The organism is Amycolatopsis sp. NPDC003731, assembly GCF_053586895.1.
Genome location: NZ_JBSFNC010000025.1, coordinates 1 through 55,644 on the forward strand (window position 1 = coordinate 1; position 55,644 = coordinate 55,644).

Below are 55,644 nucleotides of genomic sequence, written 5' to 3' on the forward strand. Positions count from 1 at the left end.
TCGACGATGTCGCGCGACGACGGCTGGCTGTTCATGGTGCTCGGCCGCTCGATCGAACGCGCCGACATGGTGGTGCGGCTACTGCTGTCCCGGGTTGAGCAGTTCCTGCTCCGCCTTGGTCAGGTGCGTCTCGAGGGCGAGGGCGCCGCGGACGACCTCGTTGGCCGGGGCCTTGTGGACGCCGCGGGTGGCGTCGGTGCGGGCCCACACGCCGGCCATGTGCCCGCTCGGCGGGATGAACGTGTTCGTGCCCGACGCGGGGTCGAGGACCTGGACCCAGGGGTAGTACAGCGCGGCGTACTTCGAGTCGTAGCCGGCCGCGTCCATCCGCCAGCTGCGGACTTCCTGGGGGTTGAGCGCGGGCGGCGGGTCGATGATCGCCATCCGGTCGCCCATCAGCTCGCAGTGCGCGATCATCGCCAGCTGCACGGCCTTGACCGTGTCGAGGTCGATCAGGTCGCGCTGGTAGGCGGCCATCAGGTCCGGCGCCGCGACCATGGTGATCTCGTCGATCGCCTCCAGGCCGCCGAAGCCGGTCCGGTCCGCGACGTCGCCGACGTAGTCGTTCGCCGCGACCCGGCCGGGGACCGGCGGGGCGCCGTCCTCCTTCGGCGGCGCCGAGAGCACCGCGGTGCCCTTGTCCGGCTTGGTGACCGCGCCGCCGGTGGCGACCTCTTCGATGGTGATGAGGCTGGACTTCTCCCGGACCGCGGTGACGACGTTCTCCTTGGTGCGCTTGGTCGTGACGTTGTGGGTCTCGACGACCTTGCCGTCCTGCTTCACCAGCACGGTGAACCGGTCCTCGGCGGGGTTCTCGCCCGTCGGGTCGGCCACCTCGACGGTGATCTCGCCGGCCGGCTTGCCCTCCGGCAGCTCCTTCGCGACGAAGCGGTAGCCGCCGAGCACGGCCTGGCGGGCCGCGATCTGCTTCGGCGCGGCGCCGTTGTCCTTGGCGCGCGATCCGCCGATCCGGACGATGTAGCAGTTGGTGCCGCCGTTGAGGAAGTAGCCGTAGACCGACTGGGCCAGGTAGCAGCCCTCGATGAAGTCGCCGAAGGTCTGGGTGAACTGGCCCCAGTTGGACACCAGCGTCGGGGTGTTGAAGGGACCGTCCGCCGCGAAGCCGACGAAGGCGGCCACTGCGGTGCCCACGCCCTCGATCGGCCGTGCGCCGGCTTCGATCTCCTCGACGTACACCCCCGGCGTGAGATAGGTGGGCATGCGTGCCTCCCTTGTCGACGCACAAGTCTTGTCATCGGCGATGCTGCTGCCGGCGCGTTCTCCGCGGAACGACCGTGCGGCTAGGCCCGCGGGAACCGATCTCTGCCCTTAAAGGCAACTGCCCGTCCGGGCAGCCGTGCCTGCCCGTCCGGTCGTTGGCAACCGGCCCGGGGGGACCGACAGTTGAACCCATGCCAACGGGGCGGGACCAAGCGCCACGCGAGCTGTCCGGGCAGCCTCCGCGGCCGGCCCGTCCGGCGCGCCGCGCGGCCACGCCCGCGCTGCTGCGCCTGCAGGCTTCGGCGGGCAACGCGGCGGTGTCGCGGCTGATCGCGCTGCAGCGGCAGAGCTCTCCCGCTCCCCCGGTCGCGCCGCCCGGCGTGACACCGGCGACCGACCCGAAGTTCCAATCGCTCGAGAAGGACGTCGGCGCCAAAGCCAAGGCGGCGAAGGCGCACCCGCCGGCGGGCGCCGAGGTCAAAAAGGCGCAGGACGCCGCGGTGGCGCCCGCCGACGACAAGGAAGCGCAGGCCAAGGCAGCCCAGGCGGACAAGATGGCGGCGGCGAAGCCGGCCGGCTTCGACAAGGCGGCCTTCATCGCCGCGGTGAACGCCGCGGTCGCCAAGCAGGCACCCAAGAACCTCGACGACGCCGACAAGTTCGCCACTTCCGGCAAGGCCGACCAGGTCAAGGCCGAGGTGCTCGGCAAGGTCACCAGCGGCAAGGACGCCTCGGCCAAGGACGTCACCGATCGCACGAAGGAGCCGCCGGACCCCGGCCGGGCCGTGGAAAAGCCGGTGACGCCGCTGCCGGAAACCCCGGCCCCGCCCGCACTCGCGCCGCCGGACGCACGCAAGGCGACCCCGGACAAGGCACCGCCCGAACAGACCGATCTGCGGGCCGACCAGTGCGAAACCCAGGGCGCGATGGCCGCGGCGGGCGTCACCGACCAGCAACTGGCCGAGTCCAACGAGCCGGAGTTCACCGGCGCGCTGGCCGCGAAGCAGGCCGGTGAGCAGCACACGGCTTCGGCGCCGGCGGCGGTCCGCGAGTCCGAGGCCGGGCAGCTGGCCGCGGTCACCGGCGCCGCGCAGGCGTCCGGCCAGGCCGCGATGGCGGGCATGACGGGCGCGCGGTCGTCGGCCGCGCAGAAGGGCCAGGCGGCCAAGTCGGCCACCAAGACCAAGGACGAGCAGGACCGCGCGCGGATCACCGGCGAGATCAAGGCGATCTTCGACGAGACCAAGACGAAGGTCGAAGGCGTGCTGGGCGCGCTCGACGACCAGGTGGCGAAGAAGTTCGAGGCGGGCGAGGCGCAGGCCAAGGCCGCGTTCACCGCCGACCACCAGGCGCGGATGAAGCGCTACAAGGACGAGCGCTACGACGGCATCACCGGCGCGGCGCGCTGGGCGTACGACCTCTTCGCCGACCTGCCGGCCGAAGCGAACAACCTGTTCCTGGAAGCCAAGAAGGTCTACGAGACGAAGATGCAGGCCGTCATCGGCGAGATCGCGGACTTCGTCGGCCAGAAACTGGGCGAGGCGAAGCAGCTGATCGCGGACGGCCGCACCCGCGTGCAGCAGAAGGTGGCGTCCCAGTCGCCCGCGTTGCGCAAGATCGCGGGCGAGGCGGCGAAGGAGTTCGGCGGCCAGTTCGACGACCTCGAGAAGTCCGTCGACGAGAAGCAGGACGCGCTGGTCGAGGACCTGGCCCAGAAGTACACCGAGGCCCGCACCGCCGTCGACGAGGAGATCAAGGCGCTGCAGGCGGAGAACAAGGGCCTGTGGAGCAAGGCGAAGGAGGCCGTCGGCGGCGCGATCGAGACGATCTTGAAGCTGAAGGACATGCTGCTCGGCGTCCTGGCGCGGGCCGCGAACGCGGTCGGGCTGATCATCGCCAAGCCGATCGAGTTCCTCGGCAACCTGGTCAACGCGGTCAAGACCGGCGTCATGAACTTCGGCGCCAACATCGTCCAGCACCTCAAGGACGGCCTGAAGGGGTGGCTGCTGGGCAACCTGGCCAGCGCGGGCATCGAGATCCCGGAGGCGCTGGACGCCAAGGGCATCCTGAAGATGGTTCTGTCGCTGCTGGGCCTCACCTGGGCGAGCGTCCGCGCGCGGATCCTGCGGTTCATCCCGGAACCGGTGCTGGCGAAACTGGAGCAGACCCTCGACGTCGTCAAGGTCCTGATCGCCGAGGGCGTGCCGGGCCTGTGGCGGTGGATCGTGCGGAAGCTGGGCGACCTGAAGGAGACGGTGCTCGGCCGGATCAAGGAATTCGTGATCGAGAAGATCGTCAAGGCGGGCATCACCTGGATCATTTCGATGCTCAACCCGGCGGCGGCGTTCATCAAGGCCTGCAAGGCGATCTACGACATCGTGCTGTTCTTCGTGGACAAGGCCGCGCAGATCAAGGAGTTCGTGGATTCGGTCCTGGACTCGGTCGAGTCGATCGCCCGTGGCGGGGCCGGGGCGGTCGCGGGGTTGATCGAGCGGACGCTGGCGAAGGCGTTGCCGATGGTGCTCGGGTTCCTGGCGAGCCTGCTCGGGCTGGGCGGGATCTCGGAGAAGATCAAGTCGGTGCTGGAGAAGGTCCAGGCGCCGGTGGGCAAGGTGATCGACTCGGTCGTGGGGACGATCGTCAAGGCGGGCAAGAAGATCTGGTCGAAGTTCACGGGCAAGAAGGGCAGCGGGGTCCCGGACCCGCGCAGCGCCGGCCAGAAGCAGCAGGCGCTGGCCCAGGCGAAGCAGGCGGCCGACGCGGAGATGCGCAAGCCGGACGCCACCCAGCACACCGTCGAAGCGGCGCTGCCGAGGATCAAGGACACCTACCGGCTCACGACCATCGCCCTGGTGCCCACGGGCAACGGCAAGTTCAAGACCCACCTGGAGATCAACCCGACCGACGACACCGGCGAACTCCCGCTCGGCCCGATGGCACCGGTCGACGAGGCGAAGGTCTACCTCGGCAAGCGGTTCGTCGTGAAGTCCACCAACCGGGTCGCCAAGGTCACCGACGTCCGCCCCGACGGCTGGGTGACGCTCCGGTACGAGCTGGAACGCACCGTCGGCCGGAATTCGGAGGGGCGCCCGACCTTTCCGGTGCTCAAGTTCCTGGCCAACACCCCGAACGGCGGCCCCGAGCTCGCCCCGGCCGAGGGCGGCGCGGCCCAGACGCAGTACACGATCGACGGCAAGACCTTGCGCCCGGAGTACCACGACGTCCGCGCGGTCTTCTACGGCGGTTCCCACAAGTACAGCGGCCACGACGCGGCCAAGATCGCCGCGGTGCTGCGGCCGGACGGCGTGACGTTCACCTGCCCGGGGGTCCCGTTCCTGGGCATCGCCCCGCACGTCGCGGCCCGCGTCAAGCCGAACAACGCCGACAACTACGCGCTGGACCACCGGAAGTCGGTCGCCGGGCACTGGAACGCCCAGGGCCGGGCGAAGGGCCAGAGCGATCGTTCGCAGTTCTACGCGGACCCGGGCAATCTCGAGGTCCTGTGCGCCTCCTGCAACAGCAAGAAGGGCTCCAAGGACGCCGACACGGGCGCCGCCGAGCGGTACCGCAAGGACGTGGAGATCCCGGGCTTCACCGGCCCGGACGGCAAGGCGTGACGAACCTCCGGGGGGGCACCTCAGCGGATCGGTGACCGGTCCACTCGTGCAGACCGGTTCCCTCCACGGGGGGACGGCCAGTACGGCGTCGAGCTCCTCGCGGCCGAGGAGCCAGAGGTCCGCGACCGGGCCCTGACCTACACCCGCTGATCGAGCGCTGGGGAACGAACTAAGCCTCTTCCTCGACCTCTTGCTCACGCTGCACGAAGGTCTGCGCCATCGTCTCCTCTTCGCCTTCGGCGGCCTCGGGCGCTTCCTCCCGCTGCACCGCCGCAGCCGGAGCGGGTGACGACATCAGCCGGTCCGCGTTCGCCACCGCCTCGCGCTCGAACCGGTCCGACGGATCCGACACCTTCACGCCGCCGCCGGCGTCGGTCCCGTCCACCGGGCCGCTGCGCTGCTGCACGACGTGCGTGAGCTCGTGCGCCAGCATGTGCTTGCCCGCATCCGAAGCCGGGTCGAACCTGTCCCGCTGGAACACGATGTTCGAACCCACCGTGTACGCCTGGGCGTTCACCGACTTCGCCGAGTCGTGCGCGGCGCTGTCGGTGTGGACGCGGACGTCGGAGAAGTCCGTGCCGAAACGGGTCTCCATGTCCTCGCGGGTCGCCTTGTCCAACGGGGCGCCGCCGCCCGAGCCGACGACGTCGTGGACCGGGGAGCGGTCCTCCTCCACCAGCGACGACGTCCCCGCGTTGCCCACCGCGCGCTGGAGGCCCAGGAAGCCCGCCGGGCCCAGGACATCGGTGCGGCCGGCCGCGGCCGCGCGGCCCAGGAGGTCGTGGTCGTCCCGCTCGAGGCGGTCGCCCTTCGGCCGCAGGGTCAGGTCGAGGTCGTTGTCGTGACTGTGCCCGCGCATGTTTGCTCCCTCCGCCCGTAAAGCTTGCCCCGCCGGCGGGGCCGAGCGCCAGACTGCGCCGCCGTCCGGACGGGCAGCGAAACCTGCCCCTGCGGGCAGCTCAGCCGTCCGTCACCATCGCCAGGTACGGGCCGAACTCCCGGTCGAGGCAGAGCCGGCCCAGCTTGCGGTACTCCCGGGCCACCGCGCCGACCAGGTCGCTCATCCCCACCGGCCGGCCCGCCTCCGCCGCCAGGTACGCGCCGGTGACCGCGGCCGAGCGGATGTGGCCGCCGGCCAGCTCGAACGCCTCGGCGAGGAAGCCCAGGTCCAGGTCCGCCCCCCGCGGCATCCGGGTGCCGAGGCAGCGGTCCCAGAGCCGGTGCCGGAGTTCGACGTCCGGCAGCGGGAAGTCGACGATCACGTCGAGCCTGCGCGTGAAGGCTTCGTCGAGGTTCGCCCGCAGGTTGGTGGCCAGCACCGCGATCCCGTCGAACGTCTCCATCCGCTGCAGCAGGTACGCGCTTTCGATGTTGGCGTACCGGTCGTGCGCGTCGCGGACCTCGGACCGCTTGCCGAAGATCGCGTCCGCCTCGTCGAACAGCAGGACGCCGTTGACCCCGGACGCCTCGGTGAAGATCCGCTCGAGGTTCTTCTCCGTCTCGCCGACGTACTTGTCGACCACGGTCGCCAGGTTCACGGTGTAGAGGTCCAGCCCGAGCGAGGCGGCGATGACCTCGGCGGACATCGTCTTGCCGGTCCCCGAATCCCCCGCGAAGAGCCCGGTGACGCCCCGGCCGCGGCCGCCGCCCGGGCGCATCCGCCACTCGTCGAGCACCTGGTCGCGGTAGCGCGCCCGCGCCGCCAGTTCGTCCAAAAGGGACAGTACGCCGGCCGGCAGGACCAGGTCGGCCCAGCCGACGGCCGGTTCGATCCGCCGCGCGAGCCGTTGCAGCCCGGCGGCGTTCTGGCTGCGTGCGCCGGCCCGGACGTGCGCGGTGCGGACCAGCCCGTCGTCGTCGGCCAGCGCGGTGACCGACGCGGCCTTCGCCGCACGCGCGATCTGCCCGGGCCCCAGGACGAAGTGGGCGGTCGCCTCGCCCGGGTCGACGCCCGGGGCGAGCCGGCCGTCGAGACGGCTGCGCCAGAGTTCCGCGCGGGCCGCACCGGACAGCGGCACGGCGTCGAGCTGCAACGGCGGTGTCGCGCTCCAGCGCGGGTCCCAGGCGCCGGTGCCGTGCACCACCAGCGGGATCGCCGGGTGCGCCAGCTCCTCCAGCCGCGGGTCCTCCACCGGGCCGAGCACGATCCCGGCGCCGCGCAGCAGCGCCTCCCGCCGCAGCGACGCGGTCAGCTCGGCGTGGCCGGGCTCGGCCTGCCAGCGCGACGCGTCCACCACCAGCGCCGGGTACCCGGCCGCGGCCAGCGCGCCGACGCCGAGCTCCTCGGCCCCGCCGCCGGGCAGTTCCTTCAGGTAGACGAGCCCGGCCCGGCCGCGGATGGCGCGGGCGAGCCGGTCGGTGCCCGGGACGTCGACGAGCTCGGTCCCCAGGCGCGCGCAGCCGGCGAGCTCGGGCGCGAGCCGGTCGTCGCCGAGCAGGTGGTTCACCACCCGGTCCGGGACGCGCAGCGTGCGCGAGAGGAACGGCCGTTCCTCCTCCCCCACGGCGAGCAGGCCGCAGGTGACCAGCGGGGAGTCGGCGTCGAGCCGGGCCCGGCCGGCGGCCGACGCCTCGGGGATCCCGCACAGGCGCAGCGCGAGGCCGGCGCTGGCGCGGCGGCGGGTGACGTCGTCGTTGAGGTAGCCGTAGAACTGCTCGAACCGGCTGTCCAGGTCGGGGGCCAGCGCGACCAGCAGCAGTTCGACGTCGACGCCGGTGAGCCCGGCGCGGTCGGCGAGGGGGCGCAGCCGGCCGTCCGGGGCGGAGTCGGTGAACGGGGTGAACGGCTCGCGCAGCCCTTCCAGCAGGGCGTCGATGGTCTCGTTGGACAGGTACAGGCCGCGGAACGGGTCGTCGGGGTTCGGGTCGGCCGCGCGACGGCTGTCGACGGCGTCGCGGATCCGCTGTTCGAGCCGGGCCAGCCGCTCGAACAGGTACTCCAGGCTCACCGGGGCTTCCGGTGGGTGCGCGCCATCGCGACCCGGCGCTGCCCCTCGACAGCGCCGGTCGCGGACACGTGGTGCCCGACGAGCTCGCCGTCGCCGGTGTCGATCTTGAGGCCTTCCTTGGCGGGCGGCCCGGCCGGGTAGACGCGGCCGCTGTGGATCGGCGCGGAGACGACGACGTCCAGCGACGGCTTGAGTTCGCCGCCCAGGGCCGTCCACACGTCGGCGAAGGCGCGGTCCTCCGGCGGCGGCAGCGCGACGGTCATCGGCACCGGCAGCCCGGTTTCGGCCAGCGACCCGGTGAGCACCTCGGCCGGCACGGCTTCGTAGCGCAGCAGGCCGAGCAGCAGGTCGGACAGGACGCGGTGCTCGTCCTCGGGCCGCTGGGTCCACGCGGTGACCAGGTAGGACAGCTTGACGTGCTTGGGCGGCAGGTGCCGCGCGGCGACCTCGCCGCGCTGGTCGTACTCGTTGAGCAGCCCCCGCGACCGGCGCCGCATGTCCTCCCGCACGTCGTAGAGGTAGATGTTCACCGTCGGTGCGTTGCGCCGGGCGGCCCAGTCTTTGGTGGGCGCGTCGAAGGCGACGTCGACTTCGCTGCCCCGCAGCGCCTCGTCCTTCACCAGCCGGCGCAGCGCCTCGTCGACCTCGTGGATCACCGGCGGACCTCCTCGCACTGGCGGTCCCTCCACGATGATCGCGCGCCGCGGGCCGGGCCAGCCACGCAACGGCAAACCTTCGGGTACGCCCGCCTGCCCGTAAGGGCAGAGTGGGACCGTGACGATCACGACCCGGCCCGCCGCCGAAGCCGATTTGCCGGCCCTGCTCGCCCTGTTCCGGGAGCTGCACCCGGACGACCCCGCCCCGCCTCCGCAGGCCGCGGCGGCGGCCTGGCGGGCCATCGAGCGCCAGGCCGGACGCACGATCCTGGTCGCGGAGTCCGCCGGCGTGGTCATCGGAACGGTCGATTGCACCACGCTGCCGAACCTCACCCGGGGAGCGCGGCCGTTCATGCTCGTCGAAAACGTCGTGGTGGCGGCGGAACACCGCCGGTCGGGCGTGGGCGCCACCCGGCTGGGCTTCCGGGCCGCGGCCCAGGGCTACCGCCGCTACCTCGACTGAACCGGAACGATCTTGTAACCGGCTCCGGGCCTCCGGCGACTTCTGCTTCGGGGAGTGGGAGAACGCGAGGCACCCATGCGACGGATCGCCGGCCCGATCGGGACGGCCCTGGCTCTGCTGCTGGCCGGCTGCGGCACCCCGGAACCACCGGGGACGCCGGGGACGCCAGGCCCGCCGCCGTCCGTTTCCACGGACGCCGCGACCACGGCCTCCACCGGCGAGCCACCCACCGGCTCGGGCCCGCCGACCACGGCCGGCGGACCAACGACTCCGCCGTCCCGGACCACCGGCTCGTCCCCCGCGAAGACGTCGGCCAGGAAGCCGCCGACGCCTCCGAAGGTCACGACGGCGAAACCGCCGGCGAAGGGGTCACCTGTGCGGACCGCGCCCATCGACATCATCGGCACGTCCTACGCCGCCCTGGGCCCGGTGACCGAGGCGCAACTCGCGGACGAGTGCGGCGGCACCCTCTGCGTCACGCTCCGGACGACCGTCGAAGGACCGCCGGACCCGCAGCTGGACTGCAAGGTCACGCGGATCATCCAGTCGGTGCCGATCTTCCGCGGCGACACGATCACCTTCGTGCTCGCCGATCCGTGCGGGGACTTCACCGAACCGCCCCAGCCCACCGAGTAGCGGCGGCCATGGCGAAACGGCTCCGCTCGCTGCGGCTCGCGCCCCCTCCGGCGGCGCCGCCCGAAAGCCCGTCGAAGGCGCTGCGCGTGCTCGGCTCGGTGATCGCGCCGACGACCGTGCTCACCGGGTTGCTGTTCTTCTTCGGCAGGCAGCACGCCAACTGGCTGCTCGACTACTTCGGCGTCCCGCTCTCGACGATGGGGCTGACCGCGCAGGACTACCTGGTCCGCAGCGCCGACGGCCTCTTCGCCCCGATCGCCGTCGTGCTGGCGGCGGTGCTGGCGCTGCTGTGGCTGTACCGGTTCCTGCGCGCCCGGCTCGGCGACGCGGCTTGGCAGCGGCTGCTCCGGCTCGCGACCCCGGTCGCCGTCGGGTGCGGGGTGGCCGGGCTCGCCGTGGCGGCCGTCGGCGTGGTGCGTCCCGAAGCGTTCGCCTCGTCGTACGCGGTGCCCGGCGCCGGGCTCTCCCTCGGCGTGCTGTTCCTCGTGTCCGCCTCGCGCCTGCTCGCGGCCCGGTCCGGCCGGGTGCTGCCCGCGGCGGTGGCGACCGCCGAGTGGGTGGCGGCATTCGTGCTGGTCAGCGTGGGATTGTTCTGGGCCGTGGCCGACTACTCCGCCTCGGTCGGCATCGGCCGGGCCCTCCAGATCGAGGCCGGGCTCGCCGCGCCGCCGGAGACCGTCCTCTACAGCGCCAAGAGCCTGAACTTCACCGGGCCGGGGGTGCGCGAAACGCAGTGCCGCAACGCCGACACCGCCTACCACTACCGGTACACCGGGCTGAAGCTGATCCTGCAGTCCGGCGGCCAGTACTTCCTGCTGCCCGTGCAGTGGCACAAGGCCGACGGGACCGCTCTCGTGCTGCCGCGGACCGATGCGCTGCGGCTGGAGTTCACCCCGGCCGCGGACCCGGACGCACCGTGCTGAGCGAGCCGGGTCCGCGCGGTGCGGACCCGGCTCGCTCAGCCCTGGCTTCGACCGTGGAGGTCAGTCCTGGTCGTAGTCGGATTCGTCGTCCGCGTCGTGGTCGACGACCCAGTCGTCGTCGTCCGCCGCCGTGGCGTCGGCCACCGCGGTGACCGAGTGCGCGGCCGCGCCGCCCACGCCGGCCGTGGTGTACCAGGCGTGGTAGCCCGCGTAGTCCGGCACCGCCACCGCGTGCGCACCCTCCGACGATGCGCCGTACGGGCCGGCCGTCAGCTTCTCCGCCTCGTACGTGGCGTGGTGCTCGCCCGCGTGGCTCACCACGTGCGCCGAGGTCGCGCCGTCCACACCGGCCGAGTGCTGCTCGGCGTAGTAGCCCACGTCGCCGGCGTCGTCATCGTCGTCGTCGGCGTCGTACACCGGGTGGACGACGTAGCCGGCCGGTTCCTGGTCGACCGGGTCGGGGTGGCTCACGGCGTGGTGCACGACGTAGTCGTCGTCATCGTCGTAATCGCCGGTGACGTAGTGGTGGTCGTCACCGTCGTAGTCGCCGTCGTAGTCGTCGCAGTCGCCGTCGTCGCCGCCGTACCAGCCGTCGTGGGCCGGGTGGTGCCAGGCGTGGTTCCAGCCGTCGTCGCCGGACTCGCCGCTGTGCGTAACGGACGCGCCGCCGATGCCGGCCACCGCGGAGTCCGTCTCCGACCAGTGGTGTCCCCACCAGGTCGAGCCTTCGTCGGTGTCGGTGGTGCCCGCGCCGCCGATGCCGGCCCAGGTGCTGGAGCTCTCGGCGCTCCAGGAGTCGTGCGGCCAGTCGAGCGGGTGCGCCGTCGCCGGAGCGGCGATGACGAGGGAAAGCGGCAGCGCGAAAGCGCCGGCGACAGCCAGTCGTCGCAATGTGGACATGATTTCTCGGGGTTCCCTTCCTGAGTGCGGCGGCCGGGTTTGATTCGGGGCCCGGGCACCGGGGCAGCAGTTCTGTCCGTTAGGTGACGTTACCGCCCCGATGGGCCGCCCACAGGGCGTTGACCTGCGCAAATACCCGATCGGTGCGCGGGAACCGCCGAGTGGAGGACAGATCCGGAATGGGGTTGAACCAGCCTAGTTCGCCGTCGCGGGAGTGGTCGTAATGAATGGCGGGGAATCACTCGCTCAGGTAGTTCTCCGTTTAACGGATAAAACCCGGGTCCGAGCCGGCGCCGCAGGAGGGGCCCGGTCGCCGTCCGCCGGACGACCGCGGCGGCGCTCGGCCGCCCGGCCGACCGGACCGCGGCAGGTGGCCCACCCGCGCTGCGCCGCTCCGAGCCCGCCTCCGCGTGGAATTCCGGCCGCGAGGCGACACCCGACCACGATAACAGAACCTTCCACCTATTGTTCCCACGGTATTCACAGTCGTTGAGTAATCACTGTTTTTTTCGTTACCTGGTACACCCGAAAACCACAGGAATGGACTCGATCGGACCAAGCCGTTGGGCGGTCAATTGCGTAGGTTTCCCACCATGTCGCCGATGAGATCCATTCTGGCTGTCGTTCTGCTGGCCGCGTTCGTCGTGCCGCCCGGGCCGGCGGCCGCGGCCGCGGTGACGCCCGGGCCGGTGTGCGATCACCAGCCATTGGTCAACGCCACGGCGCCCGCGGGTGCGGTCACCGTCGACGCCGCGGTACCCGGCGACCTCTACCGCAAGTCGCAGGAGTCGCCGCCGGGCACCACGTTCTGGCTCCCCCCGGGTACGCACCTGCTGGCGGCGGACCCGTTCGGGCAGGTCATCCCCAAGGACGGCGACGTCTACCTCGGCGCGCCCGGCGCGGTGCTGGACGGGCAGGGCATCAACCGCGCCGCCTTCACCCAGCAGGCGAAGGACGTCGTCATCCGCGGGCTCACCATCCAGAACTTCGTCGCCCCGCAGGACCAGGGCGTGGTGAACCACGATTCCGGCGAGCATTGGATCATCGAAAACACAACCGTGCAGAACAACAAAGGCGCGGGAATCATGGCCGGTGCGCGCCAGGAGGTGCGGCACAGCTGCCTGCGCAACAACGGACAGTACGGCATGAACGCCTACCGGTCGGACAGCACGATCACCGCGTTGATCGTCGAGGGCAATGAGATCGCCGGAAACAACACCGACGACTGGGAAACGCGCAGCCCCGGCTGCGGGTGCAGCGGCGGAATCAAGTTCTGGGTGGTCGACAAGGCCGACGTCCGCGGGAACTGGATCCACCACAACCACGGCGCCGGGCTCTGGGCCGACACCGACAACAACGACTTCCTGATCGAGAACAACCTCATCGAGGACAACGACGCCGAGGCGCTGTTCTACGAGATCAGCTACAACCTGGTCTTCCGCGACAACGTCCTGCGCCGCAACAGCCTGGTCGCGGGCAAGCGCCGCGCCGACAAGGGCGACAACTTCCCGGTGGCGAGCGTCTACCTCTCCGAGTCGGGCGGCGAACCGCGGGTGCCGGCCCGCACGCACCTGATCGACATCTACGACAACACCTTCGAGGACAACTGGTCCGGTGTCACCGCCTGGGAGAACGCCGACCGGTTCTGCAACAGCCCGGCCAACACCTCGATCAACACCTGCACCAAGCTCGTCACCGACCGCACGCGGTGCTCGGCGCCCGGGATCGCGTCGGCGCCGCTGTACGACGACTGCCGGTGGAAGACCCAGCTGGTCGAGGTGCACGACAACACGTTCCGCTTCGACCCGGCCCGCGTCGGCTGCACGAACGGCTCCTGCGGCAAGATGGCGCTGCTGTCCAACTGGGGGACGTACCCGTCCTGGTCGCCGTACCAGGGCAAGGTCATCCAGGACGCCATCACCCACGACCAGGGCAACTACTGGTTCAGCAACGCCTACTACGGGCCCTGGAAGTTCGTCGCGGGCGACACGTCCCGGATCCTGACGGCCGAGCAGTGGCAGACGACCCCGTGGGACCAGGACGACTGCGCGTCCTTCGACGGGGTGATGCCCCACTGCTGAGCGCGCCTCAGTGCGCGGCGAGCAGTCCCAGCACCGCGGCGGACTTCGCGGCGTCGAGGAACCGCAGGCCCATGAAGTTGTCGCCGGGGTTGAAGCCGGGCAGCGCCCAGACCGCTTCGTACGGCAGTCCGAGACGCCGGTAGCGGCGCAGGCTGTAGACGTTGCTGAACAGGCACTTCCCCGGGTCCGGGCGCCACAGCCGGCGCGCGAAGGCCGGGTTGCGGAACCCGTGCCCGACCTCGGCCGTGGCCTGGACACGCTTGCCGCCGGTGAAGAGCACGACGTCGCCGGTGGTCACGGTGTCCATCCGGCGGTCGTACTTGTCCTTGGCGCCCCAGAACCGGGCGCGCCCGCCCGGGTGCAGCGCGTCGAGGCGGGCGAGGTCCGCGGGGTCGAGCAGGTCGGCGAGCTCGCGGAAGGCGACGGTCTTTTCCAGGGATTCGGCGCCGTAGCGGCGGGCATCCGCGGTGCCGTAGGCGGGCTGGACGAAAACCTGGACCACGGAGGGGAACCGTAGCTCAGCCGCCGTGGGTGCGGTCACTCTGGTAGTCGGTGTAGGTGTACGGGTTGTCGAGGATCTTGGTCTCCGGCACGTCGGGGTTCATCCCCTGCCGCCACGCCTCCTCCCCCAGCTGCGCCCGCAGGTACTCCACCGTGCCCTCGATCCGCCGCCGGACCGCGGGGAGATCGACGTCGACCAGGCGGCCGTCGCGCTTGACCACCCGGCCGCCGACCAGCACCGTGTGGACGTCGGCGCGCTGGGCCTGGAACGCCACGTGGCCGTACGGGTTGAGCAGCGGGAACGACACCGGGGAGTGGTCGTTCTTCAGCAGCACGACGTCGGCCTTCTTGCCGACCTCCAGGCTGCCCAGGTCCGAGCGGCCCAGCGCCGCGGCGCCGCCCCGGGTGGCCCACTCCACGACCTGTTCCGCACGCAGGGCCGCGTGCGTCACCGTCTCGCCCTTCGCGTGGGCCTCCAGGTGCTCCCGGGACCGGTCGGCGCCGAGGGTGGCGCGCATGGCCGAGAACAGGTCGCCGCTCCACCACACCGAGGTGTCCATCGACAGCGACACCGGGATGCCGTACTTGCGCAGCGCCCAGGTGGGCGGGTAGCCCTGGCCGGCGCTCTGCTCGCTTTCGGTGGAGACCGACACCGACCCGCCGGTGGCGGCGATGCGGTGGTAGGAGTCGGCCGACAGCGACGCGCTGTGGACGTAGACCGTCTCCGGGGTCATGAACCCGTGGTCGTACATCAGGCGGATGCCGTCGTCGCCGGTCGCGCCCCAGACGCCGGCGTGGGTGGTCACCGGCACGCCGAGCTCGCGGGCCACCTCGAAGGCCGGCTTCTCGGGGAAGGCGGGGTCACCGGTGACGTCGAAGGCGAGCTGGAAGCCGAGCTCGCCACCGGTGCGCCGGGCGGCGAAGTCGCGGAACTCCGGCGTGGCCGTCCAGTTCGCCGGGGCGTCCTGGATGTTGCCGTAGGCCAGCACGAACCGGCCGGGGACGGCTTCGAGCGCGTCGGCCGCCGCGTCGGCGTGCTGCGTGGTCCGCAGGCCGTGGGACCAGTCGACCGTGGTGGTGACGCCGGCCTCCAGGGCTTCCCACGCGCCGAGCAGGTTGCCCGCGTAGATGTCTTCGGGGCGGAACACCTTGCCCCACTCGAGGTAGTACCAGACGAAGTACTGGGTGAGCGTCCAGTCGGCGCCGTAACCGCGCATGGCGGTCTGCCACAGGTGGCGGTGCGTGTCGATCATCCCCGGCATGACGATGCCGCCGGAGGCGTCGATCTCGGTCGTGCCCGCCGGGACCTCCAGGGCCGGGCCGATCGCGGCGATGCGGTCGCCGTCGACCAGGACGTCTTCGCCGGGCAGGACGCGGCGCGCGTCGTCGAGGGTCAGCACCGTGCCACCCCGCAGGACGATCGATCCGGACATCACTGGCCTCCGTTGCGTACACTTGTCCGCTCCGCGGACACTCGGCGGGTGCCGCCACTTTCGTCCAGTGCCGCGCCGGTGTCAATCCCCGCGGCTACGCTGCGGACAGGACTGCAGAGGGAGGTCGCGCATGCCACGCGAGGGAACGGGTCCCGACTTCATCGAGGCGCTGGCGCGCGGGCTCGAGGTGATCACCGCGTTCCGGCCGGGCCGGCCGGCGATGACGCTGGCCGAGGTCGCCACCGCCACCGGGCTGGCCCGCCCGACCGCCCGCCGGATCCTGCTGACCCTCGAAGAGCTCGGCTACGTCCGCACGGACGGTCGCGGCTACTCGCTGACGCCGCGGGTGCTCGACCTCGGCGTCGCCTACGTGCATTCCACGGGCCTGTGGGAGGTCGCCCGCCCGCACCTGGAACGCCTGGTCGCGCGCACGAACGAGTCGTGCTCGATCGCCCAGCTCGACGGCTCCGACATCGTCTACGTCGCCCGGGTGGCGGTGCCGAAGATCGTGGGCCTGAGCGTCCAGATCGGCACCCGCTTCCCGGCCCTGCCGACGTCGCTGGGCAAGGTCCAGCTCGCGGCACTGCCGCCGGACGAGCTGGAGGCGGTGCTGGCCGAGCCGACCCGCTCGGGCCTGGTCCCCCGCTGGCAGCCGGGCCGGGCCGAGCGCGACGCCGAGCTGCGCGAGGTCCGCGCCCGCGGCTGGGCGCTGACCGACGAGCAGCTCGCCCTGGGCATCCGCTCGGTGGCGGCGCCGCTGCGCGACGGGACGGGCCGGGTGATCGCCGGGGTCAACGTCAACTGCCACGCCGCGGAGACCCCGGTCGAGCGGCTGGTCGAGCACCACCTGCCGCTGCTGCTGCAGACGGCCGGGGAGATCAGCGCCGACTTCGCCCGCCTCGACGCCGTCCCCGCCGTGGTCGTGGGCGCTCCTTGACCGCGGACCGCCGCTGTCGCAGACTGACGGACAAGAGTCCGTCTGACGGACAGAAGGCGAGGAGCTGGTCTTGACAACCCCCACCGGCCCGTTGTCCGGGCTGCTGGTCGCGGACTTCTCCCGGGTGCTGGCCGGCCCGTACGCCACGATGCTGCTGGCGGACCTGGGCGCCGACGTCGTCAAGGTCGAGGGCCCGCAGGGCGACGAGACGCGCACGTGGATGCCGCCGGTGCGCGGGGACGTCTCGACCTACTACCTCGGCGTCAACCGCGGGAAGCGGTCCATCGCGCTGGACCTGCGCGACGAAGCCGACGCCGTCGTCGCCCGCGAGCTCGCCGCCCGCGCGGACGTGCTGATCGAGAACTTCAAGCCCGGCGGCCTGGCCAAGTACGGCCTGGACTACGACGCCGTCCGCCAGGTCAACCCCGGCAGCGTCTACGCCTCCATCAGCGGCTTCGGGGCGGGCGAAGGCGCGCACGTGCCCGGCTACGACCTGATGGTGCAGGCGATCTCGGGCCTGATGAGCCTGACCGGCGACCCGGACGGGCCGCCGTACCGGGCCGGGATCTCGGTGTTCGACGTCATGGCCGGCAACCACGCGGTGATCGGCATCCTGGCCGCGCTGCGCCACCGCGACGCAACCGGCGAGGGCCAGCACGTCGAGGTCAACCTGCTGTCCTCGGCGCTGACCGGGCTGGTCAACCACAGCTCGGCCTACGCCGCCGGCGGGGTGGTGCCCTACCGGATGGGCAACGCCCACCCCAGCGTCTTCCCCTACGAGCCGCTGCCGACGGCCGATGCCGACCTGATCGTCGCCGCGGCCAACGACGGGCAGTTCCGGCGGCTGTGCGAGGTCCTCGACCTGCCCGGCGTCCCGGACGACCCGCGGTTCGCCCGCAACGCCGACCGCACGAAGAACCGCGAAGAGCTGCGGCCGATCCTGGTCGAGCGGCTGGCGAAACGCGGTGCGGTGGACTGGTTCGACGCGCTGACGAAGGTCGGTGTCCCGTGTGGACCGATCAACACGATCGACGGCGGGTTCGCGATGGCCGAACGCTTCGGGCTGGACCCGATCGTCGAGGTCGGCGAAGGTGACCGCGCGGTCCCGACCACCCGCCACCCCATCCGGTTCTCCGCGACCCCGGCCGGCTACCGGCTGCCGCCGCCGGAGCTCGACGAGCACGGCGCCGAACTGCGGGCGTGGCTGACGGAGGCCGCCGATGGCTGACCGGATCTACGAAACCGCCCTCGGCGCGTCCACAAAGGACAAGATCACCCTGCTCGGGCACGACCTGGCCGAGGACGTCATGGGCACGGTCGGGTTCGGCGAGCTCGCCTTCTGGCTGGCCACCCAGCGACGTCCGGCCGAAGGGGAAACCCGGGTCTTCGAAGCGGTGCTGGCCGCCTTGGCCGACCACGGCTTCACCCCGACCGCGATCGTCACGCGGCTGACGTACCTGTCCGCACCGGACTCGGTCCAGGGCGCCCTCGCGGCCGGCCTGCTGGGCGGCGGGTCGCGCTTCCTCGGCGTCACCGAGGACTGCGGCCGGTTCCTGCACGACGTCTTGTCCACAGTGGACACCCTGCCGGACGACGACGGCGGCTGGGACGCGCTCGCGCTCGAAACCGTCGAAAAGCGCCGCGCGGAAAAGAAGTTCGTCCCCGGGCTGGGCCACCACGTGCACAAGGACGGCGACCCGCGCACCGCGCGGCTGTTCGCCATCGCCGACGAGGAAGGCCTGCGCGGCCCGCACCTGGAGCTGTTCGCCGCGATCGGCCGGGTGCACCCGCGGGTGCTGGGCAAAACCCTGCCGCTCAACGGGGCCGGCGTCTGCGGGGCCGCGCTCGCCGACCTCGGGCTGCCCCTCGAGCTGCTGCGCGGGTTCGCGCTGCTGGCCCGGACCGCCGGGCTGATCGGCCAGCTCGCCGAGGAACTGCGCCACCCCGTCGCCGACGACATCTTCCGGTCCGTCGACTTCAACAACCGGTCGGTCCCGCCGGATCCGCACTCGTGAGAGGAACGCCGATGCAGCTGGTCACCGAGGACAACATCACCGAGCTCGCCGCGCAGCGCTGGGCGAGCGCGCACGACCCGCGGACGGCGGAGGTGATGGCGGCGCTCGTGCGCCACCTGCACGCCTTCGCCCGCGAAGTCCGGCTGAGCGAGCCCGAGTGGATGGCCGCGATGCGGTGGCTGACCGAGACCGGGCGGATCAGCGACGAGAAGCGGGAGGAGTTCATCCTCGCCTCCGACGTGCTCGGCCTGAGCATGCTGGTGGTGCAGATGAACCACGCCTTCGACGCGAAGGCGACCCCGGCCACCGTGCTCGGTCCGTTCCACATCGACGGCTCGCCCGAGAAGGACTTCGGCGGCGACATGTCCGACGGCCTCCCCGGCACGCCGCTCTACATCACCGGCGCGGTCCTCGACCTCGACGGCACGCCCGTCACCGGTGCGGTGCTCGACGTGTGGCAGGCCGACGAGGACGGCGCGTACGAGTCGCAGATCCCGGACATCGACGAAGCCCGGCTGCGCGCCAAGTACACCAGCCGCGCCGACGGGACCTACTGCGTGCGGACCATCGCGCCGAAGGGCTATTCGATCCCGATGGACGGCCCGGTCGGCGCGCTGATCCGCGGCACCGACATCAGTCACTTCCGGCCCGCGCACGTGCACTTCCTGATCAACGCCGCCGGGTACGAGCCGCTGATCACCCACCTGTTCCAGGAGGGCGCGCAGTACCTGGACAGCGACGTCGTGTTCGGCACCAAGCAGGAACTGGTGGTCACCTTCGAGGAACGCGATCCCGGGCCGACGCCGGACGGCGGCGAATCGGAACAGCCGTGGCTCGAGGCGCGCTACGACTTCGTCCTGCAGCCGGTGTGAGGCGCCGGTGCGCGCGGCGGAGATCCGGGCGGCCGGGCAGCCGCCGGTGGTGACCGACCGGGCCGAGCCCTCTCCCGGGCCCGGTGAGGTCGCCGTCCGCGTGACGGCGGCGCCGATCACCCCGCTCGACCTGCTGTGCGCGTCCGGCACGTCCTACTTCGGCGTGCCCGCCACCCCGTATGTGCCGGGCGTGCAGGGCGTGGGTGAGCTGGCGGGGACGCCGGTCTGGTTCGCCACGGCGGCGGGCATGCGGCCCGGGGACGGGAGCATGGCCGAGTACGCCGTGGCCGCGTCCGGCGACGTCGTCGTCCTGCCGGAGGGGGCCGATCCCGCCCTGGTCGCGGCGCTCGGGCTGTCCGCGGTCGCGGCGTGGCGGTGCCTGACGGCCACGGGCGGACTCGCCGCGGGCGAGACCGTGCTGGTGCTCGGCGCGGGCGGCGTGGTCGGGCAGTCGGCCGTCCAGCTGGCGCGAGTGGCCGGAGCCGGCCGGGTGGTGGCGTGCGCGCGGTCGGAGGCCGCGCTGGCGCGGGCCCGGCAGCTCGGTGCGGACGCCACGGTCCGGCTGGTGGACGGCGAAGACCCCGGAACACTGGCGCAGCGGCTCGGGGCGGTGACCGGCCCGGTCGACCTGGTGGTCGATCCGGTGTGCGGGCTCCCGGCCGCGGCGGCGCTGCACACCCTGCGCCCGGGCGGGCGGCTGGTCAACCTCGGCAGCGCGGCCGGCGAGGTGTGCCCGGTCCCCTCGGCGCTGCTGCGCAGCCGGTCACTGCGGATCCTCGGCTACACGAACAACGAGCTCACCGCGGACGAGCGCCGCGAAGCGCTGCTCACGGTGGTGGCGCAGACGGTGGCGGGGGCGCTCACGGCCGGGTACGAGCGCGTCCCGCTGCACGACGCGGCCCGGGCGTGGAACCGCCCGGGCCGCGTGGTGCTGGCGCCCTGACGCGGGCATCCGGCGGTGACCACGGTGGTCACCGGCCCCCAGGGCCGGGTTTCGGCACATCGCCGATGTAGGGACCGCTTCCCACCCCGCCGACCGGCGACGGGTCGTTCGTCGCGGACGCCGCGGGGGCGAGCACGGCGAGCGCGGCCGCGGTGAGCAAAGCGGCAGCTACAGCACGTTTCATCGATGAGCTCCTTCGCGTTCCCCGGCATTGTGCGGGATCCGGCTTCCAAACCGCTTCCGTTCCCCGGAAAAACCGATGGTCCGTTCGGTCCTATTTCGGCGGATGCCGTGGCCGGTGCGGACGGCCTTCTCGTTCAATGACCCCGTACGGAGTCCGAGGGGCCGAGGGGGCCGGGGTGGACGAGCCGAAGTTCGACGTCGTCGACACGCGACGGAGGTTCCTGTCCTGGTTCGTGCCCCCGGCGGGGGTCTTCGTGCTCGGGTTCGTCGCGCTGCTGTTCGCAGGGCACGTCACCGGGCCGCTGAAGCACATCACCGTGGTGCGCGCGATGATCGCGTCCAAGCGGGACTTCTTCGAGGACGAGCAGGTCAAGCGGCTGCTGATGAGCCACGGCTACCAGGTGCAGGTGACCCCGGCCGGCTCGTTCGAGCTGGCCGAGACCGCCGACCTGGACGGCTACCAGTTCGTGTTCCCCTCCGGCCAGGCCGCGGCCGACCGCGTCTACGAGCGCCGCCAAGGCAAGCACGCGGTCGGGTACAAGCCGTTCTTCACGCCGCTCGTGCTGGCGACCTTCCGCGACTACGCCGAGGCGCTGGTCGCGGCGAAAGTGGCCGAGCGGCGGTCCACCGGCGACCCGCCGCTGTACTACAGCGTCGAGATGGACAAGCTGATGGCGCTCGTGGCCGGCCAGGGCCGCTGGCGGGACTACGGCCCCGGTCTCAGTGCGAACCGGCTGCTCATCCAGTCGCCCGACCCGTGCCGGAGCTACTCGGGCGCCGCCTACGTCGGCCTGGTCGCCTTCGCACGCTACGCGCAGCCCGCGGCGACGGAAGCCGAAGCCGTCGAGCAGGCCCGTGGGATCAAGCCGATGCTGGACGCCGAGGGCCAGCACAGCGACGACATGGCGCCGAAGTACTTCGTGCCGGAGGGCCGCAGCTTCGCGACGGTCGCGGTCATCTACGAGCACCAGTACCTCGCGTACCAGAACCGGCGGCTGGACAACGGCGCGGGCCTCGACGCCGACCGGGTCCTGATGTACCCCAGTGCCCAGCACCAGACCGCGCCCGACCTCATCTCGTTCAGCCCCGAGGGCGACGCGATCGGGGCGCTCCTGATGTCCGATCCGGCCCTGCGCCGGCGGGCCGTCGAACTCGGGTTCCACGTGTACTCGGCCGACACCGCGCAGTTCGACTTCGCCGGCTACCTCAAGGAGCGCCGCATCCCGGAACCCGCGGCCGCGATCGGGGACACCGAGACCTGGCTGCCCCGCGACGCCGAGTTCCGGCGGATGGTCGCCGAGATCGGGGGCTGCCGGTGGTGAGGGCCGCCCTGGTGCTGCTGCTCCTGCTCACCGCGTGCAGTCCCGGCGAGCCCGCCGACACGAAGCTCACCGTGCTGGCCACCAGCGAGCTCGCCGATCTGGGGCCGGTGCTGGCGGACCTGCGTCGCGACACCGGTGTCGAACTGGTCCTGGACTACCGCGGCACGGTGGCGGCGACCGCCGAGCTGAACCGCGGGTTCGACCTGGCCTGGCTCTCGACCGGCCGGTTCCTGCGGCTGCGCGGGGCCGAACCGGAGCTCGCGACGTCGATCATGCTCTCGCCGCTGGTGCTCGGCGTGAAGCCGGGCGAGGCGGCGAAGCTGGGTGCGCAGCCGACGTGGGCGGACATCGCCGATCGCGCGGCCGGCGGCGAGCTGCGGTTCGGCATGGCGGACCCGCACGTCTCCGGCAGCGGGCTGGCCGCCCTGATCGGCGTGGCCACCGCGGCGGCCGGGACGGGCGCGGCGCTGCGACCGGAGGACGTCCGGTGCGACCGGATCCAGGGCTTCCTCGCGGGCCGGGCGTTCGACGCCGCCGACGTCGCCGAGGAGTACGTGCGCCGCGAGCGCGAGGCAGGCGGCATCGTCGCGCCCGAGTCGGCGATCCTGGCGCTCAACGCCTCGGGCCGGCTGCGCGAGCCCCTCGAAGTCGTCTACCCGCGGGACGGGATCGTGCTCGCGGACTACCCGCTGATGCTGCTGAACCCGGACAAGCGCGCGGCCTACGACCGGGTCGTGCACTGGCTGCGCGGCCCGTCGGCGCAGCGGGCGATCATGGACCGGACGTTCCGGCGCCCGGCCGATCCGGCGGTGCCGCGCACCGGGCCGCTGGCGGCGCCGATCGGGAACCCGCTGTACTTCCCGGACCACCAGGAGGTGCTCGACCGGCTGCTGCAGGCCTACGACCGCGCGCGCACCGGCCGTCAGGTGATCTTCGTGCTGGACTACTCGCTGTCCATGGCCGGGCCGCGGGTGGCGGCGCTGCGCCGGGCGTTCGCGGCGCTGACCGGGTTCGACCGCTTCTACGCCGGCGAGACCGTGACGATCATCCGGTTCGCCGGCGAGGTCCTGGAGGAGCGCACGGTCACCGTGTCCCGCCGGGAAGACGCCGACGCGCTGCAGGCGGTCGTGGGGTCGGCGGACCTGCGGCCGTACACGGCGATCTGGGGTGCGCTCGAGCACGCCTACCGGATCGCGAAGCCGGGAGCGTCGATCGTGCTGATGACCGACGGCGAGAACAACGCCGGCCCGGGCCTGGACGGGTTCCTGGCCGGCCGGCACGACGCCGGGCCGGCGTTCGCGATCCGGTTCGGCGAGGCGAACCCGGCCGAGCTGGGCCGGGCCACCGCCGCGACCGGCGGGCGCGTCGTCGACGGCACCGCGGAATCGTTGACGGAGGCGGTGAGGGAGCTTCGTGGATGTCGATAGGGCCATGCTGTGGTCGGTGCTCGGCTGGTGGGGCGTGCTCTGGGTGGTGACCGCGCTGGCCGCGGTGCTGGCGCTCGTGGTGCTGGTGCTCGGGGTGCTGAGGCGCAGCCGCCCGGTGATCCTGCCCGGCCTGCCGTTCTACCTGGACGAGCCGCGGGTGATCGAGCTGTGCCAGCAGGGCGGCTACGGCGACATCGCCAAGCGGACGATCCGGGAGTTCGTCAACCGCAGCACCGACGGCTCGTTCGGGTTCACCAGCCAGTGGTTCAAGCTCGGCCGCGGCGCCAACCGCGGGCACGAGACGGAGACGAGCTACGACGTGCACGTCACCGCGAACACGCTGCTGGGCCTGGCGTTGCAGTCCCTGGAGGCGCAGCACGGCGTCGTGCACGCGAACCTGCCGGCCCGGTCGGTGCAGGGCGATCGGGCGTGGCGCCGGACGCGCTCGCCGCGGCTGTCGGAGATCCACGACGGTTACGTGGTCGTGCAGGGCAAGTTCACCGTGGCCGAGGAGTCCGGCGACGAGGTCGTGCTGCACGCGCGGATCGGCCGGCACGACGCGTGGGTCCGGGTGGCCTGCCACGACGGCCACCTGCGCCGCAAGGAGGTGCCGCGGGGCGAGTTCAACGCGCGCTGCCTCGGCAAGAGCCAGGCGTGGCGGCCGGACAGCGGCGAGCTGGTCATCCTGCCGATCGCCGTCCTCCAGTAGTCTCACGAAGGCGGCTGGAGGTCCTTGCAGAGTGCGGTGGGGAACTTCGGTTCGGCGGCCAGGATTTCGCCGCAGCCGCCACCCTTCGCCCCGGCGACGCTCGTCCAGCCGGTGCCCGCCCAGCGGTAGGCGACCCGGGTCGCGGGCTCGCCGCTGTGCCGTTGCAGGTCGTGGATCAGCCAGTTCTGGTCACAGGCCCGGGTGGTGCCGGGGTACTCGGCTTCGGCGCTGAACTCCAGCTGCGCGATCCACGCCGGGTTGCAGTGATCGGCGGGCGGGTGGCAGCCGAGGCGCTCGTCGCACTTCTTCCAGGCACCGGACACCAGCCCCCAGGTCTGGTTGACGTTGACGACGAACGGCCGGTCCCCGATCGGTGCCGCCGTCTTGACCGGGAAATCGGCCGGTGCCTGCGCGCAGCTCGTACCCTCCGGCGGCCGGAACAGGATCTCGGCATCGATGCGGTTGCCGTCCTCGGTGACCCGGGCGTGCGGTGCTCCGGCGCAGGTGGGCAGGTCGACGTGCAGGACGGCGCTGCGGTCGTCGGGACCCGGCCGGACGTCGGTGACCCACGCGAGCTGCTCCGCCGGCGGCGCGGGCACGGGCGGCTCCGAAGTGGCCGCCGGTGACGCGGGCGCCGGCGTGGCGGTGCTCTGGTACGGGATGTCCAGCGCCAGCAGCAGCCAGAACGCGAGCAGGCCGGTGGCGAGCACCCCGGCCGTCCACAGCGCAGGCTTGACGAATCGCGACATCGAAGCTCCCCCCTCAATGTTCCGGGGGGAGCCTAGCCGACGTCGGGCGCCCGGCTCAGCCGCCGTAGCCCTCGGTGGCGAGCAACTTCCCGATCTGGTCGTAGACCGCCTGGTCGTCCGGGGCCACCGTGGCGAGGCCGTCGACGTAGCGGTTGAACATGCAGAACGCCGCCGCGATCAGGACGGTGTCGTGCAGCTCGACGTCGGTCGCGCCTTCCGCGCGGGCCGCCTCGATCAGCTCGGGCGTCACCGCGCGCCCGGTTTCGCGGGTGGCGAGGGCGATCCGCAGGAGGGCCTTGAGCTTCGCCCCCACCGGTGCGTCGTCGATCCCCGCGCAGGCCGCGTCGACCACCGCGCGGCCGCCCTCGAGGGTTTCGGCCGCGGCGGCGGCGTGGCTGCCGTGGCAGAAGCGGCATTCGTTGCCGTGGGACACCACCGCCGCGATCAGTTCTCGCTCGCCGACGGTCAGGCTGCTCGGGCCGCGCAGGAGGGTCTGCGCCAGGTGGTTGAGCGGGACGGCGGTCTCGGGCCGGAACGCGAACAGCGACCGGATGCCGGGCGACTGCGGGTCGAGCGGGATGTGCGGCATCGGTTCCTCCAGGCGGGCGCGAAAGATCGTCCCGCGCAGTCTGGCGGCCGGCGGCGGCCCGGCCAACCTCCGTGTTGCGCAACCGGACCGCCGCCGAAAGCCTCAACCGACTGCGAAGTCGTCGGCGTAGACGGCACTTTGGCCGTACCAGCCGTGGACGTACACGGTCACCGCGCCCGACGCGCCGGTCGTGAACGGCACCGACAGCTTCGTCCAGCCGCTGCTGGAGGTCCACGCGCTCGCGGTGGCCCCGCCGCGGACGCCGACGTAGGCGTAGCTGCCCTGCACCCACGCCGTGAGCGTGTAGGCGTGGTTCGGGGCGAGCGTCACGTTCTGCGCGGCTTCGCCGGTGGCCGACGCCGTGGGCGTCACCTGCAGCGCGTGGGTGCCCGAGTGCGCCGGGGTGGCGACGATCGCGTCGCCGGGTGCGGTCCACGGGCTCAGTGCGCCGGTCTCGAAGCCGCCGTTTACCACGCCGCCGGCGGGCGGGGTGCCATTGACGGTGAGGGTGAAGGTGGTGCTGTGGCTGCCGGAGGCGGCGGTGCCGGTCACGGTGAGCGGGTAGACGCCGGGGACGGCGGCCGCGGTGGTGCCCACCGAGAGCGACGCGCTGCCGCCCGCGGTCACCGTGCCGGGGCTGACGGCCGCGGTGACGCCGGCGGGTACGCCGGTGACCGACAGGGTGACCTGCTGGGCGGAGCCGGACGTCACCGCGGTGCTCACCGTCGCCGAGGCCGAGCCGCCCGGGTCCACCGCGGCCGAGGCCGGGGTGGCGGCGAGGGAGAAGTCGTTGCCGGGTACGGACGTGCCGCCGGTGAAGGGTTCGAAGGCGTGGCTGAAGAACCAGGTGTCCTGGGCGATGCCGGAGCAGTTGTCGGCCGCGGCGCCGCCGGGGCAGCTGCCGTTGTCGCGTTGCAGCGCCCAGAACGACAGCGTGTTGATGCCCTTGGCCACGGCCCAGTTGTAGACGGTGGCCGCGTCGGCGGTGGTGAAGGTTTCGGCCGGGCCGAAGTCGTCGACGCCGATCATCTCGGTGACCCCGACCATCGCCCACAGCTGCGCCTGGGTCTTGCCCGGGTAGAGGGAGCCGAGCTGGGTGACCAGGCCGGCCGCGGCGGTCTGGGTGTCGGTGGCCATCTGGTGGGCGGCGTTGTCGTAGTAGTCGAAGGTCATCAGGTTGACGACGTCGACGCGGGTGCCGTTGGCGACGGCGTTGCGCAGGACGGCGAGGCCGCTGTCGGCGAGGCCGCGGGTGGTCGTGGGCAGGGTGTAGGAGATCTGCAGCGGGCGCCCGGAGGCCGCGGCCCAGTCCTGGACCTTCTTGAGGGCCTTGTTGCGGCGGTCGATCCCGGCGGAGCTGGTCAGCGAGTTGTCCTCGATGTCCATGTCGAGCCGCGGGACGTCGTAGGTGGTGAGCACCGACTGGTAGGCGGCGGCGATGGAGTCCACACTCGTGCAGCTGTCGGCTATTTCGGTGCCGGTGTTGTCGGCGGTGTAGCCGCCGAAGGACGGGATGACGTCGCCGCCGCGGGACCGGATGGTGGCGATGTCGGCCCCGAAGACGCCGGTGGAGATCGGCATCCCGGTGTCGCCGTTCCAGTACACCGTGCAGGAACCCTTGGTGGCGGCCTGCAGGAACGCCATCGTGAGGTGCTTGGCGCCGGACTGCTGGGCCAGCGCGGCCGGGCTCTCGCCGGTCCAGGCTTCGAAGTAGGGCGCGAAGACGTGCGCGGGCAGCGGCGTGGCGGCCTGGGCGGTTCCAGCGGTGGCGACCAGGGAACCGGCCGAGAACGCCGCCAGGGCAAGGGAAACGGACAATCGGGAGAAAGGTCTGCGTCGACGCATCTGCGCTCCTGAGCCGGCGGGAGCCGTGCGGCGGCGTGGCACGGCGGGAACGCTTTCAGGATTGGACCAGACCAATCGACGCGTCAAGGTCCAGACCACTAAACCGGCCGGATGGCGGCGGCGATTGCGCGGGAAGGCAGCCCGGCGCGAGCCCACCGGGTGGGCAACGATCGTGACAAAAACGTTCCAACTCTCCGGGGCGGCCGGTAGCGTCCTGGTCCATGCGGGTGATGTGGGGGAAGAATGGACGACGCAGAGTGACCAAGCCGTGGCGAGCCGCCCCGAAGGCCGCCCTCTCCAGCCCGCTGACGCTGATCGTGGCGGCCGTGACCTCGCTGCTGGCGTGTTTCCTCGGCACCGCCGCGGTGCTGCAGGCGTCCGCGGCCGGCGGGGCCACCGTCGCCTACCAGACGGGCATCACCTGCCCGGACAGCTACGGCCCGATGTTCGGCAAGGGCAACATGCCGGTGCAGGACATCCCAGCGGTGACCGGCGCAATCCAGCGCCACGCCGCCGCGCACGGCTTCGGCGCGCCCGTCGTCGGCGAGTTCACCACCGTGCTGCGGGGCACCGAGTTCAACGGCGACCCGCACTACAAGGTCCGCTTCGGCTACCGCGACCAGGTCGGCCTGGACAACCTGACGCTGCAGCAGGGCACGCGGGCGCCGGGGCTGTGGCTGGGCAACGTGGTGGCCGACGCCGAGCACATCGGCCTCGGCACGAAGCCGAGCCTGCAGGGCGTGCCGCTGCCGCCGGTCACCGGCATCTACCGCGACCTGCTCGACCCGCCGCCGCGGTGGTGGTGCTCGCAGCAGTCCGGGGCCGTGATCGACCGGCTGGTCGACGACCCGATCGACTCGATCGTCTTCGCCACCGACCGCAAGACCTTCGACGACACGATCCAGGCCATCGGCCTGCCGACGATGCAGTACTTCCACGTCTCCTTCTACGAGCCGGCGCCGACGACGCTGAGCGCCGCGGAAGACCTGCTGCAGCGCTCGCAGGACCTGGTCGCCGACGTCCGCGCCGACCTGACCGCCCAGGGCCTCGGCTCGCTGATCGCCGCCGACGTCCCGACGTTCCAGCGCTCGGTGCAGATCGCCCGGCAGGCCCAGGAGAACGTGTTCGTCTCGATCCTGCCGCTGGCGCTGATCAGCGTCCTGGTCGGCTGCGCCGGCCTGGGCACGGTGGCCCTGCAGTGGTACCAGCGGCGGCACGCCCAGCTGCGGCTGCTGTCGGCGCGCGGCAGCGGCCCGGCGGCGCTCGGCGGGCTCGCCGTCGCCGAGCTGGGCCTGCCGATCCTGCTCGGCGGGGCGGCGGGCGCGGTGGCGGCGCGGCTGCTGCTCGGCGTGTACGGCCCGCCGGGCGCCCCGGACCCGGCCGCCGTGCTGACCGCCGTCGGCGTCGCGGCCGGGACGCTGGCGGTGTCGCTGGTGCTGCTGGCCCTGGTCGTCGCGGTGCGGGTGCACCGGGAGTTCGAGCTGGGCCGGGTGCGCCGCGGCGGCAAGCGGGTGCGGCTGCTGGCGTACTTCCCCTGGGAGCTGGCGACGGCCGGCATGGCCTGGCTGGGCTGGACGCGGCTGGCGCACTACGGCACGGCGTCCCGGCTGGGCAATCCCCTCCCCCAGGTGGATCCGCTGGCCCTCACCTACCCGGTGTTCGTGGTGCTGACGGTCGGGCTGCTGACCGCGCGGCTGGCGTGGCTGGCCCTGCACGCCTCGCACCGGGCCCGGTTCTGGTCGCGCCCGGCGCTGCAGCTGGCGATCCGGCGGCTGGCCGGCGCCCGCGCCCCGGTGACCGGGGTGCTGGTCATCGGAACCCTCGCCATCGGCACGCTGGCCACCGGGATCGGCATCGCCCGCGGCCAGGAGGAGGCGCTGGAAACCAAGTCGGCGATCTTCGTCGGCAGCAACGCCCGCCTCGACACCGACAGCCCGCTCGGCATGGGCCAGGTCGCGATGCCCCCGTCACTGGCCGGGACCAGCACCGTGGTCGGCGAGCTGACCGGGACCGGCAGCGTGGTGCTGGTGGTCGACCCGGCGACGTTCGCCCGCGGTGCCGCGGTCGAGCACATTCCGGGCGACGACCTGGCCGGGCTGCTGCAGAAGATCTCGCAGCCGGACCCGCGCGGCACGCCGGTGATCCGGGTCGGGCACACGGCCAAGCAGAACGCCAAGCTGCCCGACGACCTGCCCGACGCGGTCGTCGCCGGTGACCTGCCGGTGTTCCCGATGATCGGCACCTCCCCCGGCTACGTCGTCTCGCGCACGGTGCTCAGCCACGCGCAGCTGGACGGCATTCCGAAGTGGAGCGTGCTGACGACCGCGCCGATGGCGGAGGCGACCGCGGCGCTGCGCGCGGCGGGGGTGTTCATCCCGAACCGGATCAGCCGTGAGTCCGCTTTGGACGGTCTGCCGTTCTTCGTGGTGGCGTGGACGTTCTCGTTCGTGGCGTTGCTGGGCGCGGTGCTCGGCGTGGTGGCGGTCCTCGCGCTGCTGGTCGCGGTCGAGGTCCGGCGGCGGCAGAACGCCCTGGCTGGGGCGCTGGTGCTGCGGATGGGCATGCGGCCGCGGACGCTGCTGGCCAGTCACCTGATGGAGCTGGGGGCGCTGAGCGGGCTGGCGATCGTGGTCGGGGTGGTGTGCGGGGTTTCGGTGGCGGGGCTGTCGGTGCCCCGGTTCGACCCGGCGACGTTCCTCGCGCCGCGCTCGGAGCTGCCGGATCCGCTGCCGTTCGTGCTGACCGTCGTCGTGATCGGCGTGGCGGTGGTCGCGCTGGCCGGCTGGATCGCGGTGCGCTCGGTGCGCACCGCCCGGACCGCGGAGCTGATCCGTGCCTGAGAAGCCCATCTTTTCCCTGCGCGGCATCGGCGTGGACTACCCGACGCTGGCCGGGGTCGTCACCGGCGTCGACGACGTCAGCCTCGACGTGCCCGCGCGCGGGATGACCGTGCTGGCCGGGCCGTCGGGGTCGGGGAAGTCGACGCTGCTGCGCGTGCTGGGGCTGTTCGAGCAGCCCGCGCGCGGCACGCTGACGTTCCAGGGCGCCGACGTCCGCAAGCTCAAGCACCGCGAGCGGCGGGCGTTGCGGCGCCACCACCTGGGGCTGGTGTTCCAGAACCCGAGCGACAACCTGCTGGGCTACCTGACGGTCGCGGAGAATCTGCACGCCGCGGCCGAGGCCGCCGGGACCGAGTGCAACGCCGAGGACATCCTCGGGCAGCTGGGCCTGCACGGCACCGGCGGCTGGAAGATCGCCGCGCTCTCGGGCGGGCAGCAGCAGCGGCTGGCGTTCGGGTGCGTGCTGGCCGCGCGCTCGACGGTGATCCTCGCCGACGAGCCGACGTCGCAATTGGACGAAGCGTCGGCCGACCTGGTGCTGGACACCCTGCAGTACCTGGTGGACCAGGACTTCGCGGTCCTGGTCGCCTCGCACGACGAACGCCTGATCGACCTCGGCGCGCGGGTGGCCCGGCTGCACAAGGGCGTGCTCGAAGGCATCGAAGAACGGGAGCTGCCGGCATGACACTCGTGGAAGCGGTCGGGCTGCGCCGCAGTTTCGCCCACCCCAGCGGCGACATCGAGGTGCTGCGCGGGCTGGAACTGCGGGTGGGCGCGGGCGAGCTGGTGACGGTGTCGGGCCGGTCGGGTTCGGGCAAGAGCGCGCTGCTGGCCCTGCTGTGCGGCTTCGACTCCCCCGACTCCGGCTGCGTGCTCCTCGACGGTGTCCCGATCGACGGCGCGCCGCCGTGGCACACGTGCGCGGTGCTGCCGCAGGCGCTCGGGCTGGCCAACGAGCTGACGATCGCGGAGAACGTGGCCTTGCCGCTGCGGCTGCGGCCGGACGTGCCGCGCCCGTCGCCGTCGGCGATCGCCGAGCGGGTGGGTGGCCTGCTGGACGAGCTGGGCATCGGCGGCCTCGGCGACCGCTATCCCCTGGAGGTGTCGTTCGGGCAGCAGCAGCGGGTGGCGCTGGCCCGCGCGGTCGCCGGCCGCCCGCGGGTCCTGCTGACGGACGAGCCGACGGCGCACCTGGACGCCGGCTCGACACCCCGGGTCCTGCGGCTCCTGCGCCAGTGCGCGGCCGAAGGCGCGGCGGTGATCGTGGCCACCCACGACGAGGAGGTCCACCGCATCGCCGACCGCCGCGTCCGCCTGCTCGACGGGGTGCTCACGGCGCTGCTGGACTGACCGGCACGACCGCGCTCAGCCGGCCCGCTCCCTGATGCCGCGAATGACTCATTCGCGGCGCCGGAGGTCCCGAATGAGTCATTCGCGACCTTCGTCACCCGGGCACCCCACGTCACCGGCCGTTCCCGCTCACGGCGCTGCTGGACTGACCCGCGCCCCCGAGTCCGGCACCCCCGCGTAATCCGGCAGCTCGACGCCGTTGAGCGCGCGCTCGATCAGCGGCATGAGCGCTTCCATGTCGGGCTCGGCGTCCGCACCGGCCTCGCGGCTCTGCACGTGCAGCCGGCCGATCTCCTGGTTGGCCTCGACGAACGAGCGCATCCGCGTCTCGTAGCCGGCGAACCCCGCCTCCGGGTCCCACCCGGCCGCAGCCAGCTCGCCGGCCAGCAGGTAGGCACCGACCAAAGCCAGCCCGGTGCCGCCACCCGACATAGGCGACGAACAGAACGCCGCGTCACCGATCAGGCCCACGCGTCCCGACGACCAGCGGTCCAGCACCACCTGGGCAACCTGGTCGAGGTAGAAGTCCGGGGTGTCGTCCAGGTGCGCGAGGATCTCCTCCGTCCGCCAGCCCAGGCCGGCCATCCGCGCACGCAGCAGGTCCTTCTGCGCGTCGATGTCGCGGTGGTCGACGTCGAAGCCGTCGGCGGGGAACGACAGCATGGCCATCGCCCGGGTGGGGTCCTTGAGCGGCCGCAGCCCGGCCGAACGCCCCTCGTGCTGGTAGTCGATCATCCAGCGGTCGATCCCGAACTCGTTGGGCACGCTGTAGAAGGCCAGCACCATCCCGAGGTGGCGGACGAACCGCTCGCGCGGCCCGAAGACCATCCCGCGCAGCGCCGAGTGCAGCCCGTCGGCCCCGATCACCAGGTCGAAGCGCCGCCGGGCGCCGCTCGCGAAGGTGACGTCGACGCCGTCCGCGTCCTGGGCGAGCTCGGCGATCCGGTCGCCGAAGAGGTATTCGACGTGCTCGCGGGTGTCGTCGTAGATCACCTGGGACAGATCGCCGCGCAGGATCTCGATGTCCGCGATGTACCCGTCGCCGCCGTCGTCCTCGGCGCTGAAGGTCTCCAGCACGTTCCCGTCGGCGTCCACGGTGTGCGCGCCGGCGGTTTCGGTGCGGGCCGCGCGTACCGGCGCCTCCAGCCCCATCCGGCGGATGACGTCCTTGGCCACTCCGCGCGCGTCCACCGCCTGGCCGCCGGGACGCAGCCCGGGTGCCCGTTCCACGACAGTCACCTCGGCGCCCCGCCGCCGCAGCCAGTGGGCCAGCGCGGGCCCCGCGATGCTCGCCCCGGCCACCAGCACCCTGTTCCCGCTCACCGCGGTCCCCCCGTCGCCGTCCGCATGCCGGTCCGGAGTGTAGCGGCGGTGGCCGCGCCAACCGATCAGGAATCGAGAAGCGCTGGTCAGCGGGTCGGCCATAGCGTTCACGACGTACCGCAGACCACGACTTCAGGAGCACCGAAGATGAGCACCCAGGGGATCAAGACCATCCTGCACCCCGTCACCGACCTGGCCGCCGCCAAGGCCGTCTACACCGCCTTGCTGGGCGTCGAGCCGCAGGCCGACGCGCCCTACTACGTCGGCTACGACGTCGAAGGCCAGCACATCGGGCTGGTGCCGAACGGCGCGCAGCAGGGCATGACCGGGCCGGTGTCCTACTGGCACGTCGACGACATCGAGGCGAAGCTCGCCGAGGTGACCGCGGCGGGCGGGACGGTCAAGGACGAGCCGAAGGACGTCGGCAACGGCCGCCTGGTCGCGACCTTCACCGACACCGACGGCAACGTCCTCGGCGTGCTGCAGGACCCCGCCCGGTCCTAGCCGAGCGCGGTGGCCCGGCTGACCTCCTCCCAGGCGGCCAGGTCCGCCGCGACGGCCTCGTGGTGGGCGCGGATGGCTTCGACGGCGTCCGCGCCCAGCGCGAGCCGCAGCGGGGCGTCGTCGCTGCCGACCGCCCGGACGATCGCCGCGGCGGCCTTGGCCGGGTCGCCGGGCTGGGTGCCGTCCATGTTCTCGACCGCTTCCCGCGTTCCGCCGGTCGACACCGCGTAGGCGTCGATCGTGCGGGAGCGGTGCATGCGGCCGCCGCCGAACTCGGTGCGGAAGGCGCCCGGCTCGACGATCAGCACCCGCACCCCGAACGGCGCCACCTCCGCGGCCAGGGCTTCGGAGATGCCTTCCAGCGCGAACTTCGTCGCGCAGTAGGCGCCGTAGCCGGGCGGGGACAGCTGCCCGCCCATCGAGCTGATCTGCACGACCGTGCCGCTGCCCTGCGCGCGCAGGTGCGGCAGCACGGCCTTGGTGACCGCGACCGCGCCGAAGAACATCACGTCCATCAGCGCGCGCAGTTCGTCCATCGTGAGTTCTTCGACCGCGCCGACCGAGCCGCTGCCGGCGTTGTTGACCACGACGTCGATCCGGCCGAACGCTTCGAGCGCGGCTTTCACCGCCGTGTCGATCTGCCCTGCGTCGGTGACGTCGAGGGCGGCGGTCCGGAGCCGGTCGCCGCCGCGGTCCTGCAGTTCGGTCAGGGTTTCCGGCCGGCGGGCGGTGGCCAGCACGCGGTCGCCCGCGGCGAGCGCGGCCAGCGCGATTTCCCGGCCGAAGCCGGCGGAGCAGCCGGTGATCAGCCAGACGCGGCCGTCGGTGTTCGTCATTTTCCGTGTCCTCCCAGTGCTTTCCTCCTTTCCATCCTGACGACGATCATGGGCGGGGCGCCAACACCGATGTCCTGGCGCGGCTACAGTCGGAGCCTGTGACCCCCGAGTTGCGGCAGCTCCGCTACTTCGTCGCCGTGGCCGAGGCGGGCAGCTTCACCCGCGCCGCCGCCGGGCTGCACCTCGCCCAGCAGTCGCTGTCCCAGCAGATCACCGTGCTGGAGCGGGCGCTCGGCGTCCGGCTGTTCGACCGGGACGCGCGGGGGACACGGCTCACCGCCGTCGGCCGGCTGTTCCTGCCCGAGGCCCGCGCGGTGCTCGCCCGCGCCGAAGAAGCCGTCGCCACACTAGGGCGGGCGGTGCGCGGCGAGATCGGCGACGTCCGGCTCGTCTTCCTCGCCACGACGGCGAACTACCTGCTGCCGCCGGTGGTGCGGGCGGTCCGGGAGCAGCTGCCCGGGCTGGCGGTGACGACGGCCGAGGCGTCGATCGCCGAGCTGGTCGAGGGCCTGCGCGAGGGCCGGTTCGACCTGGCGTTCACCCGGCCGCCGCTGGTGGCCGGCCTGGTGACCCGGACGTTGCTGACCGAAGAGGTGTGTGCGGTGCTGCCCGTGGAGCACCCGCTCGTCGGTCGGGTGTCGCTGAAGCTGGCCGATCTGGCGGACGAGCCATGGGTGCTCACCCCGCGCGGCAGCTGGGAGCCGTGGCACCGCGGCTACGACGACGACTTCGCCGCGGCCGGCTTCACCCCGCGGGTGGTGCAGCGGGCCGCGTCCGTGCAGGGCCTGCTCGGACTGGTCGCGGCCGGGGTCGGGGTGACCCGGCTGGCCCGCTCCTCGCACAGCCTGCGTCGCACCGGCGTGGCGTTCGTACCGTTGGAGGGCGAGGTCGCCCGCACGGAACTGGTGTGGCTGCCGGGCAACGACAACCCGGCGGTCCGGGCGATCGCCGAGGTGGCGGCCGGTCTCGCGGCGGCGACGGATCTGACTCAGGCGGGCTGACCGCTGCGCGGCGACCTGGCCGCTGTTGGCGCAGGCGGGGTTGGAGCAGTAGGTGACGATTTGGCGGCGACGTCGTCGGTGACCAGGTCGATGGTCTCGATCATGGCGGGCCTTTCAGAAGGTCTTGGCGGTGTCGCGGGCGGCAGCGCGCGCGATGCGGCCGAGTTCGGCGGCGTCGCCGGTGAGGGTGAGGTGGAAGCGGATCTCGGTGACGTCGTCGATGCCGGTCCAGTTGAGCCAGCCGGTGAAGAACGGCGCCTGGAAGTCCGCGCCGAACTCCGGGCCGAGCCCGGGCGCCCACACCGCGCTGGTGTAGATGACCGCGGCGCGCTTGCCGCGGCCGGCCAGGAGGTGCCGGTAGCCGGTGGCCGGGTCGACGCCGAAGACCCAGCCGGGCTGGGACACGACGTCGACGAACTGCTTGAGCACGTACGGCACGCCGGAGTTCCACATCGGCACGCTGAACAGGATCCGGTCGGCGGCGTCGAACCGGGCGAACGCCGCCTGCGCCGCGGCCCAGGCCTCGGCCTCCTCGCCCTGCGGGGTGCCGCCGCCGAAGACGGTCATCTTGGCGCGGGCGGCCGCGGGGCCGAACGCCGGCAGCGAGCCGTCCCAGAGGTCCCATTCGCCGATGTCGGCGTCCGGGTGCTGGCTGCGGTAGCTGTCCAGGAAAGTGGCTGCCAGACGCAGCGATTCGGATGCTTCCCCTCGTGGGGACGCGGAAATGTGCAGCAGATCGGGCATGGCGATGCTCCTCGGACGAGGCCCGGCTTTCGCCGGACGAGAAATCGGACTAGAGTCCGCTTATGTCTTCGAACCGTAGCGGACCGAAGTCCGTTTCGTCAACGCCGGCCGGGCTGCCAGTGCTCGGCGCCCCCGTCCGCGAACGGGCCGACGCCGCCCGCAACCGGATCCGCGTCCTGGGAGCCGCCGAGAAGCTCTTCGCCGAACGCGGCGTCGACGCGGTCACCATGGACGACGTCGCGGGCGCGGCCGGCGTCGGCAAGGGCACGCTCTACCGCCGTTTCGGCGACAAGGGCGGCCTCGCCATGGCTCTGCTCGACGAGCGCGAACGGGAACTCCAGGAGCGGATCATCACCGGCCCGCCCCCGTTGGGCCCGGGCGCGGAGCCCGCCGACCGCCTCGGCGCGTTCATCGAGGCGTACCTGGAGCTCCTGGACCGCCAACTGGACCTGGTGCTCCTGTCGGAGACCGCCACGACGGGCGCCCGCTTCCGCACCGGCGCGCACACGTTGTGGCGCCGGCACTGCCGGCACCTCCTCGAAGCGGGCGGGGCGGAGGCCGCCGAGATCGCCGCGGACGTCCTGCTCGCGGCGCTGTCGGCCGAGCAGGTGCGGCATTGGCGGCAGGAGCGCGAGATGTCGTCGGCGACACTGGCGGAGTCGCTCGTCCGGCTGGCGCGGACCTGGCTCCGGTGACGCACCGTGTCCGCTGCTGGGCCGGTCCGTAGAATCGACGGCGATGCGTCGTCTTCGGTGGTACTGGGGAGCCCTCGTCCTCGCGTGCGTGGCCCTGCTGGTCGGCTTCTTCGTCTTCTTCGGCTCCGAAAGCAAGCCCGGGCAGCCGCAGCCGCGGCAGGGTCCGCCCGGCACCGGGCCGCTCACCGTCGTCGCGATGGGTGACAGCACCGTCTCCGGCGAAGGGGCCGGCCAGTACACCGCCGCCACCAACGGGCAGGGCGGCAATTGGTGCCACCGCTCCCCCAACGCCTTCGTCGAGAAGATCGCCGCCCCGGGCGTCACCGCGCGGGTCAACCTCGGCTGTTCCGGTGCGCCCGCCGAGCAGGTCGCGCTCGGGGACGTCAAGCAGTGGACCGAGGGTTCGCAGGCACGGCAGCTCGCCGCGCTGGTGAAGGACCACCGGGTGGCGGTGGTGGTGATCGCGGTCGGCGCGAACGACGAGCCGAAGTTCTCCAACCAGGTCAACGACTGCTTCAAGGCCTGGTTCGACGCCGGCGGCCCGCCGTGCAGCACCGCGCTGAAGCAGACCTGGAAGTCCAAAGTGGACGCAATGGTGCCGAAGGTCGCGAAGGCCGTCTCGGACGTCAAAACCGTGCTGGCGCAGGCCGGCTACGTCCCGGCGGACTACCAGCTGATCCTGCAGTCCTACGCGGCCCCGATCGGCCCGGACCTCCCGGAGGACCTGCGCAGCCTCAACGGCTGCCCGTTCCGCACCGAAGACCTGCGCTGGATCGCCCAGACCGGCATCGGCGTCCTGTCCTCCGGCCTGAAAGCGGCCGCCCAGCAGTCCGGCGCCCGGTTCCTGGACCTGGCGAAGGCGGGCGTCAAGCACGAGGCCTGCAGCGGCGGCGCGAACCCGGCGACCGAGTGGTTCACCCGGCTGACGCTCCAGCTGGCCGACCTCGGCCGGGCCGAGCGAGCCGGGCACGCGCTGCAGGAATCGTTCCACCCCAACGCGACCGGCCACGCGGCGATCGCCAACTGCCTGACCGAGTTCATCGCGGCCAAGGACGGCAACGCCTCCTGCCTGGCCGGCGCGGACGGCAAGCTCCACGCGGTCCCGGAGGTCGTGGCCCGCTGACCGCTCAGGGCACTTTGCGCACGGACGTCGTGTCCACGTCGGCGCGGGTGCCGTCCGCCCCGGCCGGCTGCAGCGGCGGAAGCGGGACGCCGTGGGTGTCGACCAGCACCGAGTGGGCCTCACCGGGCGCGAACGCGTGCCGTTCGCCCCACTGCCGCAGGGCCACGACGACCGTGAACAGGTCGCGCCCGGCCGGGGTCAGCTCGTAGACCTGCCGCCGGCCGGACGGCGCGGTCCGCCGGTCGAGGACGCCGCGGTCGACCAGGCGGCGGAGCCGGTCGGTGAGGATGTTGCGGGCGATCCCGGTGCGCTGCCGGAAGTCGGTGAACGACCGGGCGCCGTCCATCGCGTCGCGGACGACGAGCAGGCTCCAGCGGTCGCCGACGAGGTCGAGCGTGCGCGCCACCGGGCAGCTCGGGTCGGTCCAGTCCTCGGTCACCACACCTCCGGAAGAGTTGCTGTTCGAAACCATTCTGCCGTACGGTCGGATCAGTTTCAATCTGCTACCGATTGGAGGGTCATGGGCCGGAACACGCTGCTGGCGGCGGTGTGCGCCGTCGCGGTCGCGAGCATCTACGCCGCGCAGCCCGCGCTCGCCGGGATCGGCGCGGACCTGGACGTCCCGGCCGCGGACCTCGGCTGGATCGTCGCGGCCGGCCAGCTCGGCTACCTGGCGGGACTGGCCCTGCTCGTCCCCCTGGGTGACCTGCGGGACCGGCGCCGGCTCATCGCGGGCCACCTCGTCCTGACGGCGGCGGGCACGGTCGTCGCCGCCTCCGCGACCCGGCTCTGGGTGCTGCTGGCCGGGTTGGCCGTCGCCGGGTTGTTCGCCGTCGTCGTGCAGACGACCGTCGCCTACGCCGCGGCGAGTGCCACGCCGGCCGAACGTGGCCGCACCCTCGGCGTGGTGACCTCCGGGGTGGTCCTCGGCATCCTCGGCGCCCGCGTCGCGGCCGGGGCGCTGGCCACTGCGTGGGGCTGGCGCAGCGTGTACGTCGTGCTCGCCGCGCTCCTGGTCACGCTGGCGGCGGTGGTGCTGAAGACACTCCCACCCGACCCGCGCCCCGCACGGTCGTCCTACCGGGACGTGCTGACGTCGCTGGGCGGGCTGTTCCGCGAGCGGCTGTTCGTTTCGCGCGGGCTGGTCGCGTTCTTCCTGTTCGCCTCGTTCGGCACGCTGTGGAGCGGCCTGGCGCTCCCCCTGTCCGCCGGGCCGTGGCGGCTGGACGCGGCGCGGATCGGCCTGTTCGGGCTCGCCGGGCTGGTCGGCGCGCTGGGCGCCGCCCGGGCGGGCCGCTGGGCCGACGCGGGGTTCGCGCGCACGGTCACGCTCGGCGCCCTCGCCCTGCTCGCCGTCTCGTGGGCGGCGATCGGGCAGGCGTCGTGGTCACTCCCGCTCGTCGTCGCCGGCGTGGTGGTGCTCGACTTCGCCGTGCAGGCCGTGCACGTGAGCAACCAGCACCTGCTGACCACCGCGTATCCGGACGCGACCAGCACCGCCATCGGCGGCTACATGCTCTTCTACTCGCTCGGCTCGGCTCTGGGCGCGACCGCCACGACGGCCGCGCTCGCCGTCGCCGGCTGGGCGGGTTCCAGCGTCCTCGGCGCGGGATTCGCCTTGTGCGCCTTGGCGGCCGGCCTCACAGGTCGAGCGCGGCCCGCAGCGCGATGTCGATCCGTTCCTGGACGTCCTGGTCGATCTCGGCGATCCGCTCGTCGAACCACGGGCGGTAGAGCCGGGTGAGGTTGAGCGTCGACACCCAGTACCGGGCGTCGATCGCGACGCCGAGGATGTCCATCGGGTCGCGGTCGAGGAGTTCGGTGCCGAGCAGCCACGGCCGCTCGGACTCGTTCACCCCATCCGAAGACAGCAGCACCACTGTGCGCTGCCGGGCCGGATCGGTCGGGGGGTGGTACGTCCAGACTTCACCCCTGCGCACGCAGATCCTTCTCCGCCGCGCTCAGCTCGGCCTCGTCCGATTCCGCGGCGGCCGGTTCCGGCTTCTGCGGGGTGTAACCCGTGCGTACCGCCTCGCGCCTGGCCGCCTTCGACAGCCAGGACGAGACCGAGATCCCGTGGGCTTTCGCGGCTCGTTCGGCGAATTCCAGCGCGCCGCTGTCCAGCGAAAGAGTTACCTTACGTGTTGCCATACCTTTTACCGTACCAGCGCCCCGGCCACCGGGCGGGGCGCCGGGGTCAGAACGTCGGCGAACGTCCCTCGAACGGAGTAGAGAGCACCACCGTCGTGCGGGTCGACACCTTCGCCGCCTCCCGGATCCGCCGCAGCAGGTCCTCCAGCGCCAGCGGCGACTGGACGCGCACCAGCAGGATGTAGGACTCGTCGCCGGCCACCGAGTAGCACGACTCGATCTCCTTGATGTGCTGGATCCGCTGCGGATAGTCGTCCGGCGCGGCCGGGTCGTTCGGCGTCAGCGAGATCAGCGCCGTCAGCGGCAGGCCGATCTGCTCGCCGTCGAGCCGCGCGGTGTAGCCGAGGATGACCCCGCGCTGCTCGAGGCGGCGCACCCGCTGGTGCACCGCCGACACCGACAACCCGACCCGCTCGGCGAGGTCGGTGAAGCTGCGCCGCCCGTCCGCCGCGAGCTCCTGCACGATCGACTGGTCCAGCGGCTCCAGGCCGCCGGTGGTCATGCGTCCAGCACGACGAGCTCGTGCGGCTGGTTGTTGACGGCCTCGACGCCGTCTTCGGTGACGATGACGATGTCCTCGATCCGGGCGCCCCACCGGCCCGGCTGGTAGATGCCCGGCTCGACGCTGAAGGCCATGCCCGGCTCCAGCGGCAGCGCGTTCCCGGCGATGATGTACGGCTCCTCGTGCACGTCCAGGCCGATGCCGTGCCCGGTGCGGTGGATGAAGTACTCCCCGAACCCGGCCTCGGCGATGACGTCCCGCGCGGCGGCGTCGACGGCCTCGGCGGTCACGCCCGGCTTCACGGCGGCCACCGCGGCGGCCTGCGCGCGCTGCAGGACCGCGTAGGTCTCGGCCACGTCGGCGTCGCGCGGAGTACCCACGGCGTAGGTGCGGGTGGAGTCGGAGTTGTAGCCGGCCGGCAGCGGGCCGCCGATGTCGACGACCACGACGTCACCCTTCTCGATGACGCGCTCGGAGACGTCGTGGTGCGGGCTGGCCCCGTTCGGCCCCGACCCGACGATCACGAAGTCGGCCTGGACGTGGCCCTCCTCGACGATGGCCGCGGCGATGTCGGCCCCGACCTCGGCTTCGGTGCGACCGGGCCGCAGCCACTCGTGGACGCGGGCGTGCACCCGGTCGATCGCCGCACCGGCCTCGCGCAGCGACGCGATCTCGGCGGCGTCCTTGCGCATCCGCAGCTCCCGGACGACGGGACCGGCCAGCGTCTGCTCGGCGGTGTCGAGGGCGGCCCGCAGCGCGAGGACGTGCAGGGCCGGCGTGAAGTCGCTGACGGCGACCCGCCCGGGCTTGCCGAGCCGGTCGGCGACGAGCTTGTAGGGGTCGTCGCCGTCGACCCAGGTGAGCAGCTCGACGCCGAGCTCGTCGGTGGGGACGTCGGCGTACCCGGGCGCCTCCAGCTTCGGCACGACGAGCGCGGGCGTGCCGTCGGCGGGGACGACGAGGGTGGTGAGCCGCTCGAACGAGCCCCCGGCCTGCCCGAGCAGGTACCGCAGGTCGGAGCCGGGCGCGATCAGCAGGGCATCGGTCCCCGCGGCGGCCGCGGCAGCGCGGGCACGGTCCAGCCGCGCCCGGAGAGCGGCGGCATCGGGAGCGGGCGTGTGAAGGGATCGGCGCGACATGAAGGCGAGCCTAGTGGGGCGGCGGGCGAACCGAACGCGCCCGGGCCCACGACATGCCGGGCCGGGTGACCCGCGGCTCACCGCTCCCCCGCCACGAGCCGCCCTGGCCCGCCGGGGCGCCCCCCGTTTTCCACGCTACCGGTCACCACCGACAATTCCGGGCCCCGCAAGCCCGAACCCGATCAGCCACCCTCGTCGCCGCGAGCCCCGGCCCGCACCGCACCCCCGGCACCCGCGCCGCACTCCCCGGGCGACCCCGCCGCGTGGCTTGCCCCTCCTCCGCCCTCCGGACGTGGCAGGCTGTGCGGGTGACCGGATCCCTTGCCCTGCTCGACTCCGCGAGCCTGTACTTCCGCTCCTTCTTCGCCCTGCCCGACTCGATGCGTGCCGCCGATGGGACGCAGGTCAACGCCGTGCGGGGGTTTGCCGACACGATTGCGCGGATCCTCACCGACCGGCGGCCCGCGCGGCTCGTCTGCTGCCTCGACGCCGACTGGCGGCCGAAGTTCCGCACCGACCTGCTCCCCAGCTACAAGGCGCACCGGGTGGCCGAAGAGACCGGCAGCGGCCCCGACGTCGAAGAAGTCCCCGACACGCTCACCCCGCAGGTGCCGATCATCCTCGACCTGCTCGAGGCCTTCGGGTTCGCCACCGCCGAAGCCGCCGGGTACGAGGCCGACGACGTCATCGGGGCGCTCGCCACCCGGGAGAAAGCCGACCCGGTCGAGGTCATCACCGGCGACCGGGACCTGTTCCAGCTCGTGCGCACCGAACCCACCCCCACCTCCGTCATCTACGTCGGCAAGGGCTGGGCCAAGGCCGAGGTGCTGGGCCCGGCCGAGATCGCCGAGCGCTACAGCCTCCCCCGCGACACCGCCGGGCCCGCCTACGCGGACATGGCCGCGCTTCGCGGCGACCCGTCCGACGGGCTGCCCGGGGTCGCCGGCATCGGCGAGAAGACCGCCGCCAAGCTGATCACGCAGTTCGGGTCGCTCGAAGCCCTCGTCGCCGCGGGCGAAGCCGGGGACTCCGCGCTCCCGCTGAAGACCCGGCTGCGGCTGAAGGACGCCGCGGACTACCTCGCCGTCGCCCCCACCGTGGTCCGGGTGGCCGTCGACGCGCCGGTCGAGCAGTCCCGCCCCGACACCGTCCCCGCCACGCCCGCCGACCCCGAGCGGGTCGCCGAGCTCGCCGAACGGTGGAACCTCGGCAACTCCGTCGAACGGCTCCTCAAGGCCCTTCCCGGCGCCTAGAAGTGCGTGCCGCACCAGGGCGCGGCCGTCGTGGTGAACAGCTCGTCGGCCCGCCCGGGCGCCGCCGGGTCGCGGACGTCGAGGCGGCCCGCCTCCGCCAGCGTCGTCGCCGGCCAGTGCCCGAGGTAGAGCATGCCGAGCGTGTCGACGTCGAGGGCCAGGTCCGCGGCCGCGTCGGTGCGCCGGGCGCCGTCCGGGCCGACCTCGTAGTGCCCGGTGTTGGCCGGCAGCAGGCGGTCGGTCACCGCGAGCACCACCGGTGCGGCCGCCCGGTAGGTGCGGGCGGCGAGCGCGGCCGCGACGTCGACCGGCCGCAGCCACAGGTCGTCCTCGACGGCGGCGGTGGCCGCGTGCCGGTGGTCGGTCAGCATCAGCGCGAGGGGCTCGTCGACCGGGCGGTGCCGGGCGCGGACCTCCGAAACCAGGTCCACCGACAGCAGGTACCGCCAGAGCGCGGCCCGCGCGGCCGGGCCGGCGGCATGCAGGTCGTGGACGTCCAGCGCGGCACCGTGATCGGGTGAGTCGAACGACCGGCGGGTGATCGTGGCGTACACGACGAACCCGTCGTCACCGTCCGGTCCACTGTGGACGGCGACCAGGTGCCCGCCGTCCGGGCTCACCTGCCGGTTGTGCGAGATCGGCCACCACCGCTCCGGCCGCCCGATCATGCCCGGCCGGTGCAGCCCGATCCGCCGGTACAGCCCCGGGATCTCCTTCACCGCCTCCTCGGACGTCAGCAGCCGGACCTCCCCCTCGGCCGCGACGCGCTCGTGCAGCCGCGCCGCCGGCCGCGCCACCCGCAGGGTCTTGCCGAGCGCGGCCGAACCGTAGCCGAACCGCCCGTAGATGGTGGGTTCGCTCGCATGCAGGACGGCCACCGGCAGCCCGCGGGCCGCGAAGTCCGCCAGCTGCGCCCGCATCATCGCGCTCAGCACCCCGCGGCGGGTCCGGTCGGCGCGGACGCCGACCCCCTCCACCGCCGCGACCGGCACCGTCCGCCCGCCGGGGACGGCGATCTCGGTGTCGTAGGAGCTGACGATCCCGATCGGGCTCCCGCCCTCGAACGCGCCGAACTTGTGCCCGGCCGGCCAGGACTCCCCGATCCGCGCCCAGAGGTCGTCGGTGACGGGCGGGGCGTGCAACGCGCGGCGCAGCAGGTCGAACGTGCTGCGCCGCTCTTCTTCGGTGATCGGGCGGACGTCGAAGGCAGTCATCCTCCCGATCCTGCCGCGGGACGTCCGGACCGGCACCCGGTTTTAGAAGTGGCTCCCGCTCCAGGCCGCCACCCGGGTGCCGAACAGCACGTCCGCGGCCGCCGGAGCGGCCGGGTCCCGGACCTCGATCCGGCCCGCGTCCGCCAGCGCCGACGGCCGCCAGGTGCCGAGGTACACCATCGCCAGCGTGGTGACGTCCAGGCGCAGCCCGGCCGGCCGGTCCGTGCGCCCGGCGCCGTCCGGCGTCACCAGGTACGTGCCGCCGTTGCCGGGCAGCAGCGGATCGGTCACCTCGATCACCACCGGCTCGCCGGACCCGTACGCCCGGCCGGCCAAGGCGGCCGGGACGTCGACGAGCCGGATCCAGTGCTCGTCCCCGATCCGGTCGACGTTCCCGCGCCGGTGATCGGCCAGCAGCAGCTCGATCGGGTCGTCGAGCGGCCGCGACTCGACCGCGACCCGGTCCACCAGGTCGAGCCCCAGCAGGAACCGCCACAGCCCGGCGAACGCCGCCGGGGAACCGGCGAACAGGTCCGCCACCTCCAAGGTCTTCGTCCACGGGTGCGCCTGCGCCCCCGCCACGTGGTAGAAGGCGAACCCGTCCGGCCCGCCGGGACCGTGGTGCACCAGCGCCCTCACCGGCATCGTGTGCCGCCGCAGCTGCATCTCGTACAGCCGCCACAGCACCTCGGGCCGGGACATCATCCCCGGCCGGTGCTCGAGACCGTCGTACACCGCGGGACAGACCTCCAGGGCCCGGTCGAAGTCCAGCAGCTCCAGCTCCCCGCCCACCGGCGCGTCCGGCCGCAGCCGCGCCCGGTGCCGGTCGACGCTGTAGGCGCGGTACCGGGTGGCCAGGCCGTAGCCGAACCGGCCGTAGATCCCGGCTTCCGACGCCAGCAGGTTCGCGAACACCACCCCGCGCGCCGCGAAGTCCTCGAGCTGCGCCGTCATCATCGCCCGCAGTACCCCACGCCGCGTCCGGTCGGGCCGCACCCCGACCGAGGTGACCCCCACCATCGGCAGCGACGCCCCGCCCGGCACGGTCAGCTGCGCGTCGAACGAGCGGGCCGTGCCGATCAGCTCCGGATCGAACACCCCGACCGTGCCCCCGGGCTGGTAGTACCGCGCGGCGTACACCCACTCGGCGTCGTCGGAGGGCGGGAAGTGCACGGTCTCCCGGAACAGGTTGCTCGCCGTCCGGTGCTCCTCGGTGCCCAGCGTCCGGATCTCGAAGTCGCTCATGCCCGGATCATCCTCGGAAACGCCGAGGCCCGGCCACCGGAATTACCGGCGGCCGGGCCCGAAACGTCGCGCGCTACTTGGTGACGGGCGGGGAAACCTCGTAGTTGCCGCCGTCACCCTTCACCGTGATCGGCACCTGCTGCGGCTTCCCGGCGATGGTGGCGGTGCACTCGAACTTCGCCCCGTCCTCCACCTTCTGCTCCGCCGGGCAGGTCACGTTGGTGACACCGTCGATCTTGTAGGTCTCCGTCAGCAGCTTCTGCACGTCGGTCTGCATCTGGGTGTTGTTGAAGACCTGCGTCTTCAAGAACCCGGGCGCGACGAACCCCAGCACCAGGAACGCCGCGACGACCACGATCGCCGCGACCACCCCGATCAGCAGGCCCTTCTTCGACTTCGCCGGCTGCTCCCCCTCCGGGGCGGCCGCGCCGGGGAACTGCTGCTGGCCGTAGTCGTACTGGCCACCCGGCTGCTGCCCGTACTGCGGCTGCGCCTGGGGCCCGCTCTGCGGGTACCCCCCACCGGGCTGCTGCCCGTACTGCGGCTGGGCCTGCGGGCCGCTCTGCGGGTACCCGCCGCCGGGCTGCTGGCCGTACGGCGGCGGCTGCTGGCCCCACTGGGGCTGCTGCGGCGGGGCGTACCCGCCCGGCTGCTGCCCCCACTGCTGCGGTTGCTGCGGCTGGCCCCATTGCTGCTGCTGGTTCGGGTCGTAAGAAGGCTGCTGCGGCTGGCCCCACTGCGGCTGCTCCTGCGGGCCGCTCGGCGGGTACGCGCCGCCCGGCTGCTGCCCGTACTGGGGCTGCTGTGGGTCGTTGCCGCCATACGGCGTGCTCATCGTCTGCCTCCGCCTGCTTCACTCATCTCGCTGTCCACCCCGAAACACCGCCCGAGCCGCGCACACACGGTGTCGCACGCGATCCAACCACAGGTCGGAGCCGAGCACACGCGCCCACGCTCACCGCTTCCGCCGCTTGGAGCAGGCCTGACACGGAGTTCACGCGGCTCCCGCGGCCACGACCCCGCGCCGCAGCGCCTTCACCGCCTCGGCCGCCGCCGCACCCACCGGATCCGCCTTGCCCAGCACGTCCCGGATCTGGTCGAGCAGGTCGATCACCTGCCGCGACCAGCGCACGAAGTCACCGGCCGACAGCTCCTGCCCGTTCGCCTCCGCCGCAGTCAGCACCTTCTCCAGGGATTCACCCCGCGCCCAGCGATAAACCGGCCACGCGAACCCGGCATCCGGCTCCCGCGTCCGATCCAGCCGGTGCCGCCGCTCGTCCTCGGTCAGCTCCACCCACAGCCGCGCCGTCTCCTGCCACGCCTCGGGCACCGCCCCGCCCGGCAGCCGCGCCTCCCCCGCGGTGTCCCGGCGCGCCTCGAACACCAGCGTCGACACGACCGCCGCCAGCTCGGCCGGGTTGAGCTTGCGCCACACCCCGTGCCGGATGCACTCCGCGGCCAGCAGATCCGACTCGCTGTAGAGCCGCGTCAGCCGCCGCCCGTGCTCGGTGACGCGGTCCTCGCCGTCCCCCGCCGACTCCGGCCCCAAGTACCCACGCTCACCCAGCAGAGCCAAGATCCGGTCGAACGCCCGCGCCAGCGAGTGCGTCGTCGCCGCGACCTTCCGCTCCAGCTGCTGCGTCTCCGCCGCGAGCCGCTGATACCGCTCCACCCAGCGCAGGTTCGCCTCGCGCTCGGCCAGCCCGTGACACGGGTGCGCCCGCAACGCCCGCCGCAACGCGGCCAGCTCCCCGTCCTCGTTCGCCCCCGACCGCCGCTTCTGCCGCCCCGGCAGCGAAATCCCGGCGTTCCGCAACGTCGACGCGATGTCCCGGCGCGTCCGCGGCGACCGCAGCTCGATGTGCTTGGGCAGCTTGATCCGCCCCAGCGCCTCCACCGGCGCCGGGAAGTCCGCCACCGACAACGGCCCCGACCACCGGTCCTCGGTCACCACCACCGGCCGCGGCTCCCGGATCGGGTCCAGCCCCGGGTCGACCACCACGGCCAGCCCCGCCCGCCGGCCCGCCGGCACCGCGATCACGTCACCCTTGCGCAGCTTCTCCAGCGACTCCGCCGTCCCGGCCCGCCGCACGGCCGTGTTCTGCCGCGACAACGCCTTCTCCCGCGCCGAAATCTTCGCCCGCAGCTCGACGTACTCCAGCATCTCGTCGAAGTCGCCGGTCACCGCGGCCGTGTAGCCCTTCAGCGCCTCCTTGTTCCGCTCGATCCGGCGCGCGGTCCCCACCACCGACCGGTCGGCCTGGAACTGGGCGAACGACTGCTCCAGCAGCTCCCGCGCCTCCGCCGCGCCGACCTGCGCCACCAGGTTGACCGCCATGTTGTAGCCCGGCCGGAACGACGACCGCAGCGGATAGGTCCGCGTCGAGGCCAGCCCGGCCACCTGCTTCGGATCCACCCCCGGCTGCCACGCGACGACCGCATGCCCCTCGACGTCGATGCCGCGCCGCCCGGCCCGGCCGGTCAGCTGCGTGTACTCACCCGGCGTCAAGTCGACGTGCGCCTCGCCGTTGTACTTCACCAGCCGCTCGAGCACGACCGTGCGGGCCGGCATGTTGATCCCCAGCGCCAGGGTCTCGGTCGCGAACACGACCTTCACCAGCCCGCGGACGAACAGCTCCTCGACGGTCTCCTTGAACGCCGGCAGCAGCCCCGCGTGGTGCCCGGCGATCCCACGCTCCAGAGCCTCCCGCCACTCCCAGTAGCCGAGCACGCCCAGGTCGCCCTCCGGCAGGTCCGCCGTGCGCTCCTCGATGACCCGGCGGATCTCCTCGACCTCACCCGGCCCGTTCAGCCGCAGCCCCGACCGGACGCACTGCGCCACCGCGGCGTCACACCCCGCCCGCGAAAAGATGAACACGATCGCCGGCAGCAACCCGGCCCGGTCCAGCTGCTCCACGACGTCCACCCGCGACGGCGGCCGGAACCGCGGCATCCGCGGCGGCGCGCCCCGCCGGTTCCGCGGCCCCCGGAACCCCGCGGGCGCGTACTGGCGGCCGATCTCCTCGGTCCGCCGCAGCAGGGTCGGGTTGATCCGCAGCTCGGCGTTCGGCGCGTGCACGTCGTCCCCGGCGAACAGGTCCAGCAGCCGGTTCCCGACCAGCATGTGCTGCCACAGCGGCACCGGCCGGTGCTCGTCGACGACCACCGTCGTGTCGCCCCGCACCTCCACCAGCCACTCGCCGAACTCCTCGGCGTTGCTGACCGTCGCCGACAGCCCGACCACGCGGACGTGCTCCGGCAGGTGCAGGATCACCTCTTCCCACACCGCGCCCCGGAACCGGTCGGCCAGGTAGTGCACCTCGTCCATCACGACGTACCCGAGGTCGGTGATCGTCGACGAGCCCGCGTAGAGCATGTTGCGCAGCACCTCGGTGGTCATCACGACCACCTGCGCGCCGCCGTTGATCGAGGTGTCCCCGGTGAGCAGGCCGACGGCGTCGCTGCCGTAGCGGGCCACGAGGTCGGCGTACTTCTGGTTCGACAGCGCCTTGATCGGCGTCGTGTAGAAGCACTTGCGGCCCTCGGCCAGCGCCAGGTGCACCGCGAACTCGCCGACGACGGTCTTGCCCGCCCCGGTGGGCGCGCAGACCAGCACGCCGTGGCCGTCCTCGAGGGCTTGGCACCCGCGGATCTGGAACTCGTCGAACTCGAAGGACACCTCCGCGGCGAAGCGCGTCAGCTGGGGGTGCTTCCCGCGGCGCGCGGAGGCCGCATAGGCCTCGGCCGGGGACGGAGAAGGGCTACTGGCCACCTCCTCAGCGTTTCACACCCCACCGACAGTCTGCACGTTGCGTGCACCGACCCGCCGTATAGGTCGTTATACACCTGCAGGGGCCGGAACCGGTGCGGTTCCGGCCGCGTCGGAGCGGGCATGAGCGAACCGTGCCCGAGCTGCGGCCTCCTGGACCGGGTGCAGCACGTGCCCGCGGCCTACCACGGCGGCCACTCGTTCTACCGCGGCCAGGGCCCGGCGGTCGCGATCCCGGCCGGTGACGGCGTGATCGTGACGAACAGTCAGATCAGCGGCGTGACGGTGACGGCGGTGGCCCGGGCGCTGAACCCCTTCCCTCCCCCGCGCCGCGGCGGCGGCCTGCTGGCGGCGGCGATCCTGCTGGCCCTGGTGGGCAGCTGTTTCCTGCTGCTGCCGTTCTCGGTGTCCGACGACCCGCCCCCGGGTGGCGCGGCGTCGAAGGCGCTGGGTGTCGCGCTGTTCGCGTTGCCGTCGGTGTGCGTGTACGTGGCGGCGGGAGTGCTGGTGTGGCTGTACGTGCGGCGGGTGCGGGCACACCGGCGGCAGCGGCGGGGTGTCCCGGCGGCGCAGCAGGTGTGGGAGCAGGGGTGGTTCTGCCACCGCTGCGGCGGCGTCTACTTCGCCGACTCGGGCCGGCTGCTGACCCCGGCCCACTTCCGGCACCTGGTGGCCCGGGCGGGCGGGTACGACCGTTAGGCCAGCACGGTGAGCGCGCCCGGCACGCAGCTGGCCGTCACCGGCACCGCGCCCTGCGGTTCCCCGTCGGCGTAGGCCGGCCACGTGTTGCCGGCCAGGGTCACCGAGCGGGCGCGCAACGTGCGGACCGCGGGGTGGGTCACGTGGTTGCCGGTGCGCAGGCCGGGGAGCATGCGGATCAGGCCGCGGCGGGTGGCGTGCCCGATGATCGTGACGTCGAAGACGCCGTCCTCGGGGTCGGCCGTGGGGCAGATCGGGACGCCTCCGCCGTAGAACCGGGTGTTGCCGATCGCCACGAGCGTCGCGTCGAGTTCGAGGCGGCCGGTGCCGGTGTCGACGACCACCGGGCGGGGGCGGAACGACGCCAGCTCGGCCAGGATCGCCACGTCGTAGCGGCGGGGTCCGGACGGCCAGCGCATTCGGTTGGCGCGTTCGTTGACGCTCGCGTCGAACCCCGCGCACAGCACCGTCGCGAACCACGTGTCGCCCACGCGGCCGAGGTCGATGCGCCGGCGGGCGCCCGAGCGCAGGGCCGCGACCAGCGCGTCGACCGCCGGGAGCGGCTCGCCCGGGATGCCGAGGGCGCGGGCGAAGTCGTTGCCGGTGCCCGCCGGGACGAGGCCGAGCGCGACGTCGTGGTTCGCGCAGAACTGGACGCCCTGGTGGGCGGCGCCGTCCCCGCCGAGCACGATCAGGACGTCCAGCCCGGCGGCGTGGGACGACCGCATCAGCGCGCGGGACTCCTCGACGGAGTGGGCGACCAGCACGTCGAGCCGGTCGACCGCCGCGCGCAGCCGCTCGGCGACGGTGTCGGCGATCCGGGCGGCCGCGCCGTGCCCCGACGCCGGGTGCACGGCGAGCGCGGCGTGGATCCCCACTAGGTGACGTCGTCGGTGCTCGACCGGCCGCCGGACGCGGTCGGGGCGGACGGCTCGTCGTCGATGGTGCTCGGCGTGTAGTCGAAGGGGGCGGCTTCGTCGTCGGCGAGGGAGTCCCAGCCCTCGTCGGAGCGGGCCTTGTCGAGCTTGCGGTCGTGGAAGCGGGCCATCTGCACGGCGATCTCGAACAGCACGGTGAGCGCGCCGGCCAGACCGAGCATGGAGAACGGGTCCGAGCCCGGGGTGGCGAAGGCGGCGAAGACGAAGAGCGCGAACACGATGCCGCGCCGCCACTTCTTCAGCTGCACGTACTTCACGACGCCGACGCGGTTGAGCATCACCACGAGCAGCGGGAGCTCGAAGCTGATCCCGAAGATGATCAGCAGCGACAGGAGGAACGAGATGTACTTGTCCGCGGTCAGCGCGGTGACGAACGCGTCCTGCCCGAAGCCCATGAGCAGCTGCAGCGCGTGCGGGAAGAGGATGTAGGCGAGCACGGCGCCCGCGGCGAACAGCACCGACGCGAACCCGACGAACGTCAGCGCGTACTTGCGTTCCTTGCTGTACAGGCCCGGCGCGATGAACGCCCAGAGCTGGTACAGCCACGCCGGCGAGAGGAGCACGGCCCCGGCCGCGATGCCGACCTTCAGCTGCGTCATGAAGGCCTCGAACGGCACGGTCTGCAGCAGCCGGCACCCTTCGGCGCTGTCGAGCCGGCGCTCCGGCGGGATCGCGCAGTACGGGTCCTTGACGAGGTCGCCCAGCGACGGGATCGGACCGATCTTGGTGCCGAACCAGATGAAGCCGAGGATCCCGCCGATCACCACCGCGAGCAGCGCGAAGCCGAGACGGCGGCGGAACTCGTAGATGTGCTCGATGAGCGTCATCGTGCCGTCGGGATTGGCCCGACGGCTGCGCTTGCGCCGCTTCGACCGGCGGCTGTCACCGTTTCCGGAGGCGGATTCCGCCACGGGTTGTTCCGTTCTCGTCGGAGTCCGCCGGAGCGCGCCGGGTGCGGCGCGCTCCGTGGACGGGGGACCGGGTGTGGCCTAGCCGCTCAGCTGACGTTCTTCTGCGGCTGCTCGGCGGCCTGCTGCTTCTTCAGCTCGTCGAGCTGACGCTGCAGGTCGGCGACCTGCTGGTCGGTCGAAGCGGGCGTGGCGGGCTTGGCCGGGAGCTGCTTCGTCTCGGCGGGCTCGGCGTCTTCGTGCGCCGCGGCCTTGTCGCCGGTGAGGTCCTTGGTCTCGGCCTTGAAGATCTTCATGGACTTGCCGATGGACCGGGCCGCGTCGGGAAGCCTCTTGGCCCCGAACAGCAGCACGACGACGAGCACCAAGATGATCAAATGCCACGGCTGCAATCCGTTCAGCATGGTGGCCTCCTATCTGCGTCTGGTAGGGATGTTACTGGTTTTCCGCTTTGCGGCGGCGCTGCGCGAACGCGACGCGCAACCCCGCGGCCCTGGCCCGGACGAGCCCCGCCCGGTCCTGGGTGTTCGTCACCACCATGCTTGTGGTTTGCCGGAAGGCACGCAAGACCTTGACGGTCCGCACCAGCAGGACCACGAGCAGCGCGAGGCCGAGCACGATGAGCACAGCGGTGGGCAGGTACGGCACGCCGTCAGCCTAGTGGTCGCAGGTTGACGGAAGGTGACGGGCTCGGGCCACCGCGTCGGCCGCCCGGCGACCGACGTCGGACGCGAGGTCCGCCGGGCTCTCCACCAGCGCTTCCCCGCCCAGGCTGAGCACCAGGCGCACCATCCACGACTGGTCGGCGTAGCGCATCCGGATGCGCAGCCGGCCCCCGTCGAGCTCGTCGAGCTCCTCGCACGGGTAGTACTCGGCTACCCAGCGTGCGTCCGGGTCGAGGACCAGGACGGCCTCCCGCTGGTCGGGACGCTCGCGGAAGACGCCGTCGGAGACGTCGGTGGGGTGCGCGTGGGCGGGCGGCCGCGACGGCTCCTCGAGCACGGTCAGCTCGTCGATCCGGTCGAGCCGGAACAGCCGGACGCCCTCGGCGCGGCGGCACCAGGCTTCGAGGTAGCCGACCGCCTGGACGATCAGCAGCCGCATCGGGTCGACCGTGCGCTCGGTGATCTGGTCCTTCGAGGCGGTGTAGTAGCGGATCCGCAGGGCGCGTCCGCCCTGCAGCGCCCGGGCGACCTCCTCGCGGGTGCGCGCGGTCTTCTTGCCCTCGCGCACTCCCCCGCCGACCACCACACCGGCCGGCTGGGCCTGCCCGGCGGCGGCCTCGATCTTGGCGATGGAGCGGCGGACGGCGTCGCCGTCGACCACGCCCGGCGTCTCGGCCAGCGCCCGCAGCGCCACCAGCAGCGCGGTCGCCTCGCCGCCGGTCAGCCGGAGCGGGCGGCTCATCCCGGCGTCGTGGGTGACGACGATCGTGTCGCCCTCGAAGGACAGGTCGATCAGGTCGCCGGGGCCGTAGCCGGGCAGCCCGCACATCCAGAGCAGCTCGAGGTCCTTGCGCAGCTGCCTCGGCGTGACGTCGAAGTCCTGCGCCGCGTCGTCGATGCGGACGCCGGGGCGCGCCAGCAGGTACGGCACGAGCGCGAGCAGCCTCGGCATCCGGTCGGTGGACCCGCTCACCGGGCGCTCACCTGCCGGGCGACGACGGCTTCGAGGCGGTCCTGCACGCTCTTGGCCAGCACGTCGGGTTCGAGCACGACGACGTCCGGGCCCTGCGCGCTGATCCAGTCGGCGGCCGATTCGGGGTAGAGCAGGCCGATCTCCACGAGGTCGCCCTCTTCGCCGTCGATGCTGCTGCGCCCGACGACGGTGCCGCGGCGGCGGACCCCGGCCGCGCGGCCGTCGGCGACCCACAGCCGGGCGGTGGTGACCGGCGCCGGTTCGCTGTCGCCGGTGGCCGTGACGAGCTTGAGCAGGTTGACGCCCTCGGGACGCCGGACCTCGCCGGGCTTGCCCACCGGGCGCACCTGCCCGGTGACCCGGGAAAGCCGGAAGCAGCGGGTGGCGCCGCGGTCGCGGTCGTGCCCGACGACGTACCAGCGGGCCCGCCAGGACACCACGCCCCACGGTTCGAGGGTGCGCATGATCCGCTCCGGGGAGCCGCTGCGGCGGTACTCGAAGCGCACGGCCTGGCCGTTCTGGACCGCGGCCAGCAGCGGCCCGAACGCCGGCTCGGCGCGCACCCGCGGCTCGACCACGGTGGGTGCCTGGTCGTCGACCTCCAGGCCGGCGGCGCGCAGCTTGACGAGCGCGCCCTGCGCCTGGCCGGTCAGCTCCGGGGAGTCCCACAGCCGGGAGGCGAGCGCGACGGCGGCGGCTTCGTCGGGGGCGAGGTCGATCTCGCCGAGTTCGTAGTCGCGGCGGGCGATGCGGTAGCCCTCGATGGCGTCGAACGCGCCGTTGCGGCCGGTCTCCAGCGGGATGCCGAGCTCGCGCAGTTCGGTCTTGTCCCGCTCGAACATCCGGAAGTAGGCGTCGTCGCTCGCCGCGTCGCCGTATCCGGGCACGATGCCGCGGATCTTCTCGGCCGTGAGGTACTGCCGGGTGGACAACAGGGCCAGCACCAGATTGACCAGTCGTTCGGCGCGTGCGGTGGACACCGGTAGAGCCTAGCCCGCGCCGCCCGGCCCGATCGTGAGGTCCGGGGTACGCGCGTCGTAATCGCTTCGCGCGGCGTCGACGGCTTCGAAGTTCGCTTCGGCCCAGTCCTTGAACCCGGCCATCAAGGCACGCAGCGACTCCCCCAGTGGCGTAAGGGAATAGTCGACGCGGACGGGCACCGCCGGGGTGACCTCGCGGCGGACGAGGCCGTCCCGCTCGAGCACCCGCAGGGTCTGGGTGAGCATCTTCTGGCTGACCCCGGCGATCCGCCGCGAAAGGTCGCTGTAGCGCTGCGGCCCGTCACCGAGCGCGACGAGGATCAGGCTGACCCACTTGCCGGCGATCTCGTCGAGCAGCTTCCGGGTCGGGCGCGCGGCCAGGTAGGCGTCGTAGGCGGCCTTTTCGGCCTGCCGCCGCTGTTCCGCCGTGCGCGTGGGCACCGGGCGAACCTCCTCGTCGGGTAGGCACCTGCGAGTGCGTACTTCCCAATGGAGAGTAGCTCCCCATACGGTCGCCGGGAAGGAGGTTCGGATGCGTGCGATGGTGATCCGCCGGTTCGGCGGGCCGGAAGTGCTGGAGTTCGCCGAGGTCCCGGTGCCGGAGCCGGGCCCGGGGCAGGTCCGGATCCGGGTGGCGGCGGCCGCGGTGAACCCGGTGGACCTGGCGACCCGCAGCGGGGTGCTGAGCTCGGCCGGGGTGGTGCCGCCGCGGGAGGTGCTCGGCCTGGGCTGGGACGTCGCGGGCGAGATCGACGACCCCGGCGACACCGGGTTCCGGGCCGGCGAAGCCGTGATCGGCCTGCGTGACCGGATCGCCACGCCGCTCGGCGCCTACGCCGAGCGGATCGTGCTCGACGCCTCGGCCGTCGCCCCCGCTCCGGCCGGCGTCTCCCCCGCCGAAGCCGCCACCCTGCCGCTGAACGCGCTGACCGCCGCCCAGGCCCTGGACCTGGTGGGCACCACGGGGACCGTCCTGGTCACCGGCGCGGCCGGGGCCGTCGGCGGGTACGCCGTCGCGCTGGCGCACGCGCGTAAGTTGCGGGTCGTCGCGGTGGCGTCCGAAGCCGACGAAGCCCAGGTCAGGGCGTCCGGTGCGGACGAGTTCGTGCCGCGCGGGCCGTCGCTGGCCGACCGGGTCCGCGCGGTGGTCCCGGGCGGCGTGGACGCGGCCCTCGACCCCGCGCTCCTCGGCTTGGACGCGCTCGACGCGGTCCGCGGCGGCGGCGAATTCGTGGCCTTCGCCGCGGGCGCCGCCCCGATCCCCCTGCGCGGCGTCCGCGTCCGCACCGTCTGGATCCGCGCCGACGGCGGCCGCCTGGCCGAGCTGGCCCGCCTGGCGGAGAACGGGACGCTCCCCCTGCGCGTCGCCGGAGTCCTGCCCCTGGCCGAGGCGGCGGCCGCCCACGAGCGGCTCGCCGCGGGCGGGTTGCGCGGCCGGCTCGTCCTGACTCCCTAGCCTGGAGGGCATGGATGATCGCGTTCTCCTCATCACCGGCGCTTCCCGCGGCCTCGGCGCCGCGACCGCACGCCTGGCCGCGGCGGCCGGCTTCAAGGTCGCCCTCGTCGCCCGCCAGGCCGAGTCCGTCACGCCCCTGGCCACCGAACTCGGCGAGGACCGGGCCCTCGCCCTCGGCGCCGACGTCGGCGACTGGCCGGGCATCTCCGGAGCCGTCGCCGAGACGGTCGCGAAGTTCGGGCGGCTCGACGCGGCCTTCGCCAACGCCGGCATCGGCGTCGGGACGTCCTTCTTCGGCGACGACGACCCCGATCCGACGGCGTGGGAGCCCATGGTCCGCACGAACGTCCTCGGCGCGGCCTACAC

54 protein-coding genes and 1 pseudogene (1 of these 55 only partly in view) are annotated in these 55,644 nt (G+C 72.8%); 25 read left to right on the plus strand and 30 right to left on the minus strand.

Translation table 11 applies throughout. The features are described from left to right. Positions 1-90: 90 nt before the first annotated feature. A pseudogene (locus tag ACWDN5_RS13195) lies at positions 91-1,221 on the minus strand (phage tail sheath subtilisin-like domain-containing protein); the annotation flags it as partial. Positions 1,222-1,412: 191 nt separating this feature from the next. On the opposite strand from ACWDN5_RS13195, the gene ACWDN5_RS13200 reads away from it, so the two are divergent. Next, positions 1,413-4,838, plus strand: a complete 3,426-nt coding sequence (locus tag ACWDN5_RS13200) for a phage tail protein (RefSeq protein ID WP_449676446.1) — start codon at positions 1,413-1,415, stop codon at positions 4,836-4,838. A 169-nt stretch (positions 4,839-5,007) separates the two neighbouring features. Here the strand turns inward: ACWDN5_RS13200 and ACWDN5_RS13205 are convergent, their stop codons facing one another. The 3 genes from ACWDN5_RS13205 to ACWDN5_RS13215 all read right to left on the minus strand — a co-directional run bounded on the left by ACWDN5_RS13205 (position 5,008) and on the right by ACWDN5_RS13215 (position 8,442). Beyond that, a complete protein-coding gene (locus ACWDN5_RS13205; protein ID WP_449676447.1) occupies positions 5,008-5,697 on the minus strand; it encodes an eCIS core domain-containing protein in 690 nt (229 codons plus the stop codon). A 100-nt stretch (positions 5,698-5,797) separates the two neighbouring features. Then, complete coding sequence (locus tag ACWDN5_RS13210) at positions 5,798-7,786, minus strand: ATP-binding protein (RefSeq protein ID WP_449676448.1); 1,989 nt, start codon at positions 7,784-7,786, stop codon at positions 5,798-5,800. Beyond that, on the minus strand, positions 7,783-8,442 hold the full coding sequence (locus tag ACWDN5_RS13215) for a DUF4255 domain-containing protein (protein WP_310972891.1): 660 nt from the start codon (positions 8,440-8,442) through the stop codon (positions 7,783-7,785). The genes ACWDN5_RS13210 and ACWDN5_RS13215 overlap by 4 nt, the downstream gene beginning before the upstream one ends. Before the next feature lie 118 nt (positions 8,443-8,560). Between ACWDN5_RS13215 and ACWDN5_RS13220 the strand changes: the two genes are divergently transcribed. The 3 genes from ACWDN5_RS13220 to ACWDN5_RS13230 all read left to right on the plus strand — a co-directional run bounded on the left by ACWDN5_RS13220 (position 8,561) and on the right by ACWDN5_RS13230 (position 10,464). Further along, the gene (locus tag ACWDN5_RS13220) at positions 8,561-8,905 is read left to right on the plus strand and encodes an N-acetyltransferase family protein (RefSeq protein WP_449676449.1); all 345 of its coding nucleotides are present in this window, start codon (positions 8,561-8,563) and stop codon (positions 8,903-8,905) included. Positions 8,906-8,980: 75 nt separating this feature from the next. After that, positions 8,981-9,541, plus strand: coding sequence for an RAD23 family protein (locus ACWDN5_RS13225; RefSeq protein WP_310972893.1), 561 nt, complete (start codon positions 8,981-8,983; stop codon positions 9,539-9,541). An 8-nt stretch (positions 9,542-9,549) separates the two neighbouring features. Then, complete coding sequence (locus ACWDN5_RS13230) at positions 9,550-10,464, plus strand: hypothetical protein (protein ID WP_449676450.1); 915 nt, start codon at positions 9,550-9,552, stop codon at positions 10,462-10,464. A gap of 60 nt (positions 10,465-10,524) precedes the next feature. Here the strand turns inward: ACWDN5_RS13230 and ACWDN5_RS13235 are convergent, their stop codons facing one another. Further along, positions 10,525-11,364 (minus strand): hypothetical protein, encoded by an 840-nt coding sequence (locus tag ACWDN5_RS13235; protein ID WP_449676451.1) that lies wholly within the window; start codon positions 11,362-11,364, stop codon positions 10,525-10,527. 593 nt (positions 11,365-11,957) lie between these two features. On the opposite strand from ACWDN5_RS13235, the gene ACWDN5_RS13240 reads away from it, so the two are divergent. Continuing rightward, entirely contained in the window at positions 11,958-13,445 is a 1,488-nt protein-coding gene (locus ACWDN5_RS13240; RefSeq protein ID WP_449676452.1) for a right-handed parallel beta-helix repeat-containing protein, read from the plus strand. Between the two features lie 7 nt (positions 13,446-13,452). Here ACWDN5_RS13240 and ACWDN5_RS13245 read toward each other — a convergent pair whose 3' ends face one another. Together ACWDN5_RS13245 and ACWDN5_RS13250 are read right to left on the minus strand one after the other, a co-directional pair. Then, positions 13,453-13,947 (minus strand): hypothetical protein, encoded by a 495-nt coding sequence (locus ACWDN5_RS13245; RefSeq protein WP_449676453.1) that lies wholly within the window; start codon positions 13,945-13,947, stop codon positions 13,453-13,455. Positions 13,948-13,963: 16 nt separating this feature from the next. Beyond that, a complete protein-coding gene (locus ACWDN5_RS13250; RefSeq protein ID WP_449676454.1) occupies positions 13,964-15,379 on the minus strand; it encodes an amidohydrolase family protein in 1,416 nt (471 codons plus the stop codon). 130 nt (positions 15,380-15,509) lie between these two features. Between ACWDN5_RS13250 and ACWDN5_RS13255 the strand changes: the two genes are divergently transcribed. From ACWDN5_RS13255 to ACWDN5_RS13275, 5 genes are all read left to right on the plus strand, one after another. After that, positions 15,510-16,316, plus strand: a complete 807-nt coding sequence (locus ACWDN5_RS13255) for an IclR family transcriptional regulator domain-containing protein (protein WP_310972899.1) — start codon at positions 15,510-15,512, stop codon at positions 16,314-16,316. Between the two features lie 70 nt (positions 16,317-16,386). Continuing rightward, positions 16,387-17,544 (plus strand): CaiB/BaiF CoA transferase family protein, encoded by a 1,158-nt coding sequence (locus ACWDN5_RS13260; protein ID WP_449676455.1) that lies wholly within the window; start codon positions 16,387-16,389, stop codon positions 17,542-17,544. Continuing rightward, positions 17,537-18,331 (plus strand): citryl-CoA lyase, encoded by a 795-nt coding sequence (locus tag ACWDN5_RS13265; protein ID WP_449676456.1) that lies wholly within the window; start codon positions 17,537-17,539, stop codon positions 18,329-18,331. The genes ACWDN5_RS13260 and ACWDN5_RS13265 overlap by 8 nt, the downstream gene beginning before the upstream one ends. Positions 18,332-18,342: 11 nt before the next feature. Beyond that, positions 18,343-19,203, plus strand: coding sequence for a dioxygenase family protein (locus ACWDN5_RS13270; protein ID WP_449676457.1), 861 nt, complete (start codon positions 18,343-18,345; stop codon positions 19,201-19,203). 7 nt (positions 19,204-19,210) lie between these two features. Next, positions 19,211-20,146 carry a quinone oxidoreductase family protein gene (locus tag ACWDN5_RS13275; protein WP_449676458.1) on the plus strand — a complete coding sequence of 312 codons (936 nt, stop codon included), beginning with the start codon at positions 19,211-19,213 and terminating at the stop codon, positions 20,144-20,146. A 28-nt stretch (positions 20,147-20,174) separates the two neighbouring features. On the opposite strand, the gene ACWDN5_RS13280 is transcribed toward ACWDN5_RS13275, so the two are convergent. Continuing rightward, on the minus strand, positions 20,175-20,330 hold the full coding sequence (locus tag ACWDN5_RS13280) for a hypothetical protein (protein WP_158104622.1): 156 nt from the start codon (positions 20,328-20,330) through the stop codon (positions 20,175-20,177). Positions 20,331-20,505: 175 nt separating this feature from the next. Between ACWDN5_RS13280 and ACWDN5_RS13285 the strand changes: the two genes are divergently transcribed. The 3 genes from ACWDN5_RS13285 to ACWDN5_RS13295 are packed head-to-tail and all read left to right on the plus strand — an operon-like array spanning position 20,506 to position 23,787. Then, positions 20,506-21,651: a hypothetical protein gene (locus ACWDN5_RS13285; RefSeq protein WP_449676459.1), complete on the plus strand. Its 1,146-nt coding sequence runs from the start codon at positions 20,506-20,508 to the stop codon at positions 21,649-21,651. After that, a complete protein-coding gene (locus ACWDN5_RS13290) occupies positions 21,648-23,078 on the plus strand; it encodes a substrate-binding domain-containing protein (RefSeq protein WP_449676460.1) in 1,431 nt (476 codons plus the stop codon). Before ACWDN5_RS13285 ends, ACWDN5_RS13290 begins: the two co-directional genes overlap by 4 nt. Beyond that, positions 23,065-23,787 carry a hypothetical protein gene (locus ACWDN5_RS13295; RefSeq protein WP_310972907.1) on the plus strand — a complete coding sequence of 241 codons (723 nt, stop codon included), beginning with the start codon at positions 23,065-23,067 and terminating at the stop codon, positions 23,785-23,787. The genes ACWDN5_RS13290 and ACWDN5_RS13295 overlap by 14 nt, the downstream gene beginning before the upstream one ends. A gap of 2 nt (positions 23,788-23,789) precedes the next feature. On the opposite strand, the gene ACWDN5_RS13300 is transcribed toward ACWDN5_RS13295, so the two are convergent. From ACWDN5_RS13300 to ACWDN5_RS13310, 3 genes are all read right to left on the minus strand, one after another. Then, complete coding sequence (locus ACWDN5_RS13300; protein ID WP_449676461.1) at positions 23,790-24,536, minus strand: hypothetical protein; 747 nt, start codon at positions 24,534-24,536, stop codon at positions 23,790-23,792. A 55-nt stretch (positions 24,537-24,591) separates the two neighbouring features. Beyond that, the gene (locus tag ACWDN5_RS13305; RefSeq protein WP_449676462.1) at positions 24,592-25,125 is read right to left on the minus strand and encodes a carboxymuconolactone decarboxylase family protein; all 534 of its coding nucleotides are present in this window, start codon (positions 25,123-25,125) and stop codon (positions 24,592-24,594) included. A 102-nt stretch (positions 25,126-25,227) separates the two neighbouring features. Next, complete coding sequence (locus ACWDN5_RS13310; RefSeq protein ID WP_449676463.1) at positions 25,228-26,943, minus strand: glycosyl hydrolase family 18 protein; 1,716 nt, start codon at positions 26,941-26,943, stop codon at positions 25,228-25,230. A 284-nt stretch (positions 26,944-27,227) separates the two neighbouring features. Between ACWDN5_RS13310 and ACWDN5_RS13315 the strand changes: the two genes are divergently transcribed. From ACWDN5_RS13315 to ACWDN5_RS13325, 3 genes are read left to right on the plus strand one after another with little or no spacing between them, the layout of a single operon-like run. Continuing rightward, positions 27,228-29,810 carry an FtsX-like permease family protein gene (locus ACWDN5_RS13315; protein ID WP_310972911.1) on the plus strand — a complete coding sequence of 861 codons (2,583 nt, stop codon included), beginning with the start codon at positions 27,228-27,230 and terminating at the stop codon, positions 29,808-29,810. After that, a complete protein-coding gene (locus tag ACWDN5_RS13320) occupies positions 29,803-30,495 on the plus strand; it encodes an ABC transporter ATP-binding protein (protein WP_449676464.1) in 693 nt (230 codons plus the stop codon). The genes ACWDN5_RS13315 and ACWDN5_RS13320 overlap by 8 nt, the downstream gene beginning before the upstream one ends. Beyond that, the gene (locus ACWDN5_RS13325; RefSeq protein ID WP_449676465.1) at positions 30,492-31,160 is read left to right on the plus strand and encodes an ABC transporter ATP-binding protein; all 669 of its coding nucleotides are present in this window, start codon (positions 30,492-30,494) and stop codon (positions 31,158-31,160) included. Before ACWDN5_RS13320 ends, ACWDN5_RS13325 begins: the two co-directional genes overlap by 4 nt. A gap of 129 nt (positions 31,161-31,289) precedes the next feature. On the opposite strand, the gene ACWDN5_RS13330 is transcribed toward ACWDN5_RS13325, so the two are convergent. Further along, positions 31,290-32,483: an FAD-dependent monooxygenase gene (locus ACWDN5_RS13330; protein ID WP_449676466.1), complete on the minus strand. Its 1,194-nt coding sequence runs from the start codon at positions 32,481-32,483 to the stop codon at positions 31,290-31,292. 147 nt (positions 32,484-32,630) lie between these two features. Here ACWDN5_RS13330 and ACWDN5_RS13335 point away from each other — a divergent pair, with 147 nt between their 5' ends. Beyond that, positions 32,631-32,987, plus strand: coding sequence for a VOC family protein (locus tag ACWDN5_RS13335; protein ID WP_449676467.1), 357 nt, complete (start codon positions 32,631-32,633; stop codon positions 32,985-32,987). Here the strand turns inward: ACWDN5_RS13335 and ACWDN5_RS13340 are convergent. After that, a complete protein-coding gene (locus tag ACWDN5_RS13340; protein ID WP_449676468.1) occupies positions 32,984-33,823 on the minus strand; it encodes an oxidoreductase in 840 nt (279 codons plus the stop codon). The two genes, ACWDN5_RS13335 and ACWDN5_RS13340, sit on opposite strands and share 4 nt — an antisense overlap. A 98-nt stretch (positions 33,824-33,921) precedes the next feature. Here ACWDN5_RS13340 and ACWDN5_RS13345 point away from each other — a divergent pair, with 98 nt between their 5' ends. Continuing rightward, positions 33,922-34,824 carry a LysR family transcriptional regulator gene (locus ACWDN5_RS13345; RefSeq protein ID WP_449676469.1) on the plus strand — a complete coding sequence of 301 codons (903 nt, stop codon included), beginning with the start codon at positions 33,922-33,924 and terminating at the stop codon, positions 34,822-34,824. 114 nt (positions 34,825-34,938) lie between these two features. On the opposite strand, the gene ACWDN5_RS13350 is transcribed toward ACWDN5_RS13345, so the two are convergent. Continuing rightward, positions 34,939-35,568, minus strand: a complete 630-nt coding sequence (locus ACWDN5_RS13350; protein WP_449676470.1) for an FMN-dependent NADH-azoreductase — start codon at positions 35,566-35,568, stop codon at positions 34,939-34,941. A gap of 62 nt (positions 35,569-35,630) precedes the next feature. Here ACWDN5_RS13350 and ACWDN5_RS13355 point away from each other — a divergent pair, with 62 nt between their 5' ends. Continuing rightward, positions 35,631-36,263 (plus strand): TetR/AcrR family transcriptional regulator, encoded by a 633-nt coding sequence (locus ACWDN5_RS13355; protein ID WP_449676471.1) that lies wholly within the window; start codon positions 35,631-35,633, stop codon positions 36,261-36,263. 43 nt (positions 36,264-36,306) lie between these two features. After that, complete coding sequence (locus ACWDN5_RS13360; RefSeq protein WP_310972920.1) at positions 36,307-37,386, plus strand: GDSL-type esterase/lipase family protein; 1,080 nt, start codon at positions 36,307-36,309, stop codon at positions 37,384-37,386. 4 nt (positions 37,387-37,390) lie between these two features. On the opposite strand, the gene ACWDN5_RS13365 is transcribed toward ACWDN5_RS13360, so the two are convergent. Beyond that, complete coding sequence (locus tag ACWDN5_RS13365; protein WP_449676472.1) at positions 37,391-37,858, minus strand: winged helix-turn-helix transcriptional regulator; 468 nt, start codon at positions 37,856-37,858, stop codon at positions 37,391-37,393. A gap of 48 nt (positions 37,859-37,906) precedes the next feature. Here ACWDN5_RS13365 and ACWDN5_RS13370 point away from each other — a divergent pair, with 48 nt between their 5' ends. Further along, the gene (locus ACWDN5_RS13370) at positions 37,907-39,130 is read left to right on the plus strand and encodes an MFS transporter (RefSeq protein ID WP_449676473.1); all 1,224 of its coding nucleotides are present in this window, start codon (positions 37,907-37,909) and stop codon (positions 39,128-39,130) included. On the opposite strand, the gene ACWDN5_RS13375 is transcribed toward ACWDN5_RS13370, so the two are convergent. Genes ACWDN5_RS13375 through ACWDN5_RS13390 form a run of 4 tightly spaced genes read right to left on the minus strand, consistent with a single transcriptional unit; the run spans position 39,027 to position 41,178 of the window. Next, on the minus strand, positions 39,027-39,326 hold the full coding sequence (locus ACWDN5_RS13375) for a hypothetical protein (protein ID WP_310972923.1): 300 nt from the start codon (positions 39,324-39,326) through the stop codon (positions 39,027-39,029). The two genes, ACWDN5_RS13370 and ACWDN5_RS13375, sit on opposite strands and share 104 nt — an antisense overlap. Then, positions 39,313-39,537, minus strand: a complete 225-nt coding sequence (locus tag ACWDN5_RS13380) for a hypothetical protein (RefSeq protein WP_191306170.1) — start codon at positions 39,535-39,537, stop codon at positions 39,313-39,315. Before ACWDN5_RS13380 ends, ACWDN5_RS13375 begins: the two co-directional genes overlap by 14 nt. A 46-nt stretch (positions 39,538-39,583) precedes the next feature. After that, positions 39,584-40,039, minus strand: a complete 456-nt coding sequence (locus ACWDN5_RS13385) for an Lrp/AsnC family transcriptional regulator (protein ID WP_043786019.1) — start codon at positions 40,037-40,039, stop codon at positions 39,584-39,586. Further along, positions 40,036-41,178 carry a M24 family metallopeptidase gene (locus ACWDN5_RS13390; protein WP_310972924.1) on the minus strand — a complete coding sequence of 381 codons (1,143 nt, stop codon included), beginning with the start codon at positions 41,176-41,178 and terminating at the stop codon, positions 40,036-40,038. The genes ACWDN5_RS13385 and ACWDN5_RS13390 overlap by 4 nt, the downstream gene beginning before the upstream one ends. Before the next feature lie 308 nt (positions 41,179-41,486). On the opposite strand from ACWDN5_RS13390, the gene ACWDN5_RS13395 reads away from it, so the two are divergent. Next, a complete protein-coding gene (locus tag ACWDN5_RS13395) occupies positions 41,487-42,431 on the plus strand; it encodes a 5'-3' exonuclease (protein WP_310972925.1) in 945 nt (314 codons plus the stop codon). On the opposite strand, the gene ACWDN5_RS13400 is transcribed toward ACWDN5_RS13395, so the two are convergent. The 4 genes from ACWDN5_RS13400 to ACWDN5_RS13415 all read right to left on the minus strand — a co-directional run bounded on the left by ACWDN5_RS13400 (position 42,428) and on the right by ACWDN5_RS13415 (position 48,662). Continuing rightward, a complete protein-coding gene (locus ACWDN5_RS13400; protein ID WP_449676474.1) occupies positions 42,428-43,645 on the minus strand; it encodes a GNAT family N-acetyltransferase in 1,218 nt (405 codons plus the stop codon). The two genes, ACWDN5_RS13395 and ACWDN5_RS13400, sit on opposite strands and share 4 nt — an antisense overlap. Before the next feature lie 42 nt (positions 43,646-43,687). After that, positions 43,688-44,890, minus strand: a complete 1,203-nt coding sequence (locus ACWDN5_RS13405) for a GNAT family N-acetyltransferase (protein WP_449676475.1) — start codon at positions 44,888-44,890, stop codon at positions 43,688-43,690. A 73-nt stretch (positions 44,891-44,963) separates the two neighbouring features. Beyond that, on the minus strand, positions 44,964-45,725 hold the full coding sequence (locus ACWDN5_RS13410) for a DUF4333 domain-containing protein (RefSeq protein WP_310972928.1): 762 nt from the start codon (positions 45,723-45,725) through the stop codon (positions 44,964-44,966). A 159-nt stretch (positions 45,726-45,884) separates the two neighbouring features. After that, on the minus strand, positions 45,885-48,662 hold the full coding sequence (locus tag ACWDN5_RS13415) for a DEAD/DEAH box helicase (protein ID WP_449676476.1): 2,778 nt from the start codon (positions 48,660-48,662) through the stop codon (positions 45,885-45,887). A gap of 120 nt (positions 48,663-48,782) precedes the next feature. On the opposite strand from ACWDN5_RS13415, the gene ACWDN5_RS13420 reads away from it, so the two are divergent. Next, positions 48,783-49,358: a hypothetical protein gene (locus ACWDN5_RS13420; protein WP_449676477.1), complete on the plus strand. Its 576-nt coding sequence runs from the start codon at positions 48,783-48,785 to the stop codon at positions 49,356-49,358. Here ACWDN5_RS13420 and ACWDN5_RS13425 read toward each other — a convergent pair. The 7 genes from ACWDN5_RS13425 to ACWDN5_RS13455 form a co-directional block, all read right to left on the minus strand. Beyond that, positions 49,355-50,236, minus strand: coding sequence for a diacylglycerol/lipid kinase family protein (locus ACWDN5_RS13425; protein WP_449676478.1), 882 nt, complete (start codon positions 50,234-50,236; stop codon positions 49,355-49,357). The two genes, ACWDN5_RS13420 and ACWDN5_RS13425, sit on opposite strands and share 4 nt — an antisense overlap. Further along, a complete protein-coding gene (tatC, locus tag ACWDN5_RS13430) occupies positions 50,236-51,207 on the minus strand; it encodes a twin-arginine translocase subunit TatC (RefSeq protein WP_310972932.1) in 972 nt (323 codons plus the stop codon). Before tatC ends, ACWDN5_RS13425 begins: the two co-directional genes overlap by 1 nt. 86 nt (positions 51,208-51,293) lie before the next feature. Next, a complete protein-coding gene (gene tatA, locus ACWDN5_RS13435) occupies positions 51,294-51,608 on the minus strand; it encodes a Sec-independent protein translocase subunit TatA (protein ID WP_176169496.1) in 315 nt (104 codons plus the stop codon). A 31-nt stretch (positions 51,609-51,639) separates the two neighbouring features. Continuing rightward, positions 51,640-51,852, minus strand: coding sequence for a bacteriophage holin (locus ACWDN5_RS13440; RefSeq protein WP_310972933.1), 213 nt, complete (start codon positions 51,850-51,852; stop codon positions 51,640-51,642). A gap of 9 nt (positions 51,853-51,861) precedes the next feature. After that, entirely contained in the window at positions 51,862-52,842 is a 981-nt protein-coding gene (locus tag ACWDN5_RS13445) for a helix-turn-helix transcriptional regulator (RefSeq protein WP_310972934.1), read from the minus strand. After that, positions 52,839-53,822, minus strand: a complete 984-nt coding sequence (locus ACWDN5_RS13450) for a helix-turn-helix transcriptional regulator (protein ID WP_310972935.1) — start codon at positions 53,820-53,822, stop codon at positions 52,839-52,841. Before ACWDN5_RS13450 ends, ACWDN5_RS13445 begins: the two co-directional genes overlap by 4 nt. Positions 53,823-53,831: 9 nt before the next feature. Further along, positions 53,832-54,263, minus strand: a complete 432-nt coding sequence (locus ACWDN5_RS13455; protein WP_449676479.1) for a winged helix-turn-helix transcriptional regulator — start codon at positions 54,261-54,263, stop codon at positions 53,832-53,834. Between the two features lie 91 nt (positions 54,264-54,354). On the opposite strand from ACWDN5_RS13455, the gene ACWDN5_RS13460 reads away from it, so the two are divergent. Together ACWDN5_RS13460 and ACWDN5_RS13465 are read left to right on the plus strand one after the other, a co-directional pair. After that, positions 54,355-55,278 (plus strand): NADP-dependent oxidoreductase, encoded by a 924-nt coding sequence (locus ACWDN5_RS13460; RefSeq protein ID WP_449676480.1) that lies wholly within the window; start codon positions 54,355-54,357, stop codon positions 55,276-55,278. A 10-nt stretch (positions 55,279-55,288) separates the two neighbouring features. After that, positions 55,289-55,644 carry the 5' portion of an SDR family oxidoreductase gene (locus ACWDN5_RS13465; protein WP_310972937.1) on the plus strand. The gene runs 343 nt beyond the window's last position, so the window shows 356 of its 699 coding nt (coding positions 1-356); its start codon is at positions 55,289-55,291; its stop codon lies beyond the right edge, outside the window.

Coding starts and splice junctions, on each gene's coding strand:
- ACWDN5_RS13390 (WP_310972924.1), bottom strand. CDS start 41,178: ATGTCGCGCCGATCCCTTCACACGCCCGCTCCCGATGCCGCCGCTCTC.
- ACWDN5_RS13250 (WP_449676454.1), bottom strand. CDS start 15,379: ATGTCCGGATCGATCGTCCTGCGGGGTGGCACGGTGCTGACCCTCGAC.
- ACWDN5_RS13460 (WP_449676480.1), top strand. CDS start 54,355: ATGCGTGCGATGGTGATCCGCCGGTTCGGCGGGCCGGAAGTGCTGGAG.
- ACWDN5_RS13255 (WP_310972899.1), top strand. CDS start 15,510: ATGCCACGCGAGGGAACGGGTCCCGACTTCATCGAGGCGCTGGCGCGC.
- ACWDN5_RS13225 (WP_310972893.1), top strand. CDS start 8,981: ATGCGACGGATCGCCGGCCCGATCGGGACGGCCCTGGCTCTGCTGCTG.
- ACWDN5_RS13325 (WP_449676465.1), top strand. CDS start 30,492: ATGACACTCGTGGAAGCGGTCGGGCTGCGCCGCAGTTTCGCCCACCCC.
- ACWDN5_RS13270 (WP_449676457.1), top strand. CDS start 18,343: ATGCAGCTGGTCACCGAGGACAACATCACCGAGCTCGCCGCGCAGCGC.
- ACWDN5_RS13300 (WP_449676461.1), bottom strand. CDS start 24,536: ATGTCGCGATTCGTCAAGCCTGCGCTGTGGACGGCCGGGGTGCTCGCC.
- ACWDN5_RS13230 (WP_449676450.1), top strand. CDS start 9,550: ATGGCGAAACGGCTCCGCTCGCTGCGGCTCGCGCCCCCTCCGGCGGCG.
- ACWDN5_RS13240 (WP_449676452.1), top strand. CDS start 11,958: ATGTCGCCGATGAGATCCATTCTGGCTGTCGTTCTGCTGGCCGCGTTC.
- ACWDN5_RS13355 (WP_449676471.1), top strand. CDS start 35,631: ATGTCTTCGAACCGTAGCGGACCGAAGTCCGTTTCGTCAACGCCGGCC.
- ACWDN5_RS13385 (WP_043786019.1), bottom strand. CDS start 40,039: ATGACCACCGGCGGCCTGGAGCCGCTGGACCAGTCGATCGTGCAGGAG.
- tatA (WP_176169496.1), bottom strand. CDS start 51,608: ATGCTGAACGGATTGCAGCCGTGGCATTTGATCATCTTGGTGCTCGTC.
- ACWDN5_RS13365 (WP_449676472.1), bottom strand. CDS start 37,858: ATGGTTTCGAACAGCAACTCTTCCGGAGGTGTGGTGACCGAGGACTGG.
- ACWDN5_RS13405 (WP_449676475.1), bottom strand. CDS start 44,890: ATGAGCGACTTCGAGATCCGGACGCTGGGCACCGAGGAGCACCGGACG.
- ACWDN5_RS13400 (WP_449676474.1), bottom strand. CDS start 43,645: ATGACTGCCTTCGACGTCCGCCCGATCACCGAAGAAGAGCGGCGCAGC.
- ACWDN5_RS13335 (WP_449676467.1), top strand. CDS start 32,631: ATGAGCACCCAGGGGATCAAGACCATCCTGCACCCCGTCACCGACCTG.
- ACWDN5_RS13370 (WP_449676473.1), top strand. CDS start 37,907: ATGGGCCGGAACACGCTGCTGGCGGCGGTGTGCGCCGTCGCGGTCGCG.
- ACWDN5_RS13235 (WP_449676451.1), bottom strand. CDS start 11,364: ATGTCCACATTGCGACGACTGGCTGTCGCCGGCGCTTTCGCGCTGCCG.
- ACWDN5_RS13280 (WP_158104622.1), bottom strand. CDS start 20,330: ATGAAACGTGCTGTAGCTGCCGCTTTGCTCACCGCGGCCGCGCTCGCC.
- ACWDN5_RS13200 (WP_449676446.1), top strand. CDS start 1,413: ATGCCAACGGGGCGGGACCAAGCGCCACGCGAGCTGTCCGGGCAGCCT.
- ACWDN5_RS13420 (WP_449676477.1), top strand. CDS start 48,783: ATGAGCGAACCGTGCCCGAGCTGCGGCCTCCTGGACCGGGTGCAGCAC.
- ACWDN5_RS13410 (WP_310972928.1), bottom strand. CDS start 45,725: ATGAGCACGCCGTATGGCGGCAACGACCCACAGCAGCCCCAGTACGGG.
- ACWDN5_RS13265 (WP_449676456.1), top strand. CDS start 17,537: ATGGCTGACCGGATCTACGAAACCGCCCTCGGCGCGTCCACAAAGGAC.
- ACWDN5_RS13380 (WP_191306170.1), bottom strand. CDS start 39,537: ATGGCAACACGTAAGGTAACTCTTTCGCTGGACAGCGGCGCGCTGGAA.
- ACWDN5_RS13205 (WP_449676447.1), bottom strand. CDS start 5,697: ATGCGCGGGCACAGTCACGACAACGACCTCGACCTGACCCTGCGGCCG.
- ACWDN5_RS13350 (WP_449676470.1), bottom strand. CDS start 35,568: ATGCCCGATCTGCTGCACATTTCCGCGTCCCCACGAGGGGAAGCATCC.
- ACWDN5_RS13360 (WP_310972920.1), top strand. CDS start 36,307: ATGCGTCGTCTTCGGTGGTACTGGGGAGCCCTCGTCCTCGCGTGCGTG.
- ACWDN5_RS13305 (WP_449676462.1), bottom strand. CDS start 25,125: ATGCCGCACATCCCGCTCGACCCGCAGTCGCCCGGCATCCGGTCGCTG.
- ACWDN5_RS13340 (WP_449676468.1), bottom strand. CDS start 33,823: ATGACGAACACCGACGGCCGCGTCTGGCTGATCACCGGCTGCTCCGCC.